Raw genomic sequence first — 57,671 nt, forward strand, 5'->3', positions numbered from 1 at the left:
AAAACGATAATACGAAGATTGGATTTTTCTCATTTTTACGTAATGATCAAGCTCTCGATTTCCTGTACATTCATCCTCGTTATAAAGGGAAAGGCTACGGGAAAATACTTTGGAAGTATGTAATAGAAAAAGCAAATGAACTAGGCTTAAAAAGTTTTACGATTGATAGTGATCCGAATGCAAAAGGATATTATTTGAAAATGGGCGCACAGTTAATCGGAGAGACACCATCAACGGTCTTTAAGGATCGTTTACTGCCTCTTTTGAAATATGATGTGTAAAACTATTAATAGTAGGGGAAGATTAGAGTGGATGATGTAAAGGAAAAAAGAATATATGAAGCACTAATAAGATCGTGGTCGATTGAAACAAGTTCAAAGTGGACGGCTGAGAATCCAGCAAAGGGACAGTGTGGTGTTACAGCTCTAGTCGTTCAAGACATATACGGAGGAGAGATTAAAAAGACAAAAGTAAGAGAGGCGTGGCACTTTTATAACTTTATAGATGGACAGAGGTTTGATTTTACAGAGGCTCAATTTAATGAAAAACTGAATTATATGGATATAGAATCAAATCGAGAAGAAGCATTTGCAGATACAAATGAAAAACAATATAGCATGTTGAAGAAAAAGATAACGAAAGAATTGAAATTATCTTTTGACTCTTAATCTTTAATAAGTTACTATAATGGTGGTAACTTATTAAAGGGAACTTCATAGAGTTGAAAGGGGAAATACTTTTGAAAACAACTTATGTAAACGCTACAATCGTAACGATGAATGAACAAAATGAAGTGATAGAAAATGGATATATCATTGTAGAAAATGATCAAATTATAGATGTGAAGAGCGGAGAATTCGCTAATGATTTTGAAGTAGATGAAGTAATTGACATGAAAGGAAAGTGGGTTTTACCAGGGCTTGTAAATACACATACACACGTTGTAATGAGTCTCTTAAGAGGTATTGGTGATGATATGTTATTACAGCCGTGGCTTGAGACGAGAATTTGGCCACTTGAAAGTCAGTTTACTCCAGAGCTTGCGGTCGCTAGTACGGAATTAGGATTACTTGAAATGGTGAAAAGTGGTACAACATCATTCTCTGATATGTTTAATCCAATTGGAGTAGATCAAGATGCAATTATGGAAACGGTATCAAAGAGTGGAATGCGAGCTGCTGTTTCAAGAACTTTATTTAGCTTCGGAACGAAAGATGATGAAAAGAAAGCCGTTGAAGAAGCTGAAAAATATGTGAAGCGTTACTATAATGAAAGTGGTATGTTAACTACGATGGTTGCACCGCATAGTCCATATACATGTTCCACAGAACTATTAGAAGAATGCGCACGTATTGCAGTAGAAAATCAAACGATGGTTCATATTCACCTTTCGGAAACAGAGCGTGAAGTACGTGATATTGAAGCACAGTACGGAAAACGTCCAGTAGAATATGCAGCAAGTTGTGGGTTATTTAAACGCCCAACAGTTATTGCACACGGTGTAGTATTAAATGAAAATGAGCGTGCATTTTTAGCAGAACATGATGTTCGAGTAGCACATAACCCGAATAGTAATTTAAAACTAGGTTCTGGTATAGCGAATGTAAAAGCGATGCTAGAAACAGGAGTGAAAGTAGGTATTGCAACAGATAGTGTGGCATCAAACAACAATTTAGATATGTTTGAAGAAATGCGCATCGCAACATTATTACAAAAAGGTATTCATCAAGATGCAACAGCGTTACCGGTTGAAACAGCTCTTACACTTGCAACTAAAGGAGCGGCTGAAGTAATCGGCATGAAACAAACAGGATCACTTGAGGTTGGAAAGTACGCTGATTTCATTACAATTGATCCGTCTAATAAGCCTCATTTACAACCAGCGGATGAAGTGTTATCACACCTTGTATATGCAGCTAGTGGAAAAGATATAAGCGATGTAATTATTAACGGAAAACGTGTCGTTTGGAATAGCGAATGTAAAACGTTAGATGAAGAGCGTATTATATTTGAAGCGAGTCGATATAAACGAGGTTTGCAAAGATAGGTATTTTTAGGCTGTGGAGAAAGACTTCTCCACAGCCTGTTTTTTGTCTGAACTTTTTTATTAATAAAACAGAAGAGAATGATTTAGATAAAATCACTAGTTTCAAAAATCCTTCACGTAATAATGATTATATGAAGGATTTAAATGTTTCTTATTTTTTTGTCTCGTTGACCCATTTAATAATGTCCTGGATAACGTACTCAGGAACATTAGCAGGGATTTCATATTCACTAGGAAGGCTTAATGCCCCATCACCCTCCGTGAAGAAATGATTCAATTTTGGGTATTCATTGAACTGAACATTCTTGCGATTTGAAAGCCCTTCCTGCCATTTTGTATATTCATTTTTTACTGTTACTTGATAATCGCGTGTTCCTTGCAGAATCAGTAAAGGCTCTTTTCGTGATTTTGCTTCTTCAACTGGACGCCACCTAGAAACATCATACATAAAATGGGGTGACCCAAAATTGTAGCCAGCTGGAGGGTGGTCAGGATTGAAAGTAGGATCCTGGATAAAAGCGACTTGTCTTTTTAGTTCATCCATTACTTCCTTTGGCGCCCCGAGGTATTGATTCTGATCAATGGCAATGTCAGTTAATGCCCGTGCAGGTGGTGCGAGTAGGATACTGCCTCTAACAAGTGAGGAAGGTGCTTTGCTTAGTATACGCGGCATTGTGCCAGCTCCTAGACTATGTCCAAGAATGAAAATATTGTTTGGATCAATGCCTTCCTGCTGCGCTGCTGATTTTGCTGCATATATGGCATCATCTGTAGTATCACGGTCTAACGTAACAGGTTCTGCACTCATCTTTAATGCGTGTTCTAAGGTGCGTTTTTCATAGCGCAACACTGCAATTCCGTTGGACGAAAGGCCTACCGCAAGGTCTCGTAAAATTTTTGTTCCCATATATGTACTATCGCGATCGTGGATGCCAGCACCATGAACAAGAACAACTACGGGTACCTTCTCACCAGCTTTATGTTTCGGAACTGTTAATGTGGCTGGTAACGGATAGGTAGAATTTCCAATGACGATTTCACGTTCTTGATAGAAAGCAGGTTGATCATAGCTAGGATGCGGGATAATATAAGATTCCGGAGGCGTCCTTACCCCAACCTCATCTACTTTCCCCCCAGGTGTGAATTTAAGGAGTAACGGTATGGTAGTTCCTTGGGTAGTTCCTGAAATTTCCACCGTCTGATGGACTAAGTTTCGTTCTTTTATCACGGGGGTTCCCATGATTTTTATCACGCTCCAACCACTTTGTGTCCACCAGTTTTGTAATGTGTTTGCTGTGAACTTGGATTGAAAAGCAGCAGACGTCAACTGAAGTGCTTCTACATAATTACCTTGCTGGAGATATTCAAAAAATAATGATGTACGCTCCGTTAAAGAGACTCGTTTTTTTTCTACAGATGGTTCCTCACGTGTATCTGCGTGAATAGCTGTTGTAAGCGGAAAAGATGAAATGCCTAAAGAAAAGAACAGGGTAAAGGAAAGTACTGATTTTTGTATTTTCTTTTTTTTATTCATGTTTTAACCTCCAATATGTGATGGTAAAAAACAGGTATGATAAATTAAGGTTTTGTTGTAAAAACGCCTAAACCATTGATATGTTCATCTAAAACCAACAGTTCTTGTTTTGTCGTAATCGCTTTGGCAGCTTCAACCCTTTCTTTCTTCCTTCACTTTATATTTTGACTATACGAAACAAAGTTCTCGTTTTTCTTACTTGATTCTTACAAAATCCTTAAGTGTATAAGATTTGTAAAATATCATTTTCTACTTAACCTGAATTCAAAAAAACAAAGTGGCATTGCTGAATGGAGATACGAAAATATCCTAACCAAACTGTAACCTATACGTCTATTAAGTTAGTTATGGGGGCATTTACATGAAACAGAGAAAAGTTAAAATAAAAAAGGAGGTATGCAATAAGAGTTTTTTATAAACACTTGAGCGAACAGCGCAGATTAAACATTCAATATTTAGCTATCCTTTTTAAAAGAGTAGCTTTTTTTGAACGAATAAATATTCAAAAGAATGTCGCATCTTTCTGTTCATATTTCTGCTATAATATATAACGCTTTATAATATTTTATATTTAAGGAGAACGATTCATGAAGCGAAAAAAGAGCCATTTAATGGTAATGGCACTTGTTACATCTTTATTATTAACAGCTTGTAATAATAAAGCGAATAAAAGTGACAGAGAGGCAAAAAAACAAGTATTAAATGTAACAGTATCAGAAGAAATTCCTTCACTTGATACAGCGAAAACGATGGATGGTACGTCAGCGCACGTTATGCAGAACATATTTGAAGGGTTGTATGTATTAGATGATCAAGATCAGCCGATTCCAGCAGTAGCAAAATCGTTTAAAAGAAGTGAAGATGGTAAAAAATATACATTTGATTTGCGTAAAGATGCAAAATGGTCAAATGGAGACAGTGTGACAGCAAATGATTTTCTGTTTGCATGGAAACGTGCAATTAATCCTGAAACAGCGTCTCAATATGCGTATATGCTTTTTTACGTGAAAAATGCAAAAGAGATAAATAAGGGAACAGTGCCTCTTGCTGAACTTGGGGTTAAAGTTATAAATGATTATAAATTGGAAGTGGAACTTGAACAGCCAATCCCGTATTTTTTACAGTTGTTAGCGCTACCTATTTACTTACCACAGCATGAATCATTTTTGAAAGAACAAGGAAAGAATTATGCATTGGAACCTAGTAATCTCATATATAATGGGCCATTTGTATTAGAGAAATGGAAGCATGAACAAGAGTTTCAATTAAAGAAAAATGCTACATATTGGGATGAAAAGAAAGTGAAATTAGACGAGATAAACTTTCAAATTGTAAAGGATACAATGACCGCTGTTAATTTATACGAAGCTGGTAATTTGGACCGGGTGCCTATTAATTCTCAATTTGTAGACAAGTATAAAGGGCATAAGGAGTTACATATGTCGAGCGAACCTGCAATTGCTATGCTACGTTTTAATGAAAAAAATAGTGCGTTAGCAAATAAGAAAGTGCGTCAGGCTATTTCATTGGCATTAAATAAAGAGGATTTCGTTGCTCATTTTATTAATAACGGAGCAAAACCTGCAACTGGGCTAGTACCAGTTGGGCATATCAATGAAGAAACGGGAAAAGATTTTAGGAAAGAAAACGGAAACCTTTCTTTATATGATGTACAAAGTGCGAAAAAGATTTGGGAAGAAGCGAAAAAAGAGCTTGGAGTAGAACAAGTAAACCTCGAGTTTTTAACGTTTGAACAAGATAACGCAAAACGTATGGCAGAATATATAAAAGGTGATTTAGAAAAGAATTTACAAGGATTAACGATACAAATTAAACAACAGCCATTTAAGCAAAAATTACAGTTAGAACAAACAGGTGATTATGATATAACTATGGCAAATTGGGGACCCGACTATAAAGACCCAATTAGTTATTTAGAACTATTTACGACGGGTAATCAAAATAACAAAATGAATTATTCTAACCGTCACTACGATGAATTAATAAAGAAAGCGAAAAGCGATCTAGTATTAGATCAGAAGAAAAGATGGGAAGCATTGCAAGAGGCCGAGCGTATTCTATTAGGGGATGCTGCGGTCGCACCGCTTTATCAAATGGGCTCAGCTTACGTACAAAATGATTATGTAAAAGGAATTGAAAAGCATCAATTTGGTGGTATTTATACTTATAAGAATGCTTATATTGCTAATGAATAAATACAAAAAACCTTACTTTTTAAAAGTAAGGTTTTTTACATATGAATTTTATTAAACCGATTTTAATAAAGAATAAAAATTTGTATCATATGGAATATCATCTTGATACATATAATTTTTTAGAACGCCTTCTTTTTCAAATCCTAATTTTAATAGCACTTTATTGGAAGCTTCATTTTCAAGAAAGACAATTGCTCCGATCCGTTTTAAATGAAGTGTGTGGAAACCGTATGATATAACTTCAGAAATAGCTTCTGTCGCATATCCCTTTCCCCAGTGTTCAGGGAGAAAGGCATAACTTAAATTGGCCCGTTTATGCTCAGAAGACCAATCGTGAAAACCGATGGTACCAATGAGTTCTTTCTTGTTTTTTAATTGGATTCCCCATTTTATACCACTTCTTGCATTGTAACTCAACTTAAAGTTATGAATGATTTGTTTTACTTGATCAATATCCTGTAATGGCTTTTGCCCATAATAGCGCAGTACGTCAGTATTAGAAAAGCATTGTAGTATACCCGGTGCATCTTCTTCGGTAAGTTCTCTTAAAATGAGTCGATCGGTTTTCAATATAGGAAACATGCTTTCACTCCATTTCTTCTGAAACTAGAATGTGTTGTTATTATATAATGTAATCTGAAAAAAAAGATTATTCAAGAGGGAGGTATGGTTTTGATTTATGATAAAATTGATTGTGGAATATATTTCAAAAAGAGGTTTGTATATGGAGAAAAATTCAATTTTAATTGTAGATGATGATCAAGATATTGTTAGATTTATGAACGTGAATTTAATGCAAGAAGGTTTTAAAGTTTTTAGTGCTCATAACGGAGAAGAGGCTTTAGAAATAATAAATAAAAATAACATTCAACTTGCTATTTTGGATATTATGATGCCACAAATGGATGGGATAGAATTGTGCAGAAGGATTAGAGAGAAACATAGTTTACCAATTATGTTTTTAAGTGCAAAATCATCGGATGTAGATAAAGTAATTGGATTTAGTACTGGGGCAGATGATTATATAGTGAAGCCGTTTAGTACAATTGAATTTATAGCGAGAGTGAAAGCTCAATTAAGAAGGTATACATATTTCAATCAAAATGCTGTCCAAGTAATAAAAAAGAAAATAAACATTAGAGGTTTAGAAATAGATGAAGTGTCTAGAACAGTAATGTTATATGGAGAAACAATCAATCTTACAAAAACGGAATATGATATTTTGTATTTAATGGCAGCTGCAAAGAATCGTGTATTTACTATTGAAGAAATATATGAGAGCGTTTGGAAAGAAAGAGCCTATGAAAGCAATAATACAGTAATGGTTCATATCGCAAGGTTAAGAAATAAAATTGAAGAGGATCCAAAAGAACCGAAGTTTATTCAAAATGTTTGGGGAGTCGGATATAAAATTGAAGATTAAATCATTACAAGGCATTAGAGCTAAGTTTTTTACCGCATTCATATGTAGCATCTTGTTAGCAACTGTAAGTATAATAGTGTTTCAAATTTTAATTGGAAATATATATAGTCATGTTACTGCATTAGAGGAAAAATATTCATTTTTATATTTTATAGTTTTTTTAATTTTTACTACGACATACTTTGCATGTATGACAAAAACAATGATGAAACGATTGTCTGAAATTAATAAGAACGTGAAGGAAATAAGGAATGGTAATTTTGAAGTATATATACCTATTTCAAAAAATGACGAGATTGGTGAATTAGCAGCGAATGTTAATAGAATGGCTAAAAGTTTAAAAGAGTCTATTGAGAATGAAAAAAAATCACAGGAAATGAAAAATGAAATGATTAGTAATATTTCGCATGACTTACGAACACCTGTAACATCTTTAATCGGTTATGCGGACTTGTTAGGAAATAAGTTGCATTCAAATGGAGAAGAATGTGAACAGTATGTAAGCATATTAAAGCGAAAAAGTTATGAATTAAAAAATCAAGTAGATGATTTGTTAGAATACTGTCAAATAAATTATAGAGAGATTGAATTACATAAAAGTGTAGTAAATATGAAAGCGTTAATGGAACAAATTATGATTGATTTTGTGCCACGATTAGATGATGCTGATATGAGCCTTTGTATTAAGGGGGATAAAGAGTTACATGTGGAAATGGATGTAGCACTTATGGTGAGGTTATTCGAAAATGTAATTAGTAATAGTATTATGTACGGGAAAGACGGAAAGGAGATTGTAATTCAAGTTTCTAAAAGAGACATGAATGTTGAAATAGAAATTAAAAATTTTGGACAATGTATTCCAGATGAGAACCTTCCTTACGTTTTTGAGAAGTTTTATCGTGGTGAAAAATCACGTAGCTCCCATACAGGTGGAAAAGGAATGGGACTTGCAATTGCGAGAAGTATAGCAGAGCTTCATAAAGGGGATATCACTGTGCGCAGTAACGAGAAAGAAACTGTTTTCACTATCGCTTTACCGCAGCATAAAAAATTGTAAAAAAGTCGTAAGTATTTCTTTTATATGTCGTAATTTTTAATTCGTATCATGTAGAACAAAGATATGAGAGTAGGGATACGACATGTGGAAGAAATATGTATTAGTAATTTTAGTTGCTTTTGTACTTACAAGTTGGAGTATAGTTTATTTAGCTAAAGGTGTTATATCAGTCATTGGGTGGTGGAGTATACAAGCCTTTAGCATAGTATCACTCTTTATTTTAATAGGGATAACGTTACTAATTGTGTGGAAAGGAATTTTCAGACAACGAATAGATGGAGCGCTACTCTTCATCGTTATTTTCTCTATCATTGGAGCTTGGCCTTTAGGATGGTTTGCGAACATTGGTAGACTTGCTTACCCGGCAGATGTACATTCTACGAGCCCTAAAGTAGTCGTGCGCTTTCCTTTGAATGAACGATGGGCATATGATATTCTCATTCCACCTGCTGAAGTGAAAAGTAGTAAGTTAGAGGATTACGGAATATATGGAGCGAAAGTAATGGCACCAGCTTCTGGGACGGTTGTATCAATTAATAATAATGAACAAGATTTAGTTCCTGGATCGGATGATTTTCAATCAATGGCGGGTAATCATATTTATTTACGACTAGATGAATCAGGGACATATTTAATTCTTGCCCATTTAAAGCAAGGGTCCATTAAAGTTAAAGAAGGACAACATGTAAATGAAGGAGAATTTCTTGCTCAGGTCGGTAACTCAGGAAGTTCAAGTGAGCCACATTTACATATTCATCATCAAAGGCAGGATCCATCCAAGGTAAGCATATTTCTTTCGGAAGGATTACCACTTTACTTTCGAACTGAGAAGGGTGTGATAATGCCGGAAAAAGGAGAATATATAAAAAGACATTAGGGGGAAACGCTGATGTGGGAGAAATATTATATCGAAACTGATAGAGGGAAATTTGAGTATTTTCAAAAGGGAGAAGGAAAACCACTTTGTGTAACACATTTATACAGTGAGTTTAATAGTAATGGTAATTTATTTGCTTCTGCATTTACGAATCATTACACAGTGTCCGCATGAATTTGCAGTGGAAGTAGCGGAGCTTATGCCAAATGCGATAATGTCGACATTTGAATACAGTAATCATTTTCCATTTATTGAGGAGGAAGAAGAGTTTATAAAATTTGTTGAAAGCACGGTCTGTCATGTAAATGGATGATGAAAATCTATAATTTAAAAAGAAGAAGGCTGTCTTCAACACAAATTTGAGACAGCCTTCTTCTTTCATTATCCTACAAACGTTTGATACAGTAAGAAAATATTTAAAATGATAACAAGTACAGCAATGATCCAAGCGATAAAGGTAGTTATGCGGTGATTAACGAGTGCACCCATAATTTTTTTATTACTTGTAAACATAATAAGTGGTACTAATGCAAAGGCAATACCGAATGATAAGACAACTTGACTCATGACTAGAGCGTAAGTTGGATTTACGCCTAAAGCGATAATCACTAGTGGTGGAATCATTGTAATAAATCGGCGTAAGTATAACGGAATATGCATTCGAATGAAACCTTGCATAATAATATCACCTGACATTGTACCGACAGAAGAGCTAGATAGTCCTGCTGATAAGAGCCCAATTCCAAATAAAGCAGCTGATACAGGGCCCACTAAAGTACTGAACTGGTTAAAAGCAACATCAAGATCTTCGACATGCAAGCCGTTTTTAAAGAATAGTGCAGCAGCAACAATTAACATACTTGCATTAATTGCTCCAGCGATAACCATTGCAATAATGATATCAATAAACTCGAAGCGGAAAATCTTTTTCTTTTGTTCATCATTTGTTCCGACTACGCGGCGTTGCGTTAAGGCGGAATGTAAATAGATTGCGTGCGGCATAACTGTCGCCCCTAAAATTCCGGCTGCAAGTAATATACTGTCTACACCTTGGAATTTTGGAATAAATAGTCCTGAAAGCAAAGGGCTTAATTCCGGTTTTGCATAAAAGACTTGTACACCGAAAGCGATAACAACGATAAAAATCATTCCTGTTATAATAGCTTCTAATGGACGGAAGCCTCTGCGTTGAAATTCAAGAATAATAAATGATCCAGCAGCTGTAATTAAAGCAGCTGGTAACATTGGAATTCCAAATAATAAATACAATCCGAGTGCTGCCCCGATAAATTCAGCTAAATCAGTAGCCATAATAACGAGTTCACCTTGTATCCATAAGCCGATGGAAACAGGTTTTGGGAAGTTTTCTCGAGCAATTTCAGGAAGGTTTCTACCTGTAGCGATTCCTAATTTAGCTGATAAAGTTTGGATTAATACAGCCATTAAATTAGAAGCGAGAATTACCCAGAGTAATAAATATCCATATTGTGATCCAGCGGCAATATTTGTCGCGAAATTGCCAGGGTCAATATAAGCGACTGAAGCGATGAAAGCAGGACCTAAGAATGGTAATAGTCTTTTTAAGCCTTTCGTTTGTCCGCTTAATGCTAAATGCGCTGATTGAACAGTTGTACTTTGAGAAGGGACATGTTCATCTTTTGATATATCTTTATTCATAGTAGTTTTCCCCTTTGGTATGTTAACTTGATGAAATTATTGTAAGTATTCTTATTCTTTATTTCAATACATTTAAATGTACTAGGTTATATTTTTTATTTGAACATAAATGTTTCCTTAGTGCAAATTATATGCCTTAATACAATGAATGGTGTGGTGTTATTAAAAATTGGGAGTTTATGGTGTGATGACGTGGGGAAACATAATGAATTAAAGGGCTGTTTTTGAAATTTATGTGAACATAAAGCCGATAATACAGCATATTAATTGATGGAATTGCATTTGTATGATATATAATATATTGGGATTACAACATAACCATAGTGTTTTGGTGTGTAATCTTGTTTTTTATTTTTGTTAACTGATAGAAAATAGTATAAAGAGAAGAAAATGGGATTCATTTTCTTATTATATATGTTTTGATATGAACGTTAACTTATACATGATTTTAAAAATTAGATAGGTGGTAGAAATACATTGGCAACTACAAAACCATACAGAGTATTACTATATTACATGTACACAACAATTGAAAACCCAGAAGAATTCGCGGCAGAGCATTTAGCATTTTGTAATTCACTTGAATTAAAAGGTAGAATTCTTGTAGCAAAAGAAGGTATTAACGGAACTTGTTCTGGTACTGTAGAACAAACAGAGAAATACATGGAAGCTATGAACAACGATCCACGTTTTGACGGTATCGTATTTAAAATAGATGAAGCTGATGGTCATGCATTCAAGAAAATGCACGTGCGTCCTCGCCCAGAATTAGTTACACTTCGTCTAGAAGATGATATTAATCCACACGAAATAACTGGGAAGTATTTAGAGCCAAAAGATTTTTATGAAGCAATGAAACAAGAAGATACAGTTATCATTGATGCACGAAATGATTATGAATTTGATTTAGGTCACTTCAAAGGTGCGATTAAACCTGATATCGAATCATTCCGTGAATTACCAGATTGGATTCGTGAAAATAAAGAAGTACTTGAAGGTAAAAAGATTTTAACGTACTGTACAGGCGGAATTCGTTGCGAGAAGTTTTCTGGTTGGTTAGTTCGTGAAGGTTATGAAGATGTAAGTCAGCTTCACGGCGGTATTGTAACGTACGGAAAAGACCCAGAAGTACAAGGTGAGCTTTGGGATGGACAATGTTACGTGTTCGATGAGCGTATCGCTGTACCAGTAAACCAAAAAGAACATGTTATCGTTGGTAAAGACTACTTTACAGGTGAACCTTGTGAGCGCTATGTAAATTGTGCCAATCCAGAATGTAACAAGAAAATTTTATGTTCTGAAGAAAACGAAGCGAAATATTTACGTGCATGTTCTCACGAATGCCGTGTAAGCCCACGTAACCGCTACGTAATACAACATGAATTAACGGAAGAACAAGTAGCTGCTGCATTAGAGAAAATCGAAGCAGGGAAGTAAGAGGAATTCGTGTAATAAAAAAGGGTACTCCAAACTTTATGTTGGAATACCCTTTTTATATTGTCCGGTTCAGCCTTTTGTCGGTTTCTGTCGGTAAGTCGATATATCTGGAAAATCGCCGATATATTTTGAGTTGCGCTGATATATTTAAAAAATCGCTGATATATTTCGAGATGCGCCGATATATCCGAAAAATCGCTGATAAAAATTTCAATTACTGTAGCGTGCCACATATTTCAATGTAAAAATAATCATCTTTATTTCGAATCATCTTTCTCTCTCACAGCAGAAAGTACAGTTTGTTTAACCCATGCTTTTCTTCGTTTATGTTGTAGACCCCATTGGTATAAACTTTGCGCACCTAAAATAAGTGAAATGACAATGCCGCTAATTGCTATTAAAAGCGCGAAAAATTCAAGTGGCGACGATATTTTGTTTGAATCGGTGTTTCTTAACAAGTCAATCATAGTAAACCCTAACATTTGGCCCACAACAGAATAAAGCGTTAAAATTAATAATAAAAGACTATCCTTTTTAGAGGCGACATTTTCTTGATATTTAAACAAACTATCAAGATTTTGTTTTGCATTCGAGTATAAAACCTCGATGTTAAAAAGCTTTCTTAAGCGAAAGAAAATATCTTCACTCTGTGATTGGGATACGAGCTCTAAAGAAAAGTAATTCGCAGTAAATGAATTGATTGAATAAATTAATTTCTCGATTTCATTTGTATCTTTTTCAATGTTTAGTTCAGCATAAGCGTTTGCCATTTTTAACAAAACAATTTTATGAAATAGATTTAATAATAAAGCGTAATAAAACTCCCCATACATTTGACTCGCAAGCTTAGTAAATTCGTGTTCCCCCTCATTTGTTACACAGGTGAATATATGTTCTTCCATTATGAAATAGCGATTTGGAGCCCACCTCTGGTAAGCGTGTTGTTTTAAATAATCATGAATATAAGGAAGATTATTTGCACTTACATAAGCCTTGCCGTTACTTGTTAACCCAGAAAGACTGGAAGTACGATAAACATCCACTTCGGTAAGCTCCATATCTGCTTTTATACATAGTAAAGTTTGAACGTACATTCTTTGATCTTCAAAGAAAGGAAAGGTTTGAAAGTAAGAACTTCTTAATCTCTTCTTCTCAAAGAAATCTGTTACGCCATGAAATAAATAACCAAAAATGAATCTTTCCACTTGGGAATATTTTTTTCCATTACATTCAATGCAAATCGTTTCATTTGTATCATTTTTAGTTTCAAGTACACGGAAGCGGGCGGCGAATTCAATTGCTTCTGATAATGTCATGTTTGGAGCGGTCTCTATTTCTGTCCGAATTGTTAAGAAGCCAAGCTCATAAGGACAAAGTGTTACGTCAATAGAATGAATCTTAAATGGAACGGAAATAAGATTTGTTGTTAAATGTCCAGTTAAATTAAGGTCTTTAGAATAGCGCTGCAACCCCTTTTGATGCTCTGAATGAGGAAATAAAATTTTATTTGTAAATGAAAGATAGTATGCTTCCATATTTTGATGTGAAACTTGAAACTTTCCATAGTATGTATTTTCATTTTCAAGATGATCGAGTCGAAAAGGGCGAAAGTCATTTTTCTGTAAGAAAGGGAACATATTTTGTTCATACCCAGTTTTAAAAGAAAACGGGAATATAAATTGAAATATAGCTGTTGTTACATCTTTTTCTTCAATTGTTTGTATTGCCTCCATTTACATTGTTTCCTTTCCATATATGCTATAAAAACAACATGCCCAAATTTATTTGAAAATAACCACTGTTTTATACTTGATTAAGAATGAAAATTCAGCTTATTTAGTAGGGGACATGTATAATGTTATGTATACTAAAAGTTATAAATTGATATTTTAAAAAGGGGGATGTTGTATGCGGATTTTAGTATTAGGAGCTGGTGGCGTTGGAGGCTTTTTTGGAGGTCGCTTAGTAGAAAAGGGAGAAGAGGTTACGTTTCTTGTTCGCAGTAAAAGGAAAAAACAATTGGAGGAAAGAGGACTTGTAATCCGCAGTGTTAACGGGGATTTTTCCTTTCAACCAAATTTAATAACGAAAGAAGATCAAACTGCTCCATTTGATGTCATTTTATTTTCAACAAAAGCGTATCACTTAAACGAGGCAATTCAAGATTTGAAGCCTTTTGTAGGTGAAAACACTGTGATTATTCCATTGTTAAATGGTATCGCTCATGTATCACTATTACAAAAGGAATTCGGTGAGGAAAAAGTAATTGGCGGTTTATGCTTTATCGAGACGACTTTAAACGATCAAGGAGAAATTGTACAAACTAGCGCTGCCAACAGACTTGTGTTTGGAGAAATGAAGTCTCAAGATTCAGAGAGAATAAAGCATATTTCTAAAGCATTTGCAGGTACGAAATCTAGTTTTATTTTAAGTGAAAACATTATGCAAGATATGTGGCATAAATATTTATTTATTACTGTAATGTCGGGTGTGACGACATTAATGCGGGCACCGATAGGACCGATTCGTGAAAGCGAAGGTGGACGCGATTTTATCCAAAACTTATTTGAAGAATGTATGCAAATTATGAGATGTATAGGAGCGCCAATTAAAGATAATATTGTCCAAGAACATATGAAAACAATTGATAAAATTTCGTATAATATGAAGTCATCGATGCAGCGTGATATGGAAAAAGGTTCGTCTATTGAAGCGAAGCACTTACAAGGATACTTACTAGATGTAGCAGAACAATTTTCTATAGAAGTACCATTATTAGGAGCAGTATATCAAAATTTGAAAGTGTATGAAGAAATGACCTTTAACAAATCAGCAATACAATTGGATGTATGAAAAAATAAAAAAGAAAGCAATATATTAAACTGTACCCTATAGAATAGACACTTAAAAAAAGTCTATTCTATAGGGTATTTCTTGTATAATGAGAGAAAAATGAGAATCGGAGAAATTTCAAAATGACGAAAAAATTGCTTACAGAAAAGGAAATTCAAATATTATCAAAAAATCGATACGTAAAATCGGTAAGCCAAAAAGGAATTACCTATACCGATGAATTCAAGCGTATTTTTATTAAGGAAAATGAACAGGGTAAACCACCTCGTATTATTTTTGAAGAATGTGGTTTTGATATAGATATCATCGGTCTACAACGTATTGTGTCATCAGGAAATAGATGGCGTACGTCCTATAAGCAAAACGGTGTATGGGGCTTAAGAGACACACGTAAGGAAAACTCAGGAAGAAAGTCAGAAAGAGAACTTACATTAGAGGAGAAATATGCACGTTTGGAAGCGGAACGAAACTTATTAAAAGCTGAAAATGAACTGTTAAAAAAGATCAAATTTATGGAAGGGAGGATGGGAAAGAAATAACGTTACACGCTAGTCAAAAGTACCTATTAATTCGTTCTATCATTGAAAAATACCGCCTGAAAAATATGGTGAGATATTTGTGTCAGGTCGCAGGCGTTTCACGTTCTGGATACTATAATTATTTTTTAGCCATTTCTCAAAGTCGGCGAGAGAAAAGAATACATCAAGATGAAATAGTGAAAGAGATTATATTAAAGGCATTTCGATTTAAAAACCGAAAAAAGGGGGCTCGTCAGATCAAAATGACATTGGCGGGTCAATTTCAAGTTGTCTACAATTTGAAACGCATCCGTAGAATCATGAAAAAATATGGGATAATCTGTCCTATTCGTAGAGAAAATCCCTATAAAAAAATGTTGAAAGCGACGAAAGAACACTTCGTGGTACCCAATCGATTAAAACGCGAATTTAGGCAAGGTGTACCGGGAAAGGTACTTCTTACAGATATCACATACCTGTTTTATGGTAAGAATCAAAAAGGATATTTATCTACTATTCTAGACGGGTCTACGAATGAAGTTTTGGCGTATCATGTTTCAGAACGACTTACCTTAGATATCGCAACGACGACGCTGCACAAACTAAAGAAGAATAAGAAGGTACGATTAACGCAAGATGCCTATATTCATTCTGATCAAGGTGCTCATTACACAAGTCCTACCTATCAAAAATTAGTCAAAAAATTAAAGCTGGGACAATCTATGTCAAGGCGAGGAAACTGTTGGGATAATGCCCCACAAGAATCTTTTTTCGGGCACTTTAAAGATGAAGCACACATCAAAACTTGTACATCTTTCACACAGTTAAAACAAGAAATTAAAGACTATATGAAATACTATAATCAGCACAGATATCAGTGGAATTTAAAGAAGATGACTCCTGTCGAATACAGAAACCATCTTCTTGATGCCGCCTAACTTTTTTTAAAATGTCCTTTACAAAGGGTACAGATTATATAAGTGTATTGCTTTCTTTTTTTATGACAAATCATTTATTTCTTTTTGTTCTATCTGTCAAATTTATTTCCTGTTCACGTTTACCGTATAATTGATTAATTTCATTTGCTAATGCATCTAAATAGGAATCGGAAAAAATAGGCTTCTTTTCTTTAGACATATAGGTCTCCTTTATTGATTTTTTAGTATTCATTATGTATATTTACCGGCGGATTATGCGCAATCATTTTAATTTTTTCTTTTTAAAAATTTTTGTTTACATTTTGAAAATAAAGGAGTATTATAATCCACAGTTTCAATTTTCTAAATCGCTGAAACCGCATGGTGCGGGGGACCCGTTCTTATGGATTAGTTCTTAATCCAATGGGGTGAATCCTTGAAAAAGGTAGGGCTACTCATAGGCCCGAATCCGACAGCTAACCTCGTAAGCGTTATATTGAGAAGGAAGGTGGAGCTTGTGCGACAAAAAATATAATGTCTACAAGTCTATTTCGTTATGGCTTGTAGACATTTTTTGTTTTCTGAAGAAATCGTTTATCCGCTATAACTAGCAGAAAAGTTCGTACAAAATTATTGGAGAGTGGACAGCAGTGGTTTCATCTATTAAAAGATTTTTAATTGGAAGACCGTTAAAATCAACGGAGCTTGGAGAACAAAAGCTTAATAAAACGAAGGCGTTAGCCATTCTTTCTTCTGACGCATTGTCATCAGTTGCTTACGGTCCAGAGCAAATATTAATTGCACTAGCAGGTGTTGGAGCAATCGCTTATTGGTATTCTATTCCGATAGCCATTGGGGTATTAGTATTATTGACAGCCCTTATTTTATCTTATCGTCAAATTATTTTTGCTTATCCGCATGGCGGAGGGGCGTATGTTGTATCAAAAGAAAATTTAGGGATGAATTCGGGCTTAATTGCTGGAGGATCTTTATTAGTGGATTATATTTTAACTGTTGCAGTAAGTGTGTCTGCAGGTACAGATGCGCTAACATCTGCTTTTCCTAGTTTACATGCACATAATGTAATCATTGCGATTATATTTGTTATATTTATTACCATCTTAAATTTAAGAGGGGTAACGGAATCAGCTTCCGTTTTAGCATATCCTGTTTATTTATTCGTTTTAGCATTATTTATATTAATTGGTGTAGGGATATATAATATTTTAACTGGTCACGTGTCACCGAATTTACACACGCCGATTGGAACACCAGTTGCAGGGATTAGTTTGTTTTTACTGTTACGAGCATTTGCATCAGGAAGTTCTGCTTTAACAGGTGTTGAAGCAATTTCAAACGCAATTCCAAACTTTAAAGATCCTGCACCTAACAATGCAGCGAAAACATTGCTTGCAATGGGTGCATTACTTGCAGTTTTATTTTCAGGAATTGTGTTCTTAGCTTATTATTACGGAATTTCCCCAAGTAAAGAAGTAACAGTTGTTTCACAAATTGCTGAACAAACATTTGGACGTAATTTCATGTACTATTTTATACAAGGTACAACTGCTTTAATATTAATCCTTGCTGCTAATACAGGCTATTCTGCATTTCCACTATTAGCAGTTAACCTTGCAAAAGATAAATTTATACCGAGAATGTTTACGATAAGAGGAGACCGTCTAGGTTATTCAAATGGTATTATTATACTTGGAATTGCATCAATTATTTTAATTGTAGCTTTCCAAGGACAAACGGAACATTTAATCCCGTTATATGCAGTAGGCGTATTTATTCCATTTACCCTTTCTCAAAGTGGTATGGTATTAAAATGGCTTCGTGAAAAACCAGAAGGATGGGCTTTACGATTAACAGTCAATTTAATTGGTGCAGTCATTAGTTTTATCGTAATGAGTATGTTCTTTTTAACTAAATTCGCACAAGTTTGGTCAATCCTTATTTTCTTACCTGTTATTATCTTCTTGTTCCACCGAATTAAGAAGCATTATGATGCAGTGGGTGATCAATTAAGCTTAAAAACTTGCGAACCTCTTATTCCAATTGAGGGGAATGTAATTGTCGTTCCAGTAGCTGGTATGACGCATGTAGTAGAAAATTCATTAAACTATGCGAAGTCTCTTTCTGCAGATCAAGTTATCGCTGTATATGTTGCTTTTGACAGAGAAGAGGAAAAGAAATTTGAAGAGAAATGGAAGAAGTGGCAACCTGAAGTAAGGCTTGTTACATTACATTCTCACTATAGAAGTATTATTCAACCACTAACGAAGTTTATTGATACAGTACAATATAAAGCGAGTGAATCAAATTATCGAGTTACTGTCGTTATACCACAGTTCATTCCGAAGAAAGGTTGGCATAACATTCTCCATAATCAGTCTAGTTTACTCATTCGTGCGTATTTACTCTATAAAAGAAATGTTGTTATTACGACAGTTCCATATCATTTGAAAAAGTAAGAAGTTTTTTAAAGGATAGCTTTACGAAAGTGGAGCTATCCTTTTTGTGTATACGCTATGCATAATTGCATATGAGTCTAAAAGATATATTAATATAATTTTTACATCTGTGAGTAAGTAGAGAGTTTTGTTGTGATATATGGATATTTCAATTGAAAAAGTGAAGTGGATTATATTTTGAAATAAAGACATGAAGGCTTGAAAATAAAGGGAATGAAAATACTTCTTTACGTTATATAAATAGCTGTGTTTAAATGACCTTACAGTATAAAACTTATATAAAAACAAAACGGAATTTCATATTTACGTACGTCATTTAATTTAAGATGAATAATATTTTTATGTAATATATTCACTGTGTGAATGTGGAAATTGCTATAAAATAGAAATTTTATACAATGTTATTCATACTAATCACATATGAAAAAATAATAAAATGTTTTGTGACGATAAGTAAGTACTGTAGCAATACGAGAGAGGTGGTTCATACATGGATTGCGGTGAGAACGTTCTCTATTTTAACCATCTCAAATTATGGGTAAGAAAATAGAATAATAAAATGCGATAGTAATAGTTGCTAATACATAGGAGGAGTTAAAGTGAAAAAGACTTTAATTACAGGGTTATTGGTTACAGCAGTATCTACGAGTTGCTTCATTCCTGTAAGCGCTTACGCCAAAGAAGGGCAACCAGAAGTGAAAACAGTATATGCACAAAATGTAATTGTTCCAAATACATTATCCAATTCAATTAGAATGTTAGGATCACAGTCACCACTTATACAAGCATATGGACTAGTAATTTTACAACAGCCAGACATTAAGGTGAATGCGATGAGTAGTTTGACGAATCATCAAAAATTTGCAAAGGCAAATGTAAGAGAGTGGATTGATGAATATAATCCGAAGTTAATCGACTTAAATCAAGAGATGATGAGGTATAGTACTAGATTTAATAGCTATTATAGTAAGCTCTATGAACTAGCAGGGAACGTAAATGAAGATGGACAAGCAAAAGCAGATTTTACAGGTGCATATGGAAAATTACAATTGCAAGTACAAAGCATCCAAGAGAGTATGGAGCAAGATTTATTAGAGCTAAATCGATTTAAAACAGTATTAGACAAAGATAGTAATAACTTATCGATAAAGGCTGATGAAGCAATAAAAACACTACAAGGATCAAGTGGAGATATTGTGAAGTTAAGAGAAGATATTAAAAGAATTCAAGGGGAAATTCAAGCTGAACTAACTACTATATTGAATAGACCTCAAGAAATTATTAAAGGTTCTATTAATATCGGTAAACAAGTATTTACAATTACAAATCAAACTGCACAAACGAAAACGATTGATTTCGTTTCTATCGGTACTTTAAGTAATGAAATTGTAAATGCTGCAGATAGCCAAACGAGAGAAGCAGCTCTTCGCATTCAGCAAAAGCAAAAAGAGCTACTACCACTTATTCAAAAGTTATCACAAATTGAAGCAGAGGCGACACAAATTACATTCGTTGAAGATCAAGTAAGTAGCTTTACAGAACTAATTGATCGTCAAATTACAACATTAGAAACGTTGTTAACGGATTGGAAAGTTTTAAACAATAATATGATCCAAATTCAAAAGAATGTTGAAGAAGGCACATATACAGATAGTAGTTTACTACAAAAACATTTCAACCAAATTAAAAAAGTAAGTGATGAAATGAATAAACAAACGAATCAATTTGAAGATTACGTTACAAACGTTGAAGTACATTAAAAATAAGTAACGATATAGGGAGAGAAGAAAAATGACAAAAAAACCTTATAAAGTAATGGCTCTATCAGCACTTATGGCAGTATTTGCAGCAGGAAACATTATGCCAGCTCATACGTATGCAGCTGAAAGTACAGTGAAACAAGCTCCAGTTCATGCGGTAGCAAAAGCTTATAATGACTATGAGGAATACTCATTAGGACCAGAAGGCCTAAAAGATGCAATGGAAAGAACAGGTTCAAACGCTTTAGTAATGGATCTGTACGCTTTAACAATTATTAAACAAGGTAATGTTAACTTTGGAAATGTATCGTCTGTTGATGCTACTTTAAAAGGAAAAGTGATTCAGCACCAGGATACAGCTAGAGGAAATGCGAAGCAATGGTTAGATGTATTGAAGCCACAGCTTATTTCAACGAATCAAAATATCATTAATTACAATACGAAATTCCAAAACTATTATGATACTTTAGTTGCTGCGGTTGATGCAAAAGATAAAGCGACGCTCACGAAAGGATTAACTAGATTATCAAGTAGTATTAATGAAAATAAAGCGCAAGTAGATCAGTTAGTAGAAGACTTAAAGAAATTCCGAAATAAAATGACGTCGGATACGCAAAACTTTAAGGGTGATGCAAATCAAATTACATCTATTTTAGCTAGTCAAGACGCTGGAATTCCGCTATTGCAAAATCAAATTACAACGTACAATGAAGCAATTAGTAAATATAATGCAATTATTATCGGTTCATCAGTTGCGACAGCTCTAGGGCCAATTGCCATTATTGGTGGTGCAGTAGTTATTGCTACAGGTGCAGGGACACCGTTAGGAGTCGCGTTAATTGCAGGTGGTACAGCAGCTGTAGGCGGTGGTACAGCTGGAATCGTATTAGCAAAAAAAGAGCTTGATAATGCACAAGCTGAAATTCAAAAAATAACAGGACAAGTTACAACTGCTCAATTAGAGGTAGCAGGATTAACAAACATTAAAACACAAACGGAGTATTTAACAAATACAATTGATACTGCAATTACAGCGTTGCAAAACATTTCAAACCAATGGTACACAATGGGGTCAAAATACAATTCTTTACTTCAAAATGTAGATTCAATTAGTCCGAATGACCTTGTTTTTATTAAAGAAGATTTAAACATTGCGAAAGATAGCTGGAAAAACATTAAAGACTATGCAGAAAAGATTTATGCTGAAGACATTAAAGTAGTAGACACAAAAAAAGCATAATCGAATACGAATCGTTAGAGCGTTAAGTGTTGATGAATGATTTGAAGCTCCTGTTCAGTTGTGAGCAGGAGCTTTTTATACTCTTATAAAGAAACTAGGTGAAAAGTATGCAGAAACGATTTTATAAGAAATGTCTTTTAACATTAATGATTGCTGGGGTGGCAACGAGTAACGCATTTCCTTTACATATTTTTGCAGCAGAACAAAACGTAAAAATACAACAAGAAAATGCGAATGATTACTCTCTTGGCTCAGCAGGATTCCAAGATGTAATGGCACAAACAACATCGAGCATATTCGCGATGGATTCATATGCAAAATTAATTCAAAATCAGCAAGAAACGGATTTAAGCAAAATAAGTTCGATTAATGGTGAGCTTAAAGGGAATATGATTCAGCATCAAAGAGATGCAAAAATGAATGCGGCGTATTGGTTAAATAGTATGAAGCCTCAAATTATGAAAACGGATCAAAATATTATTAATTACAATAATACTTTTCAATCGTATTATAATGACATGTTAATAGCGATTGATCAAAAGGATAGCGGAAAATTAAAAGCGGATTTAGAAAAGTTGTATGCGGATATTGTAAAGAATCAAAATGAGGTAGATGGATTATTAGGAAATTTGAAAGCTTTTCGCGATAGAATGGCGAAAGATACAAATAGTTTCAAAGAGGATACAAATCAGTTAACAGCGATATTGGCAAGTACGAATGCAGGTATTCCAGCTCTAGAGCAACAAATAAATACATATAACGATTCGATTAAAAAGAGTAATGATATGGTTATTGCTGGTGGCGTACTTTGCGTAGCTCTAATAACATGTCTTGCTGGCGGACCGATGATTGCCGTCGCGAAAAAAGATATCGCAAATGCAGAACGAGAAATCGCTAATTTAAAAGATAGAATTTCTGGAGCGCAAGCAGAAGTCGCAATTTTGACAGATGTAAAAAATAAAACAACAAATATGACTGAAACGATTGATGCAGCAATTACAGCACTGCAAAACATATCAAATCAATGGTATACAGTAGGGGCAAAATATAATAACTTATTACAAAACGTAAAAGGAATTACTCCTGAAGAGTTTACGTTTATAAAAGAAGATTTACATACAGCAAAAGATAGCTGGAAAGACGTAAAAGATTATACAGAAAAATTACATGAAGGCGTAGCGAAGTAAACAGTGGACTAGTTCTGCTGTTTATTTTTTGCCGAGAGTACCAACCTTCTTATCTCAAGGTATTTACTCTTCTTGGTATGATGATCGCAAGTTCTATTTATAAAAAATAGGTCTTAATAGAAATTTATATAACTCTTTCAAATAAGTGCAATTGGATATTAGCCATGTGTATTTTAAGTGCGAAATATATAGTTTGATCCTAAAATATTTCTCAACCTCAAAATTGCATGCATTCAAAATAATTGTGTTAATATTTAAATAATATGCAAGTAATAGCTAAAGAGAGGGTGACGCGCGATGGAAATAAGAGATTTCACACATACAGGGTATGCATTATTACAAGAATGGTATCATCAAATGGTTTCTCAACATACTGAAAAAACTATTATGTTGAAACAAGTTATAGACGAAAAACTTGATAGTATGAAAGAATGTGACAATCTTTTAGATTATTACACCTTATTTAATTGGCGTTTTCAAATGTTAATCGGTAATTTTGAAAATGATCTAGAAAGTCTTTCACATCTTCAAGAGCAACCTGATTCAAGATTACAATACTATTATCACTTCTTTAAATTCATCTATAAAACAGAAATGGGGCAGTATCCAAGGGCAGAACATCATTTGAAACTTGCGGAAGAAATGCTTCCAATACTTAATGATGAATTAGAAAATGCAGAGTTTCAATATAGAGTAGGTTTATATCATTACTATTTGTCGCAACCTACTTTAGCGGTGAAATATACATCTAATGCCCTTGATTATTTCGCAGAAGATAAAGAATTACATACGTTTCATGCGAAAGTTGGAGCGTGTAAAAACACAATAGGGATGTCTCTTATTACACTTGATCAGCATGATATGGCGGAAGAATATTTAATATCTGCCTTAAGTATATTAGAGGATGAAAAGGAATTGAAAGCAGCCCTAACAGTTCGTTATAATTTAGCTGTTTTTTATTCGAATCAACAATTGTGGGAAATCTCTCTAAGGCATTTAGAAGATGTATATGAAAAATTCAGTTCCCCGCGATTACCGTACCAGAAAAAAGGTATACATACCTTAGCGGAAGTTCACTATAAATTAGGGAATTATGAAAAGGCAAAATTCTTTATTGATGAAGGGCTAAAAGATTGTACGGAAGAATACCACCACCGTTATAATATCTTGAGTGCTTTAGTTAATAAGGTTTCTATTGAAAAATTAGAGTTTGTTGTCTTGGAAGCTATAGCTTATTTTAAGGAACAAAATATTTCAAAAGAAATTCAAAATTATTCTGAACTTTTAGCTAATGAGTGTTATAATGTAGGAATGAAGGATAGGGCTTCAGAGTATTATCGTATGAGTTATGAAGCTAAAATTTCAATAAAGGAAAAGGGGTATTTAAGATGAAAAAGATTAAGGTTTTCGTCATAAGTCTAGTAACTGTCACTGTATTATCTATTGGATTAAATAACCCTGAAATTCATCAAAATATATCAGAAAAAGCACCTGTTGTACAACATATGACTGAACCAGGTGGAGGAATCTAGTAAAAGGTTCATTCCCCTTTTAAAAAACGATAATTATAATTCCTAAGAAAAGCCTATTTCCTAAAAAGAAATGGGCTTTTTAATATGTGCTGATACCTCATTGTCCATCAAACGAAAATTTTAAGACGCTCTCATAACAAGAAATCAGCTCATCTTTTCTTAGCTGTCTAACAAAAATTAAATTTCACTAAAACAGGTAAATTTTGTTTTAATTTTTCACTTCAAACTGAAGATTTAATGCATGTTACGTATGGAATTAAGAAAAAAGGACAAAAAATGGTCTCTTTACTAACCCTTACAGAAAACGCGAATGGAAATTCCATAAGTATGAGAAAAGCAGTTTTTGATATCCTGGGCCTCATATACAACTTTTCTATGTTAAATAACTTGATTCTACCGTGCGTTTTTGAGCGGTCCTGTTATCGTTAATGCAGAAAATGCGTGAATTAAATGATAATGGATTTACATGTTTCACGCGTAACTATATTGAGTTAGTAAATCTACACAATAATGTTTTATTTCATGCGGTAAGTGTAGTGGATGTTCAGTTAGATAAAATTCGGTAGTCGAATTTTTTTGCATAAAGCTGTATAATGCTTGTAACGAAAGGGAAATACAGGAAAGGATTTGTATTGAGTTACTATGGATAAAGATAAACAACAATTAAGCGTTGAGGTTGCAAGATTATATTATCAATCAGATTATAGTCAGCAAGAAATTGCTAACAAACTAAATATTTCAAGACCGACGATTTCTAGGTTATTAAAGTACGCGAAAGAAAAAGGATTTGTTCAAATTAGTATAGCTGATCCATTTGCTGATTTAGATAACGTTGGAAATTTACTGAAAGAAAAGTACAATTTGTTAGAGGCGCATGTCGTTTTTTCTCCAGTGCCAGAATACGCAACGATTACAGAGTATATTAGTAAATATGCAGCTGAGTATATGGAAAAGACGGTTAAAAATGGTGATATCGTTGGTGTAAGCTGGGGAATGACGATGTATGAAATCGCTAGAAAAATTGTACCGCAACATGTAAAAGGTGTAGAAGTCGTTCAGTTAAAAGGTGGTATTAGTCATTCGAGTGTAAATACATATGCGAATGAAACAATCGCTTTATTTGCAGATGCTTTTCAAACGACGCCAAGAAATCTACCCCTTCCAGTTATATTTGATAATGCAGTGACAAAGGAATTAGTAGAGCAGGATCGACATATTCATCACATTATCGAAATGGGGAAACAAGCAAATATTGCAATTTTCACTGTAGGGACAGTGCGAGACGAAGCGCTATTATTCCGATTAGGTTATTTCGATAAGGATGAAACAAGTTTACTCAAAAAACAATCGGTCGGTGACATTTGTTCACGTTTCTTTGATGGGGATGGAAATATTAGTAGTGAAGAAATTAATAAGCGGACCATTGGAATTGAGTTAGAGGAACTGAAATTAAAGAAACGTTCTATTTTAGTTGCTGGTGGTAATAGAAAAATAAAAGCAATTGATGGTGCGTTACGTGGCGGATATGCAAATGTATTAATTATCGATCAGCATACAGCAAAAGAACTGTTACATTATCAAAAAGATTAGAAATAAAAGGCTTTCTCAAGATATTAATTTTGAGAAAGCCTTTTATTTTGTTATGTATGAATTATGGGAGTGCTGTTTGAATACAAATTGCCTTTTTAAAAATAATTATGGATATTGAGATACATACTACCATTGTTAATATAAAAGTTTTGATTTTAAATAGGAAGTGTTTCTTAGTTAGAATGAGCTTTATTTACTATAGGAAAATTCCCTTTTTAAAAAGAATGAACAAAATTTCAAAAGTGTATTTACATTTGTTCAACTAAGAGTTAGAATGAAGTTGTTAAAAGATATGAGGAGTGAAGATAATGAACATTGCAAAGTTAATTGACCATACAATTTTAAAAGCTAATACTACTAAAGAAGATGTTATGAAAGTAATCGAAGAAGCAAAGGAATATAAATTCGCTTCTGTTTGTATTAATCCTACATGGGTAAAGCTAGCTGCTGAAGAATTAGCTGGACATGATGTAGATGTTTGTACTGTAATCGGTTTCCCATTAGGCGCAAGTACTACTGAAACAAAAGCTTTCGAAACAAAAGATGCTATCGCAAAAGGTGCAACTGAAGTTGACATGGTAATCAACGTAGGCGCTTTAAAAGATGGCGACGACGAACTTGTTGAAAAAGACATTTATGAAGTAGTACAAGCAGCAAAAGGAAAAGCTCTTGTAAAAGTAATCATTGAAACTTGCCTATTAACAGATGAAGAGAAAGTACGCGCTTGTGAATTATCAGTAAAAGCTGGTGCTGATTTCGTAAAAACTTCAACTGGATTCTCAACTGGCGGAGCAACTGCTGAAGATATCGCATTAATGCGTAAAACAGTTGGACCAAACGTTGGTGTAAAAGCATCTGGTGGCGTTCGTACACGTGAAGATGCAGAAAAAATGGTAGCTGCTGGAGCTTCTCGCGTTGGAGCAAGTGCTAGTGTTGCAATCGTATTAAATGATGCAAAAGGTGCTACAGATAACTACTAATCATTAATGATGTTAAAAGCAATAGATACACAAAGTAAAGTGTATCTATTGCTTTAACAATTGAAAAAGATGTAAGCGGATACGAATGGGAGGAGACGGCTTATGAAATACTTAATCGGTGTTTTAGGCCTCGTATTGATTTTAGGTATCGCTTGGCTTGCTAGTAATGATAGAAAAAAAGTCAAATATCGCCCAATCATAACGATGGTTATATTACAATTCATTTTTGGGTTTTTATTATTAAATACAAGTGTAGGGAATATATTAATTAGCGGAATAGCAGATGGTTTTGGAGAGCTATTAAAATATGCCGCTGACGGTGTGAATTTCGTATTTGGTGGATTAGTAAATCAAAAAGAGTTTTCGTTCTTTTTAAGTGTATTAATGCCAATCGTATTTATCTCAGCTTTAATCGGTATTTTGCAACACATTAAAGTGTTACCTATTATCGTGAAATCTATCGGTCTAGCATTAAGTAAAGTAAATGGAATGGGAAAACTAGAATCATATAACGCTGTTGCTTCTGCGATTTTAGGACAATCTGAAGTGTTTATTTCAGTTAAGAAACAACTAGGATTATTGCCAGAGAAAAGAATGTATACATTATGTGCATCTGCAATGTCTACCGTTTCAATGTCTATCGTTGGATCGTATATGGTGTTATTAAAACCGCAATATGTTGTAACCGCTTTAGTGCTTAACTTATTCGGTGGCTTTATTATCGCTTCTATTATTAACCCGTATGAAGTTACTGAAGAAGAAGATATGTTAGAAGTACAAGAGGAAGAGAAAAAGACTTTCTTTGAAGTATTAGGAGAATACATTATAGACGGATTTAAAGTTGCGATTACAGTAGCAGCTATGTTAATTGGTTTCGTTGCTCTTATCGCATTCATTAACGCTGTATTTAAAGGTGTAATCGGTATTTCATTCCAAGAAATTCTTGGTTATGTATTTGCGCCATTTGCATTTATTATGGGTGTACCTTGGCATGAAGCTGTTAATGCTGGAAATATTATGGCAACAAAATTAGTATCAAATGAATTTGTCGCTATGACAGATTTAGCACAAGGAAACTTTAATTTCTCAGATAGAACGACAGCGATTATATCTGTATTCTTAGTTTCATTTGCAAACTTCTCTTCAATTGGAATTATTGCAGGGGCAGTTAAGAGCTTAAATGAAAAGCAAGGGAATGTAGTCGCAAGATTTGGTTTGAAGTTGCTTTTCGGTGCAACATTAGTAAGTTTTTTATCAGCAACAATCGTGGGCTTATTATTTTAATAGATTCATATCATATAAAAAGGAATGGTGATTGTAATGAGAATGGTAGATATTATTGCGAAAAAACGTGACGGTAAAGAATTAACGACTGAAGAAATCAAATTCTTTATTAATGGATATACAGACGGAAGTATTCCTGATTATCAAGTGAGTGCACTTGCAATGGCAATCTTCTTTAAAGATATGACAGATCGCGAACGCGCAGATTTAACGATGGCAATGGTAGAGTCTGGAGAAACGATCGATTTATCAGCAATTGAAGGAATTAAAGTAGACAAACATTCAACTGGTGGTGTTGGTGATACAACAACATTAGTATTAGGACCATTAGTAGCTGCTTTAGATGTGCCAGTAGCAAAAATGTCTGGTCGTGGTTTAGGACATACAGGTGGAACAATTGATAAATTAGAAGCGGTAGAAGGATTCCACGTTGAAATTACGAAAGAGCAGTTCATTGATATTGTAAACCGTGACAAAGTAGCTGTTATTGGACAAACAGGAAACTTAACACCTGCAGATAAAAAGATTTATGCATTACGCGATGTAACCGGAACGGTTAACTCAATTCCTTTAATCGCAAGTTCAATTATGAGTAAAAAAATTGCAGCTGGTGCAGATGCAATCGTACTTGATGTAAAAACAGGTGCTGGCGCATTTATGAAAACAGAAGAAGATGCAAAAGAATTAGCACATGCAATGGTACGTATCGGAAATAATGTAGGACGTCAAACTATGGCTGTTATTTCAGATATGTCACAACCGCTTGGATTTGCGATTGGTAACGCACTAGAAGTGAAAGAAGCGATTGATACGTTAAAAGGTGAAGGTCCAGAAGATTTAACAGAATTAGTACTTGTATTAGGAAGTCAAATGGTTGTACTTGCGAAAAAAGCAAATACATTAGAAGAAGCGCGTGAAATGTTAATTGAAGTTATGAAAAACGGAAAAGCAACAGAGAAGTTTAAAGAGTTCTTAAGTAATCAAGGCGGAGATAGCTCAATTGTAGACAATCCAGAAAAAATGCCACAAGCGAAGTATGTAATTGATGTACCTGCTAAAACTTCAGGTGTTATTTCTAACATTGTTGCAGATGAAATCGGTATCGCAGCTATGCTACTTGGTGCTGGCCGTGCAACGAAAGAAGATGAAATTGATTTAGCAGTAGGGTTAATGTTACGTAAAAAAGTGGGCGATGCAGTAAAAGAAGGCGAGCCGTTCGTAACGATTTACGCAAATCGCGAAAATGTAGAAGATGTAAAAGCTAAAATTTATGAGAACATTTCTATCGCTGAAACAGCAGTAGCTCCTAAATTAGTGCATACAGTTATTACTGACTAATCATCATTACACTTACTTTAAGGAGGAAATAATATGGATAAGAAAAAATATATTGAAGAAGCAAATAAAATGTTAGAAAAAGCATATATTCCGTATTCGAAATTTCCTGTTGGTGCAGCGTTAGTTACGAAAGAAGGGAAAATCTATACTGGTTGTAACATAGAAAATGCTTCTTACGGTTTATGTAACTGTGCAGAAAGAACAGCGATCTTTAAAGCAGTATCAGAAGGTGAACGCGATTTTAGTTACTTAGTTATCACAGGAGAAACGGACGGACCGATTTCACCGTGTGGTGCTTGTAGACAAGTAATTGCTGAATTCTGTGAACCGAAAATGCCTGTATTACTAACGAATGTAAAAGGCGATGAAAAAGAAGTGACTGTTGAGCAATTACTTCCAGGTGCTTTCTCGATAGAAGATTTAAAATAATTTGAAAAACCATTCCACAAATATGAATTGTGGAATGGTTTTTTTATATTTAAATGTTGAATGTAATATTTTGTTCATATTCCGTTCATAAACTTTGCGTAAAATGATTGCAGCGAATAATGGAAAGTTTACAGCAGGAGGAATAGAATGAAGAAATTATATAATGCAGCATTCAGCTACTTAATTATCGGTTTATTATCAGGAGTTTTTGCAAGAGAGTATACGAAAGCACAAGGAATTAAAGGATCGACAATGTTGCAATTGGTGCATACACATGTATTAGTGCTCGGTTTCGTATTCTTTTTAATTGCTTTAGCTTTATGTAAAGTGTTTCATGTACAAGAAACAAAGAGTTTTCGTGCGTGGTTTGTTGTTTATAATGTAGGATTACTTTTTACTATTGCTACAATGCTATGGAGAGGTCTTCTACAAGTAAATGGAACTGACTTTAACGGTTTAAGCCATATGGCTGGATTAGGTCATGTTATTATAAGTATCGGGCTCGTTTGGTTTATGATTTTGCTCAAAAAGTCTGTTAAATAGATAGGAGTAGAAAGTATGATAGCACTTTTATCAAGTATTGTAGCAGTCTGTATGGCTGTTGGTGTCATGTTTCTTCGCTTTAAAGCAGCGAAAAAGCCGGTAACGAAAAAGAAAATAATATTGCCGCCAATTTTTATGAGTACTGGAGCAATGATGTACTTTTTACCGGAATTCCGATTAACGTCGTTAGAAATAATAGAAGCAATTATTGCAGGGCTTATTTTCTCCATATTTCTTATAAAAACAACGAAGTTTGAGATAAGAAATGAACAAATATATATGAAACCGTCAAAAGCATTTATATTTATTTTAATCGGGCTATTAGCTGTACGAGTAGCGTTGAAATCATATTTAAGTCAATCGATTGATTTAGCGGAGTTAAGTGGAATGTTTTTCTTACTTGCATTTGCCATGATTGTGGCATGGAGAATTGCGATGTATAGTTCGTTTACTAGATTAGAAAAGACAATAAAAAGAGCTGGAATTTCTAAATAGGAAATCCAGCTCTTTTTATGTTTTATTAAAATTCTTTAGCGCGGAACTCATTTGCTTAATTTTAAACGTATTTGAGCATCTTGTAATGCGGCTGGTGTAACGTTATGACCATTTTGATCCACAATTTTTGTGTTTAATAAAATGGAATCTAGGCTTCCACGAAATGTTTGTGTATAGTTTTGACGCAACATTTGTTGTTCTTGTTTTTCATCAACTGTTAATCCAGATACTTTTTCTTTTTTTGATAATTCGTTAATACGGAATAAAATGTTTTTCATTTGTTTCACCTCTAGTTAAAGTTAATTACATTAGTTACTTACTAATGTATAGTTATTTTAACGTGTAATTTTAATTATGTCAACACCATCAAAAAAGGTTAAAAATTGACGAAAAATTGTAACAATAATAAAATGAATTGATTAGATAATTATTTTTTTAATCATACATAGAACGCTAGGGGGATTATTATGAAATCAACATTTTTTGCTCAAAATAGAGAACGATTAGTAAACACATTACCAGATGAATCCATTACTATTTTATTTGCTGGACAAGCACCTCATATGTCAGCCGATGCACATTATAAATTTGTGCCAAATCGAAATTTTTACTATGTAACAGGAATCGATGAACCAAATGTTATTTTCATGTTGAAGAAGGTTGGAGGTAGTGTAGAGGAAACACTTTTCATTGAAAAGTCAGATCCAGTAATGGAAAAGTGGGTCGGTAAAACAGTTTCTAACGAAGAAGCAGAGAAAATTTCAGGTATAAAGAAAGTTGTATATTTAGATAGCTTTGAAAAGACAATGTCAAATGTACTTTTCACTGAAAATGTGAAGCATCTTTATTTAGATTTAGAGCGTCGTGAGTGGAATGGTACGGAGACAAAAACGCTAGCATTTGCTAAACATGTAAGAGAACAATATCCACACGTAACAATTGGTAATGTATATCCGAATATTTGTGAATTGCGAGTGTTTAAAACAGAAGAAGAAATTGAAATTATGAAAGAAGCGATTGCTGTAACGAAAGAGGGCATTTATAACGTACTTAAGCATGCAAAAGCAGACATGATGGAGTATGAATTAGAAGCTCAGTTTGATTTCACATTGAAATCATCTGGCATTAAACATCATGCGTTCAATACAATTTTGGCAAGTGGGAAAAATGCTACAGTTCTTCATTATGAAGATAATGATGCGCAAATTCAAAATGGTGATTTAGTATTACTAGATTTAGGTGCTCAAAAAGACTACTATAATGCTGATATTAGTTATACATTCCCGGCAAATGGAACATTCTCTAGTCGCCAAAAACAAATGTATAATATCGTATTAAAAGCATTGAAAGAAACAACAGAACTCATTAAGCCAGGAGTAAAGTTTTCTGCATTAAATGAGCATACAAAAAAGGTACTAGCAGAAGAGTGTAAAGCTATTGGTTTAATTCAAGAAGATGAAGAGTTATCAAAATACTATTATCATGGTGTGAGCCATTTCCTTGGCTTAGATACGCATGATGTAGGAACATATAAAGATAGAGTGTTAGAAGAAGGTATGGTTATAACAATTGAACCTGGTCTTTATATTGAAGAAGAAGCAATTGGCATTCGTATTGAAGATGATATTCTTGTAACGGAAGACGGACATGAAAACTTGTCAAAAGATATCATTAGAGAAGTTGAAGAGATTGAAGCGTTTATGAGAGAAAATAATGTACATGTAAAAAAAGATGAAGTTGTTACGAAATAATAAGTAGAAAAGGTGCACAATTTTGAGCGCCTTTTTATTTTGTTCATTTTAAATCTCCATATTTTCTTGAAAATCATCTTCTACAATGATTTTGAAAAAGAAAAGGAGGGATTTTCCATGAAGCAATTTGTATTAACAGTTGTTACAGTCTCTGTAATATTTTTAATTGCTGCATGTTCTGCGACTACAAATACAACAAATGATCATAAAAATATGAAAGATAAAAAAACATCACAGACTGAAACAGCTACAAAACCATTGAAGGTTGAAAAAGGACCAGAAGTTACTTTAATAGCGAGAGAAGAAAAGCAAAAGTTAGGTAACGGTGTTATTGTTCCAGTCTGGACATTTAATGGCTCATCTCCTGGTCCAGAAATTCGGGTGAAAAAAGGTGAACAAGTGAAAGTGACATTAAAAAATGAATTATCTGCACCAGTATCTATTCATTGGCATGGATATCCTGTCCCAAATAATATGGATGGAATTCCAGGCGTGACACAAGATGCGGTTGAACCTGGAAAAAGTTTTACCTACGAATTTGAAGCGAACGTCCCAGGAACGTATTGGTATCATTCACATCAAGATTCTGTAAATCAATTAGATAGAGGGTTGTATGGAGCGCTTATTGTAGAAGATACAAATGAAAAGTATGATAAAGATTACACATTAATGTTAGATGAATGGATAACAGGTAAAGAGGAAATTAATAAGCAGTTAAAAGAAATGACAAAAGGGCAAACAGGTAATAAATCTAAGGATAATGAAAATACGAAAAAGAATGATGATATGAAAGGCATGGATCATTCTGATATGGACATGGGCAGTGATAAAAAAGATTCAGGCAATATGGCAGGAGTGGGCCATGGAAATATGAAGATGGAAGGTCATGATATGAGTACGTATGATTTATTCACAATCAATGGTAAAAGCGGGGATTTAGTAGAACCATTAAAAGTGAATAAGGGAGATAAAGTTCGTCTTCGACTCGTTAATGCTGGTTATCTATTACATGATATACATGTTCACGGTCATGATATAAAAGTTATTGCGACAGATGGTCAACCAATAAACGATCCAAAACTTATAAAGGATCAAGTTATTTCAATTGCACCGGGTGAACGTTATGATATTGAATTAACTGCTAATAATCTTGGGAAATGGTATGTTGAAGATCATTCAGAAAATAAAGGTGCAAAAGGCATGAAAGTTGTTATTGAATATGAAGGTAGTAAAGAGATGAAAGATAAAGCAAACAAAAAAGAAAAACTACCGAAATTAGATATGACGGCATATGGTGCTAAAAAACTTGGTGGTTTCACGTTAAATCAGCAGTATACTACCACATATAATATGGACTTAAATATGCAAATGAATGGAAATGAAATGGTATATACAATTAACGGAAAAGTATTTCCGGATATCGACCCAATTTCAGTGAAAAAGGGTGATTTAGTAAAAGTAAAATTGGTGAATCGTTCTAAAATGGACGATCACCCAATGCATTTACATGGTCACTTCTTCCAGGTGTTGAGTAAAGATGGAAAACCGATAGAAGGTTCTCCAATTGTGAAAGATACTTTGAACTTAAAACCAGGAGAAGAGTATGAAGTAGCCTTTGTAGCAGACAATCCGGGTGATTGGATGTTCCATTGTCACGATTTACATCATGCTTCAGCAGGGATGGTAACGGAAGTGAAATATACAGATTATAAATCTGACTATGTTCCAAACCCAAACATTCCTAATAAGCCAGAATAATAGGAAGCAGTTATCCTATGGATAGCTGCTTATTCATTTTCGGTGCTATATGTTGATCATGCCCGGGTGAAGGCGGGGGAGTATGATCTGGGAATGTCACGAATACGGCCACGATAATTACCACACTAATTGAAAGTAATAACAAAAAACGCTGTTGGATAAAAGTAGAAAAGGTTTCTGATAAAATTTGAATGATACATGACATAGTTATTGTTATCGTAAGTAAAAGGCTAATAAACAGTATACTGTGAGCTTGTTGAGCATTTAACATTTCTGTAATCATTGCTCCCATCATACTTGCCATTAATCCAGAGAACATGCCTTCTAAAGCAGTATATAGGTGAAAACGTAGACCAACTACAAAACCGATACAACCACTAATCGAAATCGCAAGCAAAGTAGAATAGAGTAATTCTCCTTTAAAAAGAATACCTAAATAAAATCCTATGCTTAAACCGATACTCATACTAAAAGACATAATAAATACCATATACTCCATTAGGGTACCGTTATGTTTAGAAATATATGATGTGATAATAATCGAGATACAACAAAGTGTTAAGGCAGTTAACGTATAAGCAAACATCATGATACCTCCCTGTCTTATCGTTCATTTCATCATATGTTCATATGGAGAGAAATCATGCGTATTTAAATCTGCATATTATCTGCACAATTTAATTAATGTGAGTAAGAAGGCTCCTGATTTTTTGGGACGTCTTTTTAATTATGAGCATGTGAATGTAAGAGTTAAATGAAGAGTTTCTATTGTGAAGCCATAAAGAATAAGCGTATAATATTATAGTTATCCCATTACAGGGAGTAACCCGCGAATGATAAATAAGATTGTTGTTTTATCATCGCTTCTAAACAGATAGACAACGAAAGTAACACTGGAATACAGATAGGGAGTTATAAAATGAAATTAATTATTGCCGAGAAACCAGATCAAGGTTTGGCTCTTGTTTCACAGTTTAAATATCGCCGGAAAGATGGTTATTTAGAAGTAGAAGCAAATGAGTTATTTCCAAATGGAGCGTACTGTACATGGGCAATTGGTCATTTGACGCAGTTATGTAATCCAGAACATTATCACGCAGAGTGGAAAAAATGGTCACTTGATACGTTACCTATGATTCCAGAGCGTTTTCAATTTGAAGTAACAAAGTCAAAGTATAAGCAATTTAATGTTGTGAAACAGCTGTTACATAATCCTCAAGTAACAGAAATTATTCACGCGGGCGATGCTGGGCGTGAAGGGGAATTAATTGTACGAAACATTATTAATCTTTGTAACGTGCAAAAGCCGATGAAGCGTCTTTGGATTTCATCTTTAACGAAACAAGCTATTTATCAAGGATTTAAAAACTTGCTTGACGAATCAGATACAATCAATACGTACTATGAGGCGTATACAAGGTCATGTGCGGATTGGGTTGTTGGTATGAATGCATCACGTGTGTTTAGTATTTTGTTAAAGAAAAAAGGAATGAATGATGTATTTTCAGCTGGTCGTGTACAAACACCGACACTCGCGTTAATCGTAAAGCGTGAAAAGGAAATAGAAAACTTTAAGTCAGAGCCGTTCTGGGAAGTGTTCGCAACCTTTAATATAGAAGGAAAGAAGTATGAGGGGAAATGGGAGAAGGATAGTGAATCCCGCTTAAAAGACCCTGATATGGCGAATAAAATTGCGGCATTTTGCCAAGGTAAACCAGCAGTAGTGAAGGAAATGAAAACGGAGCGTAAAGAATTTCAGCCTCCGCTTTTATTTAACTTATCATCACTACAAGCAACGGCAAATAAAGCATTTAAATTCTCACCGAAAAAGACGCTTGATATAACGCAAGCACTATATCAAAAAGGAATTGTCTCTTATCCTCGTTCAGATTCCAACTATGTTACACAAGGTGAAGCGGCAACATTCCCTGATATTTTACAGAAGTTAAGTCAGTTTGATGAATATAAAGGTTTATTACCAGCTCCGGTTGAATCGATTATGAATAATAAGCGTTATGTGAATGAAAAGAAAGTAACAGATCACTACGCCATTATTCCGACAGAGCAAGTTACAAACCCAAGCAAATTATCAGGTGATGAAAAGAAAATTTACGATATGATCGTAAGAAGACTGATTGCCGCTCATTATGAAGTTGCAATCTTTGACTATACAACGATTGTAACGCTTGTAGATGAACGTGCTGAATTTATTTCAAAAGGAAAACAGCAAATTCAAGAAGGATGGCGTAAAGTTATTTTCCAAGACGATAAAGATGACGAAACCATTCTTCCAATTGTAGCTGAAGGTGAAGAAGGAAAAGTTGTAAAGGTGAAAGTGAAAGAAGGAAAAACACAACCACCGAAGCGTTATACAGAAGGACAACTTATTACGTTAATGAAAACGGCAGGTAAGTATTTAGAGAACGAAGAGCTTGAGAAAGTATTAAAGAAAACAGAAGGTTTAGGTACGGAAGCGACTCGCGCTGGAATTATTACGATGCTGAAAGACCGTAAATATATAGATGTGAAGAAAAACCAAGTGTATGCGACCGATAAAGGAAAAGTATTAATTACCGCAATCGGTGATAAAATACTGGCTTCACCAGAAATGACCGCAAAATGGGAGCAGCGCCTTGCGGAAATTGGGGAAGGTACAGCATCACCAGCAACTTTTATGGAACAAACGAAAAAATTATCAGCTAAAATTATTGAAGATGCGGTGGAAATGTCTGAGAAGTGGGATTTCACTGGATTACATGTTGAATCGATTGAGCGAAAAGGATCGAAATTTACAACAGGTAAAAAGGTTGGTAGCTGTAAAAAATGTGATGGCGATGTAATTGATAAATCAACGTTTTACGGCTGTTCTAATTACAACACCACACAATGTGATTTTACCATCTCGAAGAAAATATTAAGCAAAACAATTTCACAAAAGAATATGACTAAGCTTTTAAAAGGTGAGAAGACCGATTTAATTAAAGGATTTAAAAAGGGCGAAAAAACATTTGATGCGAAGTTAGAGTGGAAAGATAATAAGATTAATTTTGTGTTTGAGAATTAAGTTGTTTCAACAAATAAAAAAATATGATAATTAAAATGTATCCTATAGAATAGACACTTAAAAAAGTCTATACTATAGGATATTTTTTTGAATAAGGAGTGCTATTTATTTTTATTTGAAATAAAATATACAATAAAAAAATCTTTATAATTGATAATTATTTATTGTAAAACAATAAATTTTGTATTAAAATCAATATCGTGATAAATCAGTGAGGTGCTTTTTATAGAAAGGTAACAACACTGTTTTTTATTAGAGGAGGTAAAACTATGAACGATCACAATTTGATTATTGAAAATATGGATAACCCTCATGAGTTGGAGAGAATGTATAGAAAAGACCCGAAAGCTTTTAGAAAGTCATTCTCACAAGCGTGGGATGAAAATCTTGATTCGCAGGTTCTAGCTGCTTGGTATGAAAGATTACATTTCAAGGAGACGGCAAATAAAGAAAAAGTATCGCTGTTTCAAAAAGGTTTCTTATTCATGGGCATGCTAGCTATTTTAGCAGGGCTAAGCACGAGAATCATTTTCCACTTTGTTGAGCAGGAAGCAATTGCTCCAATTAACTTGGCTTTTGGTGTAATTCCCTTTATCGCTGCTTATTTTGTTTACAATAATACTCCGAAAAAAAGTATTATTTATTCCCTTGCAGCGTTGTTCCTAATTGTCGGGTTGTATCTCAATATGTTGCCATTAAATTATAAAGACAGCAGTATCCTTGCGTATTTACATCTTCCTATATTGCTATGGGTCTTATTGGGACTTGCGTTTACGGGAAATGAATATTCAAAAGGCAGTACAAGATTAGCGTATATTAAATTTAATTTAGAATATTGCCTTCTCTATGCGAGCATGGCAGTGAGTGGAATGATACTAGCAATATTCACCATGCGATTATTTAGCTTTGTTGATTTGGATATAGGAGAGTTCTATTTTAGTAATGTTGTTTTATTTGGAGCTGCCGCTCTCGCTGTAGTGGCTGCATACTTAGTATCATTGAATCTTAAACTTGCTAAAAATATTACGCCATACATATCTAAAATTTTTAGTCCGCTTGTCTTGATCACATTGTTTATTTATCTTATAACGGTAATTTGGGTCGGGAAAAATCCATTCTTGGATCGTAATTTTCTAATGGCCTTTAACGGAATACTCCTTGGTGTATTGGCTGTTACTATATTTTCTATCGTTGAGAGTGATTCAGACGAGAAAAAGAGCATTTCAGATTATATAAATTTCGCCTTAATTGTTCTGGCACTTATTATTGACACTGTAGCATTATCAGCCATCGTATTCAGACTTTCTTCTTACGGTATTACACCTAATAGACTTGCTGTTTTAGGAGTAAACATACTGATTTGGGCAAATCTCATTTGGATTATGTTTTCCTATATGCGTTTCTTGCAAAACAAATCAGGACCGACAGCTATCCAAGATGCTGTTACGAAGTATTTGCCAATTTACGGACTTTGGGCAGCTTTCGTTATATTTACGTTTCCTTTAATTTTTAATTAGAAAGGAACTGTTAATGTAACGACAAATTTGTTAAAAGAGGATGATAGATGTCATCCTCTTTTAACTGCATCGAGAAATATATTGAAATCATTTTGATGTAATATATAATAAATTCAGATAATGGAATAAAAACTTCTTATTAAGAGAGGTGGAGGGACTGGCCCTTCGAAGCCTCAGCAACCTAATGTTATATAAAGGTGCTAAATCCTGTAGGATCTAAAAGTCCTAAAAGATAAGAAGATGGTTATAAGTAAACCTTCTTCTTATTTTGAAGAAGGTTTTTTGTATTTTAAAGGATGGTGACGAAGAGAAGGAGAAGAAGAATATGTGAGTAGAGGGGAGAGTACAGTGAAAAGTGGAGTTAGTAATATAAAAGAGAATAGCTCTAGTATATGGAGTAATAAAGTTTTTTCTTATTTTTTCTTAGCAAGTTGTATTTCTTTAATAGGTAATTCTATGGTTACACTTGTTTTACCGTTATGGGTAATGAATTTAACAAACTCGCCATTACTCGTTTCGGGGGTAAATATTGCAATTGCAACGGCGGCAATTTTATTTGCACCTGTAACAGGAACGTTAGCAGATCGAATGTCGAGAAGAAAGCTTATGATAATTGCGGATGTTATGAGATGTATCGTTATGATTTTAATTGCAGTTATAGCATTTTATAATAAAATGCTATACATTCCGTTACTAATTTTACTTATCATACGTTCAATTGGGAGTGCTTTATTTACTCCAGCTTCAAATGCAGCGTTAGTAACATATGTGGAAGAAAAGCATGTTCAACAGGCGATTACGCTGAGGCAAATATCAATACAAATCATATCGGTCGCCATTCCTTTAATGGCTAGCTTTTTAATTAGTATTTTTAATTTTCATGGAGTATTTTTATTAGATGCAATTACATTTGTTGTATCATTTTTAATTTTAATGAGAATCAAATTTCCACGTGAATTAAAAGTAGAGAAGAAGAAGCCTTTTTATGAAGATTTTAAAGAGGGATTTTCTGTTATTAATAGTAACAAATCGTTGAAGACATTACTAATGAGCGCTGCGGTCATTAATTTACTTGGAGCAGCATGTATACTTTCACTGCAAGTAATAGTTGTTAGAGAAATGAATCTTTCTACGCGATGGTATAGTATAGTTTTTGCGGCATCACCGATAGGGATTTTAATAGGAGCATTTATTACGAAAAAGATTCGTACATATAAAACGATTACGACTGCTTTTATATGTACTGCGATTATGGGAATTTTTAATGCGGCAATGGGTACGACGTTAAATCCGATATTATTTTCAGTTTATTATTTCCTGTCAGGAATTGCATTTGGAGTAAGTAATGTATATTTTGGAGTGTTGTATAGAAAGTTAATTCCAAATGAAGTGCAAGGAAGATTTTTCGGTTTCTTAAATTCGTTATTACTAGTATCAACTCCGATAGGAATTGCAATAACTGGATATTCCCTAGAGTCAATTTCCGCGTCTATTATATTTATTATTATTGGGATTATTACGTTTGTAGTTTCGGTTATTTCATTTGTATTGATACATAAGAAATAAGTGTTGTATGAAATTTTTCAAAAATAAAAAACGTCCTATTACGGGACGTTTTTTATTATGCGTATTGTCGTTTTTTCTTAATAAGTAACAACACCTGTGAAACACAAGCAAGTACTGGTAGCTCAATTAACGGTCCAATAACGAGTGCAAGTGCAATAAGAGGCTCATTTGGAAAAGCTGTTACAGCAATAGCAAGTGCAACAGGCGAGTTTCTTGCTAACGTTGTTAAATTTAGACTTACTGTATCTTTATAAGATAAACGCATAACGCGCCCGATAAATTGTCCTAGTACAAAATTAATGATGAAGAACAATAGAACAGGAATGAGTAATAATAAAACGACATTCATATTTTGTAGTAAATATTTACCTTGTGATGCAAACATCGCTACGATTGCTAAACTTAAAAATACAATTTGGGCAGAGCTGAAAAACGGAATGAGTTTATTCTCGAGCGTTTCAGCTTTTTTCAGTTTATTCATAATGAATTTTGTAGCGTGTGCAAGTAAAAATGGTAAGACGATTACGATAACAATACTTTCTACTAAAACAGAAACCGCTACAGTCTTCATAACACCAGCGAATAAAAATAAATAAATGGGAAGTAGTAGTACTTGCAAAATTAAATTTACTGGTAAAATCGCTGTAGAAAGTGCTACATTACCTTTTGCTATTTCAGTAAAGATTAAGTACCAATCTGTACAGGGAGTAACCATTAGCATAATAAATCCAACCCAAAGCGCAGGGTGATCTGAAAGAAATAGTGCTCCTAATCCCCAAGCGAGTAAAGGTGTCCATAAGAAGTTAATAGTAAGACTTGTTCCAGCAAATTTTAAATTGCGAAATCCATTTTTTATTTCTTTTAATGGGATGCTGAGGAATAATCCATATAGCATGAAAAATAAAAAGGGAACAATAAATTTGTCTGAATACATATGTATAACATTAAATTGTCCAAGTATGATGCCGCATGTAACAGCAAAAAGAATAATAAAAGTTTGAATCTTTTCTATCGTGCTCATGAATGAATCCTTTCTAAATATGAATTTTCCTCTCTAATTTTATTATACAAGTAATAAGGCTGTAATTTGGTGTTCAATTGTATTTTAGTAAATGTTTTTAATTTGAGATTTATTTTTTTATTAAAAGTTACTTGACTAAAGTAAGTGACTATATTACAATCACTTACATAAGGTAATTAAATAACAAAAAGTTTTAATTAACTTTCCTTAAGGTATCAATTGGAACTTTTTATTAGAATAAGAATTTTTATGATGTTGAATAATGAATATGATAAGAAAGTTTAGGTGAAGAAAATGGGATTATTTAGCTCGTTATTTGGTAAAAAAGAAGAAAATCAAAAAGTAGAGGAGAATAAAACAATGTCAAAAGTATTATTTGTAAAAGCAAACGATCGCCCAGCGGAGCAAGCAGTTAGTTCAAAAATGTATGAAACATTTGTAAGTACTTATAAAGAAGCAAATCCGAATACAGAAATTACAGAGTTAGATTTATTTGCATTAGATCTTCCTTATTACGGAAATATTGCTATTTCAGGTGGATACAAACGTAGTCAAGGTATGGAATTAACAGCAGAAGAAGAGAAGGCAGTTGCTACAGTAGATCAATATTTAAATCAGTTTTTAGAAGCTGATAAAGTTGTATTTGCATTCCCATTATGGAACTTTACTGTACCAGCACCATTAATCACATATATTTCATATTTATCTCAAGCTGGAAAAACGTTTAAATATACAGCAAATGGTCCAGTAGGTTTAGCTGGTGATAAGAAAGTTGTTGTGTTAGGTGCTCGTGGTTCAGATTACTCTTCAGAACAAATGGCTCCTATGGAAATGGCCGTTAATTATGTAACGAATGTACTTGGATTCTGGGGAATTACAAATCCAGAGACTGTTGTAATTGAAGGGCACAACCAATATCCAGATCGCTCACAGCAAATTGTTGAAGAAGGTTTAGAGAACGTTAAGAAAGTAGCGGCGAAATTTTAATTAATTGATAGTAAAATGGAAAAACCAACATGGATGACCATGTTGGTTTTTTAGTCTATTTCTATGTTAAAAAATGTATATTTATAAAATAAATGAAAAGTTTGAAAATAGTATTGCAAAATATTATATATCAAACTATAATGAGTTCAAGAATAGTTGATACTTAAGTTAAATATTCAGAAAATTCAATTAGTTAAAATTGGAAATGACATAGGTTATTTTGAATGGAGGTTATATTATGACGAATAAAGTACCGTTTTCGTTCATAGTTGTTATTGGTTTAATGTTATTTGCACTATTTTTTGGGGCAGGAAATTTAATATTCCCAGCAATGCTTGGTCAATCGGCAGGAGAGAATGTGTGGATTGCTAACGCTGGATTTTTAGTAACAGGTGTAGGTTTACCGTTGCTAGGGGTATTAGCATTTGGAATCTCAGGTAAAGAAGATTTACAATCGTTAGCAAGTCGTGTACATCCAGTGTTCGGCATTGTATTTACGACAGTTTTATATTTAGCGATTGGTCCACTATTCGCTATTCCGAGAACAGGCAGCGTTTCTTATGAAATTGGTATGAAGCCTTTTGTACCAGAAGCTATGGATTCTTCAGCACTCATTCTTTTTACAATTATATTTTTTAGCATTACTTGTTTTTTTTCGCTAAATCCCGCGAAAATTGTCGATATTGTAGGAAAAATTTTAACACCAATTAAATTAACGTTTATTGGGATTTTAGTAGTATTTGCTTTTATTCATCCAATGGGAGAAATGCAAGCACCCGCAGAGGCATATACATCACATGCGTTCTTTAAAGGGTTCCAAGAAGGTTACTTAACAATGGATACGTTAGCATCATTCGTATTCGGTATTATCATCATCAATGCGATTAAAGAAAAGGGCGCAAAAACAAAAAAAGACATTATGATTGTTTGTGCAAAAGCAACATTGATTGCTGCATCTATTTTAGCAATGATTTATTCAGCACTTTCATTTATGGGAGCTTCAAGTGTTGCAAAACTTGGTCATTTAGATAATGGTGGTGCAGTATTAGCAAAAGTTTCAAACTATTATTTCGGGTCATACGGTGGAATTATATTAGGTATTATGGTTACAGCAGCATGTTTAACTACTAGTGTAGGACTTGTTTCAGCATGTTCTTCATTCTTCCATAAGCTATTCCCGAATGTTTCGTATAAAAAGATAGCAATCATCTTATCAGTGTTCAGTGCGGTTGTTGCAAATGTAGGTTTAACGCAATTAATTGCAATTTCTGTTCCTGTATTAATCGCAATTTATCCACTAGCAATCGTATTAATTTTCCTAACACTGCTTCACCCATTATTTAAAGGACGAGCAGAAGTGTATCAAGGTAGCTTGTTAATAACATTTATTGTAAGTATGTTTGATGGATTAAATGCAGCTGGTATGAAATTAGTAGTAGTGAACGATCTTCTTACTAATTTACTTCCAATGCATGAAGTAGGATTAGGTTGGATCTTCCCAGCGATTATCGGTGGATTTATCGGATATGGCATTAGTGTTTTAAAAGTGAAAAATAAAGTTCAACCAGTAGCTAGTACGAATAAGAAAATAGGTTAAATAAAAAAGTTATAGAACTTGTTTCTATAACTTTTTTTGTTACTATTAATAATGAGAAAAAATAAAGTAGTAGGGGAAATAAAATGAAAAAAACAATTGATCATATCGGCATCGCAGTTCGAGATATAGATAGTACGATACGTTTTTATGAAAAGGTGTTGTCAGGAACTTTAATAGATCGTTACGTAAGTGAAGCGCCTGGTGTTGAAAGCGAAGTAGCCATTCTTGAAGTGGATGGAGATAGAATTGAATTACTTGCGCCTACGAATAATACGACATCTCCAATAGCGCGCTTTATTAAACAAAAAGGTAAAGGTGTTCATCACGTGGCATATCGTGTCGGTGATTTAAATGTGGCTCTAGAAGAGCTAAAAGAACAAGGTATTCGAACGTTAGAGCATACACTTCGAATTAATAAGCACGGTAGAAGATTAATATATCTTAACCCAGCGGATACAGAGGGAACGATTATTGAGTATTGTGATTATCCGGAAGAGAAGTAGAGAAATTTTATGATGGAAGAAGGGCATTACGTAATAACGTAATGCTTTTTTTATTTATGTATTTCACACTTTCTTCACAAATGATTCACGATTACTTTTCTTCCTCAGGAACTTACATAAATATATTTTATGATATAATAACAATCGACTTTAAAAATGTAAGCTGTATCTATGAAAGTAGTTACTATTGTATTAGAAGTTTGGCGGTGAGAGATAAACAAAGAGTTATACCGTATAGAAGATTATATTTAATAAGGTTAATATTTCGCCGAAGAATAAAACCTGAGAATTTTAAGGAATGAAAGTATAGCGATGAGGAAGAAAGAAGTGAAATGATTGTGAAAGTAATGAAAAGGTTAGGGGCATGGCTATTCATTGCATGTGTGCTTATTATATTGATACCAAAAAGTGCATCTGCTCATGCGTACATTGTGAAATCAAACCCTGCTGAAAATGAAACGTTGAAGAAAGCACCAGCTGTTGTGCAAATTGAATTCGATGAGGACATACAAGTCTCAAGTTTTAATACATTGTATGTGAGAGATACATCAGGTAAAAGGGTCGATTTAAAAGATGCTAATATTGATAAAAAAAATAAAAAGCTATTAGAAGCCGGATTAAAAGAGAATCTCAAAAACGGTCTCTACTCTATTCAGTGGAAAGTGATTTCAGCTGATGGCCATCCAATTCAAGGAGTTATTCCATTCCGTATTGGATTAGCAGAAGTGGGAGTAGACGATGTAAAGGTAGAAGAGATGGGGTATGTCCCGCAAATTGATATGATTATGGAACGTGGAATTTTATATACAAGTTTCTCACTATTTATAGGAGTTCTCTTCTTTAATCTTATTATGTATAAGGGTAATGCAGCCTCGGTACGATCAAGGAGTAAGAACATAATATGGATCTCCTTATTTGGGATATTGATTAGTTTGTTATTCAATCTACCACTACAATCGAAAATAAATGCGGATGTTTCATGGCTAGAAGCATTCAATCCTTTACTATTAAAAGAAACATTACAGCTTTCTGTCTTTGGTTATATATGGATTACTCAAATGACTCTTATTAGTTCGCTTATAATCGTTACGTATTTTGCGATGAGGCGTGAGAAGCTGTCGTCGTTTCAAGTATGGAGCGTTCCAATAGTATTGTTTATTGGGCTACTTGTTATGAAAGCATTTAATAGTCATGCATATGGTTTAAAGTTTAAAGACATTGCTGTCGTTATGGATTTTTTACATTTATTAGCAGCTTCATTATGGATTGGTGGTCTATCGTCCATTATTTTTCTTTTACGTAAAGAGGATGACAAGTGGCATATGTATTGGGATATGATTAAGCGTTTTTCACCGTGGGCAACATGTGCTGTCATTGTGATTTTAATAACAGGTCTTTTTAACAGTACATTTTTTATTCCAACAATCCACTCGTTATTTGATACGAAGTATGGATTAGCTTTATTAGCAAAGGTGCTTTTATTCATTTTCATGGGGATATTGGGAATTATTCATTATGTGAAAGGGAGAATGAGAGCGGAGCAAGGATTAGGTGCTACGGTGAAAGTAGAGTTTATCATTGGAATTATCATTTTCGTAATCGTAGCTTTTATGACAAACGTACAAACACCACCTATGCCTCCTACTGGACCTTTTACAGAGAGTAAACAATTAGATAATGGATATGAAATGACGCTAAATGTAAGTCCTAATAGAGTAGGACAAAATATATTCCATATTACTTTAAAGGATGAGAATGGACAACCTGTTACTGATATGGAACAAATTATATTAACTACGCAATCGTTAGATATGAATATGGGAAAAGGATCATTTAAAGTTTCGGCAGTTTCACCGGGAGAATATGAAGCAGAAGGTATGTATATTAACATGACAGGCAACTGGAATATACAAGTACATGGATTAACAAAGTCTCTTGATAGCTTTGATACGGATTATAAATTTATTGTAGGTGGCAGATAAAGAGACGTTATAGATGAAAAGGAGCTAATAGAAAATGAAACGCATAAAAAAATTAGGAACAACAATGATCGCAACAGTAATTGCAATGGGAATTTTTTCGTTACCTGTTAGTGCGCACGTTACTGTAAAGCCAGCAACTTCTGACATTGGTTCTTGGGAGACTTACACGATAAAAGTACCAGTTGAAAAGAATGTAGCAACAACAAAAGTTACACTGAAAATACCGTCTGGTGTGGAATTCCAACAGTATGAACCAGTGCCAGGGTGGAAAGTGGAAGAACAAAAAGATAATGTTAGAAAAGTGAAAACTGTAGTATGGGAAGCAACAGGAGAAGGGATTTTACCCGGTCAGTTTCAGCGGTTTACTTTCGTCGCTAAAAATCCGGATAAAGAACAAAAAATAGCTTGGGATGCATATCAACAATATAAAGATGGAGAAATTGTTGAATGGACAGGCGATGAAAAAGCTGAAAAACCACATTCACTTACTACAATTGCAAAAGGTACGTCATTAACAGGAGAACACGGTGAAGTGTCTAATTTAGAAAAGAATGAAGGTACTAGTAATATGCAATTGATAGCGATTGTTTTATCTATTTTGGCGATTGTATCTTCGGTAGGTACGTGTGTGTTTGTAGTACGACGTAAAAAATAAGATATAAGAAAGAGCCTACAAACAGTAGGCTCTTTCCCATATTTATTTCACTTCAACTCGTTGCCCTACAGCAAGTGCTTTTGGCTTTATATTTACGAAACAAATACTCACTACAATAAATAATAGTCCGATGAATAAGCTAATCGTAATGGCCTCATGTAAGAAAATTGAACTTACAATAATAGCGATTAGTGGAATAAGAAATGTATAAGCCCCAACTTTACTTGCTTCACCAGCTCCAACAAGCGTGAAGTATGCAAGCCACCCCATTGCAATAACAAAGAATGAAATAAAGAGTAGTACACTAACAAATGGCATACTCCAAGCAATACTAGACCAACTTTCAAATTCTGAGCCAAATCCGACTAAACAAAGACCGCCGATAAGCAGCTGAATTGTTACCATCCAAATGGCGTTCACACGGTGACCAGTTTTTTTAATAAATACTGTTCCAAGTGCCCAGCCAATCGCACATCCTAATGCAAGAAGAATTCCAATGACAGAAATATGTCCAGTTAAACTACTAGAGCTAATCACTCCTACACCAATAAATCCAAGTACAAGCCCGAAAATTTTTAAACCGTACATTGATTCTTCAAGCCATATCCACGAGAAAATACCAAGTAAAACAGGTTGTAAAAATACGATAGCGGAAAATAGACCAGCAGGCATATATTGAAGGCCTACAGTTTGTAACCCGTAAAATATAATGATGTTAAGTAAAGAAGAAATAACGTATAAATGCCAAGTTTCTTTTAAGTGTAACTCTTTGTATTTCGGTAATGCGAACAGGAGTAAAATGAATCCTCCAATTAAAGTTCGAATGCCTGCAAATAAAACGGGTGGTGTATAATGCAAGGCAAACTTAGATAAAGGCCAATTGATTCCCCACATGAAAACGAGAAAGGTAAGGATTATGGCCGTCTTAGTTCGAGAAAGCTGTGTCACTGTAAGACCTCCTTGTTGTTATTCATTTCACTATGATATGATATCGACTGTAATAAATAAAATGAATCTTTTTTATGAGGAGTATAAGTGATTAGTTATGACTATTACACAACTACAAGTATTAATAAAAACTGTTGAGTTAGGTAGTTTTACGAAGGCTGCTCGGGTGTTAAATATGACGCAACCAGCTGTAAGTCATGCCATTTCAAGTATAGAATCAGAGTTAGGAGTTACGATTCTTATACGGGATAAACGAAAAGGGTTACTCGTTACGGATGTAGGAAACAGAATTCTTGTACATATTAGAGAGGTTTTGAGCAGTGTAGAGAAGATTGAACAAGAAGTTGCAATGGAGAAAGGGCACGAAGTTGGGACGATTCGAATTGGGAGCTTTCCGAGTGCTTCTGCACATTTCTTACCGAAAATGATAAACCATTTTAAGGAGAAGTATCCGAACTTAGAAGTCGTTCTTTGTGAAGGAACGATTAAGGAAGTTGAAGATTGGTTAGTATCGAGGGTTGTTGATATAGGAATTGTTATTTTACCTAATAAAGAGATGGAGATTGTTCCATTAACGAAGGGGAAAATGGTTGCTATTTTAAGAGAGGATCATCCTCTTTGCAAGAAGGAAGCTATTACAATTCGTGATTTGGAGAATGAACCGATCATATTATGTAAGGGCGGATACGAACCACCCATTATCGATATGTTTAAACAAGCCAACGTACCACTTCGGGCTGAGTATGTAATTTCTACCGTTACTACCGCTTTAAATATGATTCAAGAAGGGCTAGGTATTGCAATATTAGCTGAATTATCTTTAACGAATTTACCAAAAAATGTGCAAACGAGAGAATTAGAACCACAAGTATGGAGAGAAATTGCTTTAGCTGTTCCTTCATTAAAGGATTCTTCAATCGCTGTGCAGCTATTTATTGAAGAATTTCAAGGGCTATTTGCAGAATAAAAAGAGGTGTCTCATATATCGTAATGGGACACTTTTTAATTTGCTTATAAAAAATCTATGAAAAGGATTGACTTATCTTTTGGTTGTAACTATAATGATTACATCAAGGTGGTGATCACGATGAAAATTAGTAGCCGCTTTTCCATAGCTGTTCATATTTTATCTATTTTGAAAAACAATCCATCTTCACTTTGTACTTCAGACTATATGGCTGAAAGTGTCAATACAAATCCAGTAGTCATTCGTAAAATGATGTCGTATTTGAAACAAGCTGGCTTTGTTTACGTCAATCGTGGACCGGGTGGCGCGGGATTACTAAAGGATTTACATGAAATCACATTGTTAGATGTGTATCATGCAGTGAACGTAGTCGAAGAAGACAAGTTATTTCATATTCACGAGCAACCGAACCCAGATTGTCCAATTGGGGCGAACATTCAAGCGGTGTTAGAAATTATTTTAATTCAAGCGCAATCCGCGCTGGAAGAAGTTTTGAGAAATATTACGATGGGTCAATTGTTTGAATCGTTGCAAGAAAAAATGCATGCTTAAATCATATTTATATTTTTTTTATCATTAATGTAACTAATATGATTACAACTAAAGGGAAGGTGTAAAAGTTATGACTGTAAAAATGAAAGTATACTCAGATTTTATATGTCCGTTTTGTTTTTTAGCAAAAGGTCCATTAGATGAGGTAGCGAAAGAGAAAGATGTAGAGATTGAATGGATGCCATTTGAATTACGTCCAAGTCCATATTCAAAAATAGATCCATGGAATGAGCCAGAAAAATTAGGTTCATGGGATGCTTTCATTCTTCCGACAGCGAAGAAGTTAGGAGTTGAAATGCGTTTGCCACGTGTTTCACCACATCCATATACACATTTAGCTTTTGAAGGATGTCAATTTGCGAAAGAACGTGGACTAGGTAATGAGTATCATCACCGCGTATTCACAGCGTTTTTCCAAGAAGAGCAAAACATTGAAGATATTGATGTGTTAACAAAATTAGCGGTAGAAGTAGGTCTTCCTGAAGCCGAATTTAAAGATGCTTTAGTAACTCGTAAATATAAAGAAAAGCATCAAGAAGCAATTCAGCACGCATATGAGGAAGCGAATATTATGGCTGTTCCAACTGTCATGATTGGAGATGAAGTCATTCAAGGGCTTGCTAGTAAAGAAACGCTACAACGAGTCATTGATAAAGAAATTGAAAAAGAAAAAACAAATTCATTTGAAGGTATGCAATGTAATACCGATGGATATTGCTAATTCGCTTGTTATGAAATAACAAAATAAATTATAAAACAAACATTTGGAGGAATGAAAATGTCAGCAACTACAACAAACTTAAAAGAAGCAATCGTGAACCGCCGTTCGATTCGTAAAGTAACAAAAAACGATGCAATTACGAAAGAAAGAATTGAAGAAGTGTTAAAAACAGCTTTACACGCACCAACATCTTTCAATATGCAAAGTGGTCGTATGGTTGTATTAATGGATGGAGAGCATGAAAAGTTTTGGGATATTGTAAAAGAAACATTAAGAGCCCGCGTACCAGCAGAAAACTTTGAAGCGACTGTAGAAAGACTAAAAGGTTTTCATGCAGGTGTAGGGACTGTACTATTCTTTGAAGATCAAGCAACTGTAGAAAAAATGCAAGAAAACGCACCATTATATAAAGATCAGTTCCCATTCTGGTCTCATCAAGGAAATGCAATGTTACAACATACTGTGTGGATGTTATTATCTGCTGAAGGAATTGGGGCGTCATTACAACATTACAACCCAATCGTAGATGCTGAAGTGAAAGAAACTTGGAACATTCCAGCTGAGTGGAGCTTAGTAGGTCAAATGCCATTTGGTGAACCAAACGAACAACCAGCAGAAAGAACGTTCTTGCCTACTGAAGATGTAGTGAAATTTTATTAAGAAATACAATATGTAACGAGAAGGAAGCTGTGCTTAAAAACAGCTTCCTTTTTTGTAGTGGTGTTAATTTATGCGCATTTAGGGAAGAAATATAAGAAATAATCCGTTGAGAAGGGAATTAGGAAAATGAATGATGAGAAAAAATATACAGTGGTAGGTACTGATGTTGAGGAAGTAAAGCGTTTAAATAAAAATTCAGGGTTAACGTATAATCAAGTGAAAGAAATGTTAGCAAAGCAAATGCAAAAAAAGAAGTAATTAGATTGAAATCTTTCATTTTTTCATTTAGCATTTTGATTGGAGAGAGTTAAGTAAAAGGTAACTCTCTTTTTCGTATAAAGAAGCACCTTATAGAGTGGAGGAGGCAACATGAAGAAATGGGTAAAGGTAACGCTGTCTATCGCTGGAGGCGTTGTTTTATTAGCGTGTGCTGGCGGATATTACGTATATAAAAATTATTTTCCAAAGGAACCTGAGCGTATCGTATATGATAAAGATAGAGTGTTAAAACCGATACATAACCAGTTAAAAGGAATTAACATAGAAAATGTAAAGATAAAAGAAAAAGAAGTCGTAAATGCGACTATAGATGAGCTTCAAAAAATGATTGATGATGGAAAGTTGTCATATGAAGAATTAACGAGTATTTATCTTTTTAGAATACAAGAACATGATCAAAATGGAATAACATTAAATGCTGTTACAGAGATAAACCCTAATGCGATGGAGGAAGCAAGAAAGTTAGATCAAGAGCGAGGTAGAAATAAAAAATCGAATTTATATGGTATTCCTGTCATTGTAAAAGATAATGTACAGACGGAAAAAGTGATGCCGACTAGTGCAGGAACGTATGTGTTAAAAGATTGGATTGCAGATGAGGATGCGACGATTGTGAAAAAGTTGAAAGAAGAAGGTGCTTTTGTTTTAGGAAAAGCGAATATGTCTGAGTGGGCAAATTATTTATCCTTTACAATGCCTAGCGGATATAGCGGGAAAAAAGGACAAAATTTGAATCCGTATGGTCCGATTACGTTTGATACATCAGGATCAAGCTCTGGATCTGCTACAGTAGTTGCAGCAAATTTTGCACCGCTTGCAGTCGGAACAGAAACGACAGGATCGATTGTAGCACCTGCAGCGCAGCAATCAGTAGTTGGGTTACGTCCATCACTAGGTATGGTGAGTAGATCAGGCATTATTCCATTAGCTGAAACACTTGATACAGCAGGACCGATGGCAAGAACGGTAAAGGATGCTGCAACGTTATTTAACATAATGGTAAGTTATGATGAAAAAGATGCAATGACAGAAAAAATGAAAGATAAAGAAAGAATGGATTATACGAAAGACTTATCAATAGACGGTTTGAAAGGGAAAAAAGTAGGAGTACTATTTTCAATAGATCGACAAGATGACAATAGAAAAGAAGTAGCACAAAAGATAAGAAAAGACCTTCAAGATGCAGGTGCAATATTGACTGATGATATTCAGTTAAACGCTGAGGGTGTAGATAATCTACAAACATTAGAATATGAATTCAAACATAATGTTAACGATTTTCTTTCAAAGCAAAAAAATGTACCGGTAAAATCGTTAGAAGAGATTATAGCGTTTAATAAAAAGGATAGTAATAGACGAATAAAATATGGACAAACATTAATTGAGGCGTCTGAAAAATCTGCTATAACGAAAGATGAGTTTGAAAAAGTAGTGCAAACGAGTCAAGAAAATGCAAGAAAAGAGCTAGATAGATATTTAGTAGAAAAAGGTTTGGATGCTCTAGTTATGATTAATAACGAGGAAGTTCTTCTATCAGCTATAGCTGGCTATCCAGAATTAGCGGTGCCAGCAGGATATGATAACAATGGAGAGCCAGTAGGTGCAGTGTTTGTCGGGAAGCAATTCGGTGAGAAGGAACTGTTCAATATTGGATATGCGTATGAGCAGCAGTCTAGCAATAGAAAATCACCTAAATTGTAAAAGGTTAAACGAAAAAAAGAGCTCAACTGAAGTAAGTAGGTGGGCTAATATAAATAGAATCTAACAATATAAAAAGAAAAAAGGATTCTTCCTAATTAGTAAGAAAGATTGTCTATAGAAGTTCATAAAATGTAATATATTCAATTTCCATCCATTGAAGGGGGAGGTTAAATCTTAATGAATGAAGTGAAAAATTTTTTTCGAAGTAGAGGGTTTCAACGGTTTCTCGTTTTAATAATAGTAGCGCTTGTATTATATGGATTAAAAAGTATGATCAATTTAATATTAATTACGTTTATACTGACATTTTTAATGGATCGATTTCAACGTTTTATTTCAAAGAAATTGAAAGTGAATCGGAAAATTGTTATTGCCTGTTTGTATATCATATTAGTTTCCTTTATTGGCACGACATTGTATAAATATTTACCTGTGTTAACGGTACAAATTTCGCAATTGATTTATCAATTTAAATTGTTTTTTCAAAACCCGCCTGATAATGAAATCATTAAATATGCACTTTCGACAATTAACGGAATGGAAGTATCAAAGTATATAGAACAAGGTGTAGATGTTATCTATCAATCGATAGCAAATATAGGGAAGGTAAGTTTACAAATATTATTGTCTCTCATATTAAGCTTATTTTTCTTATTAGAAAAAGAGCGTATTATTACATTTACTTCTAAATTTAAAGAGAGTAAGCTAAAGATTTTTTATGAAGAGATTGCATATTTTGGCGAAAGGTTCGCAAGATCATTCGGTAAAGTAATTGAAGCGCAGTTTTTAATTGCGGTTGTAAATTGTATTCTTACTGTTATTGCATTAATTGTTTTAGGATTTCCGCAGCTTCTCGTATTAGCTGTTATGATTTTCTTACTTGGATTAATTCCTGTTGCCGGGGTAATTATTTCCTTGTTTCCACTTTGTATTATTGCATATAATGTAGGCGGAGTTATGTACGTGGTATACATACTTATTTTCATTACAGTAATCCATGCTCTTGAAAGTTATTTTTTAAATCCGAAGTTTATGTCTGCGAAAACAAATTTACCAATCTTTTATACATTTATGATTCTCATCTTTTCTGAACATTTCCTTGGAATATGGGGGCTTATTATCGGGATACCAATCTTCATCTTCTTATTAGATGTACTTGATGTAAATAATGAGGAATCGATTAAAAAATAGAAAATAAAGCAAAAAGCAATCCAACAAATTTTGGATTGCTTTTTGCATATATCATTAAAGAACAGGAGCCATTGTTTCTTTCAACACTTGAACAGAGTGATCGAATTTTAATTCTTCGTCTTCACTTAATTCTACTTCTAAAATTTCACGAACACCGCCGCGATTTAAAACAGCAGGTACACCGATATACACATCTTTTTGACCATATTGACCTTCTAAGTAAGCCGATACAGTTAATACACTATTTTCATCATTTAAAATCGCTTTAGTAACACGTAGAAGTGACATACCAATACCATAATAAGTTGCACCTTTTCGCTCAATAATATGGTAAGCTGCATCACGAACGTTTATGAAAATTTTGTCTAAATCTTCTTGATTATACGTGTTGTCTTTTTCAAGCAGTGTTTGTAGTTTTTGAATACCTACTGATACGTGGCTCCAAACTGGAAGTTCAGTATCGCCATGTTCGCCGATAATATAAGCGTGAATGTTGTGTGGACCAATATTGAAGTACTCACCTAACATATAGCGGAAACGAGCAGAATCAAGTGTTGTACCAGAACCAATTACGCGCTCTTTCGGTAAACCAGATTCTTTCCAAGTTACGTAAGTTAAAATATCGACAGGGTTAGTTGCGATTAAGAAGATACCATCGAAGCCGCTATCCATAATACTACGAACAATTTGTTTAAAGATTTTTGCGTTTTTCTCAACTAAATCTAAACGTGTTTCGCCTGGTTTTTGTGGTAATCCAGCCGTAATGACTACAAGATCAGCATCTTTACAATCTTCATAGCTACCTTTCCATACTCTAGTTGGAGCTGGCGCGAATGGAACAGCATGACTTAAATCCATTGCTTCCCCTTCAGCTTTTGCTTCGTTTACATCAACTAAAACAAATTCTTCAGCCACAGCTTGATTAATCATACAGTAAGCATAACTACATCCAACCGCTCCTGTTCCTACTAATACAACACGGTTAATCCCTTTTTTCATTTCAAAATTCCTCGCAATTTCATTAATTTTATTATGTAAGATAATACGTCTTACTTCTATAGAGTCATATCTAGTTTATTACATTTTATAAAAGATATTCAAGTAATTGAAAATGTATCCGTGCAATTCTTTGCATGAAACATAGGAAGTAAGTTAATCGAATATAATGCAATAAAATCCTTTATTGAAGGGGAAAAGGGCATGATGCAGCCATTAACGATGGAAAGAATGCTTCATATTATTAATGTGGGGCTCGTTAAAACGAAGAATCCAAAGCATATTATTATTGCTGGTGCAGGGATTTCAGGATTAGTTGCAGCATCATTATTGAAAGAAGCAGGTCATAACATAACCATTTTAGAAGCGAATAACCGAATAGGCGGAAGAATATATACGATGCGTGAACCGTTTAGCAGAGGTTTATATTTTAATGCAGGGCCGATGCGAATTCCTGAAACACACGAGTTAACTTTAGCATACATTCGTAAATTTAAATTACCGTTAAATCTTTTTATAAATAAAACCGCTTCAGATATTATTTATACGAATAATATTAAAACGAGATTGAGCATATTCGAAAAAAATCCAAGTATACTTGGATATCCAATTTTGGAGAGCGAAAAAGGTAAAACAGCAGAAGAATTAATGTTGGCAGTATTAGAACCCATACTAAATTTTATAAAAAAAGATCCTAATAAAAACTGGATTATCGTTGAAAAAAAGTATAAAGCATATTCGCTCGGCACATTTTTAACTGAATATTATTCAGACGGTGCAATAGACATGATCGGGGTACTTCTTGATATGGAAGCTTATATGGGAATGTCTTTAATTGAAGTATTACGGGAAATGATTTTTTTTACTTCAACGACGAAATATTATGAGATAACAGGTGGCATGGATGCATTACCAAATTCATTTTTACCAGATTTAAAAGATAATATTTTTATGCCGTATAAAGTAGAAAAAATTATACAGGAAGATAATAAGGTAATGATGCAAGTAACAAATGAACGAACGTTACATTCGTTTATGGTAACAGGCGACATTGCTATTGTCACAATTCCATTTTCAGCGTTACGATTTGTAGAAGTTCAGCCATACCATTTATTCTCTTATTTTAAAAGACGAGCAATTCGTGAATTGAATTATATTGCTGCAACGAAAATTGCGATAGAGTTTAAAAGTAGATTTTGGGAGAAAGCGGGACAGTGTGGTGGTAAATCTATTACAGATTTACCTATACGTTTTACATACTATCCGAGCTATGGCATTCATACTCCAGGACCAGCTATCGTTATAGCAAGTTATACGTGGGCAGATGAGGCATTAACATGGGATAGTCTCTCGCAAAGAGATCGTATTCGTTACGCATTAAAAAATTTAGCGGAAATATACGGTGACATCGTCTATAGTGAGTTTGTCACTGGAACCTCTTTTAGCTGGAGTCAAAATCCGTATTCTTGCGGCGCATTTACAGCGTTCGAACCGGGCCAAGAGCTCGAGTTATTTCCGTATATTACACCACCATCTGGGAAAGTACATTTTGCAGGAGAGCATACGACATTAACACATGGATGGATGCAAGGAGCAATAGAGTCTGGAATTAGAGTTGCGTATGAAGTAAACGAACAGTGAAGATATATTTACAAATCACGACTCTTTTAATAAAATAATAAATATAAATCGTAATTATTACGCTTTGAATACGTTTGAAATAAAGAAATGGATGGTCGATCAAATGAATAAAGTAGAAATTCATATATTAGGTGGCTTTTTAGGTAGTGGAAAATCAACGCTATTACAAAATTTATTGTTAGCGGAGAAAAAGAAGAATAGAA

Annotated in this window: 52 protein-coding genes, 1 pseudogene and 2 riboswitches (2 of these 55 running past the window's edge); of the genes and pseudogenes, 43 read left to right on the forward strand and 10 right to left on the reverse strand. The window is 34.1% G+C overall.

Going from position 1 to position 57,671, the window contains the following annotated elements; translation table 11 throughout:
- The 3 genes in view from MKY00_RS09615 to MKY00_RS09625 are tightly spaced (at most 53 nt apart) and all read left to right on the forward strand, a layout consistent with a single transcriptional unit that may run on beyond the window.
- On the forward strand, positions 1-281 hold the 3' portion of the coding sequence (locus MKY00_RS09615) for a GNAT family N-acetyltransferase (protein WP_016717172.1). 163 nt of this gene lie to the left of the window's left edge; only the last 281 of its 444 coding nucleotides appear in the window; its start codon lies beyond the left edge, outside the window; the stop codon is at positions 279-281.
- Between the two features lie 27 nt (positions 282-308).
- Positions 309-668 carry a YunG family protein gene (locus tag MKY00_RS09620; protein WP_016717173.1) on the forward strand — a complete coding sequence of 120 codons (360 nt, stop codon included), beginning with the start codon at positions 309-311 and terminating at the stop codon, positions 666-668.
- 53 nt (positions 669-721) lie between these two features.
- Positions 722-2,047 carry a bifunctional S-methyl-5'-thioadenosine deaminase/S-adenosylhomocysteine deaminase gene (locus MKY00_RS09625; RefSeq protein ID WP_016717174.1) on the forward strand — a complete coding sequence of 442 codons (1,326 nt, stop codon included), beginning with the start codon at positions 722-724 and terminating at the stop codon, positions 2,045-2,047.
- 151 nt (positions 2,048-2,198) lie between these two features.
- Here MKY00_RS09625 and MKY00_RS09630 read toward each other — a convergent pair whose 3' ends face one another.
- Complete coding sequence (locus tag MKY00_RS09630; RefSeq protein WP_016717175.1) at positions 2,199-3,581, reverse strand: alpha/beta hydrolase family protein; 1,383 nt, start codon at positions 3,579-3,581, stop codon at positions 2,199-2,201.
- A gap of 587 nt (positions 3,582-4,168) precedes the next feature.
- Between MKY00_RS09630 and MKY00_RS09635 the strand changes: the two genes are divergently transcribed.
- Entirely contained in the window at positions 4,169-5,797 is a 1,629-nt protein-coding gene (locus MKY00_RS09635) for a peptide ABC transporter substrate-binding protein (protein WP_016717176.1), read from the forward strand.
- A gap of 51 nt (positions 5,798-5,848) precedes the next feature.
- Here MKY00_RS09635 and MKY00_RS09640 read toward each other — a convergent pair whose 3' ends face one another.
- Complete coding sequence (locus MKY00_RS09640; RefSeq protein ID WP_016717177.1) at positions 5,849-6,379, reverse strand: GNAT family N-acetyltransferase; 531 nt, start codon at positions 6,377-6,379, stop codon at positions 5,849-5,851.
- A gap of 142 nt (positions 6,380-6,521) precedes the next feature.
- Between MKY00_RS09640 and MKY00_RS09645 the strand changes: the two genes are divergently transcribed.
- The 4 genes and pseudogenes from MKY00_RS09645 to MKY00_RS09660 all read left to right on the forward strand — a co-directional run.
- The gene (locus tag MKY00_RS09645) at positions 6,522-7,220 is read left to right on the forward strand and encodes a response regulator transcription factor (RefSeq protein WP_000414533.1); all 699 of its coding nucleotides are present in this window, start codon (positions 6,522-6,524) and stop codon (positions 7,218-7,220) included.
- On the forward strand, positions 7,210-8,277 hold the full coding sequence (locus MKY00_RS09650) for a sensor histidine kinase (RefSeq protein ID WP_016717178.1): 1,068 nt from the start codon (positions 7,210-7,212) through the stop codon (positions 8,275-8,277). Before MKY00_RS09645 ends, MKY00_RS09650 begins: the two co-directional genes overlap by 11 nt.
- A gap of 82 nt (positions 8,278-8,359) precedes the next feature.
- Positions 8,360-9,154 carry a M23 family metallopeptidase gene (locus MKY00_RS09655; protein ID WP_016717179.1) on the forward strand — a complete coding sequence of 265 codons (795 nt, stop codon included), beginning with the start codon at positions 8,360-8,362 and terminating at the stop codon, positions 9,152-9,154.
- A gap of 12 nt (positions 9,155-9,166) precedes the next feature.
- Positions 9,167-9,319, forward strand: a pseudogene (locus MKY00_RS09660) (alpha/beta fold hydrolase); the annotation flags it as partial.
- Between the two features lie 216 nt (positions 9,320-9,535).
- On the opposite strand, the gene MKY00_RS09665 reads toward MKY00_RS09660, so the two are convergent.
- Positions 9,536-10,831 carry an Nramp family divalent metal transporter gene (locus MKY00_RS09665; protein ID WP_001030650.1) on the reverse strand — a complete coding sequence of 432 codons (1,296 nt, stop codon included), beginning with the start codon at positions 10,829-10,831 and terminating at the stop codon, positions 9,536-9,538.
- 477 nt (positions 10,832-11,308) lie between these two features.
- Between MKY00_RS09665 and trhO the strand changes: the two genes are divergently transcribed.
- Positions 11,309-12,268 (forward strand): oxygen-dependent tRNA uridine(34) hydroxylase TrhO, encoded by a 960-nt coding sequence (gene trhO / locus MKY00_RS09670; RefSeq protein ID WP_000246219.1) that lies wholly within the window; start codon positions 11,309-11,311, stop codon positions 12,266-12,268.
- A gap of 257 nt (positions 12,269-12,525) precedes the next feature.
- On the opposite strand, the gene MKY00_RS09675 is transcribed toward trhO, so the two are convergent.
- The gene (locus MKY00_RS09675) at positions 12,526-14,001 is read right to left on the reverse strand and encodes a hypothetical protein (protein WP_016717181.1); all 1,476 of its coding nucleotides are present in this window, start codon (positions 13,999-14,001) and stop codon (positions 12,526-12,528) included.
- A 175-nt stretch (positions 14,002-14,176) separates the two neighbouring features.
- Here MKY00_RS09675 and panE point away from each other — a divergent pair, with 175 nt between their 5' ends.
- Both panE and MKY00_RS09685 read left to right on the forward strand, forming a co-directional pair.
- On the forward strand, positions 14,177-15,121 hold the full coding sequence (gene panE / locus MKY00_RS09680) for a 2-dehydropantoate 2-reductase (protein ID WP_016717182.1): 945 nt from the start codon (positions 14,177-14,179) through the stop codon (positions 15,119-15,121).
- A gap of 122 nt (positions 15,122-15,243) precedes the next feature.
- A protein-coding gene (locus tag MKY00_RS09685) for an IS3 family transposase (protein ID WP_085966774.1) occupies positions 15,244-16,577 on the forward strand; the annotation gives its coding sequence in 2 pieces (ribosomal slippage) (positions 15,244-15,631 and positions 15,631-16,577; 1,335 coding nt in all).
- Positions 16,578-16,647: 70 nt separating this feature from the next.
- On the opposite strand, the gene MKY00_RS09690 is transcribed toward MKY00_RS09685, so the two are convergent.
- The gene (locus MKY00_RS09690) at positions 16,648-16,776 is read right to left on the reverse strand and encodes a hypothetical protein (RefSeq protein WP_000031869.1); all 129 of its coding nucleotides are present in this window, start codon (positions 16,774-16,776) and stop codon (positions 16,648-16,650) included.
- A gap of 139 nt (positions 16,777-16,915) precedes the next feature.
- Positions 16,916-17,062: riboswitch (cyclic di-AMP (ydaO/yuaA leader) on the forward strand.
- 144 nt (positions 17,063-17,206) lie between these two features.
- Between MKY00_RS09690 and MKY00_RS09695 the strand changes: the two genes are divergently transcribed.
- From MKY00_RS09695 to MKY00_RS09755, 13 genes are all read left to right on the forward strand, one after another.
- Positions 17,207-19,033: an APC family permease gene (locus MKY00_RS09695; protein WP_016717183.1), complete on the forward strand. Its 1,827-nt coding sequence runs from the start codon at positions 17,207-17,209 to the stop codon at positions 19,031-19,033.
- Between the two features lie 599 nt (positions 19,034-19,632).
- The gene (gene nheA / locus MKY00_RS09700; protein ID WP_016717184.1) at positions 19,633-20,793 is read left to right on the forward strand and encodes a non-hemolytic enterotoxin NHE subunit A; all 1,161 of its coding nucleotides are present in this window, start codon (positions 19,633-19,635) and stop codon (positions 20,791-20,793) included.
- A gap of 31 nt (positions 20,794-20,824) precedes the next feature.
- Positions 20,825-22,033: a non-hemolytic enterotoxin NHE subunit B gene (nheB, locus tag MKY00_RS09705; protein WP_016717185.1), complete on the forward strand. Its 1,209-nt coding sequence runs from the start codon at positions 20,825-20,827 to the stop codon at positions 22,031-22,033.
- Positions 22,034-22,140: 107 nt separating this feature from the next.
- Entirely contained in the window at positions 22,141-23,220 is a 1,080-nt protein-coding gene (gene nheC, locus MKY00_RS09710; RefSeq protein ID WP_016717186.1) for a non-hemolytic enterotoxin subunit C, read from the forward strand.
- A 297-nt stretch (positions 23,221-23,517) separates the two neighbouring features.
- Positions 23,518-24,612 (forward strand): response regulator aspartate phosphatase, encoded by a 1,095-nt coding sequence (locus MKY00_RS09715; RefSeq protein ID WP_016717187.1) that lies wholly within the window; start codon positions 23,518-23,520, stop codon positions 24,610-24,612.
- Positions 24,609-24,752 carry a Phr family secreted Rap phosphatase inhibitor gene (locus MKY00_RS09720; protein ID WP_000721513.1) on the forward strand — a complete coding sequence of 48 codons (144 nt, stop codon included), beginning with the start codon at positions 24,609-24,611 and terminating at the stop codon, positions 24,750-24,752. Before MKY00_RS09715 ends, MKY00_RS09720 begins: the two co-directional genes overlap by 4 nt.
- Before the next feature lie 642 nt (positions 24,753-25,394).
- Positions 25,395-26,342: a sugar-binding transcriptional regulator gene (locus tag MKY00_RS09725; RefSeq protein ID WP_016717188.1), complete on the forward strand. Its 948-nt coding sequence runs from the start codon at positions 25,395-25,397 to the stop codon at positions 26,340-26,342.
- Positions 26,343-26,650: 308 nt separating this feature from the next.
- Entirely contained in the window at positions 26,651-27,322 is a 672-nt protein-coding gene (deoC, locus tag MKY00_RS09730) for a deoxyribose-phosphate aldolase (protein WP_001017443.1), read from the forward strand.
- A 102-nt stretch (positions 27,323-27,424) separates the two neighbouring features.
- Complete coding sequence (locus MKY00_RS09735) at positions 27,425-28,606, forward strand: NupC/NupG family nucleoside CNT transporter (protein WP_062822704.1); 1,182 nt, start codon at positions 27,425-27,427, stop codon at positions 28,604-28,606.
- A 36-nt stretch (positions 28,607-28,642) separates the two neighbouring features.
- Positions 28,643-29,944 (forward strand): pyrimidine-nucleoside phosphorylase, encoded by a 1,302-nt coding sequence (locus MKY00_RS09740; RefSeq protein WP_001983022.1) that lies wholly within the window; start codon positions 28,643-28,645, stop codon positions 29,942-29,944.
- Positions 29,945-29,977: 33 nt separating this feature from the next.
- Entirely contained in the window at positions 29,978-30,373 is a 396-nt protein-coding gene (locus tag MKY00_RS09745) for a cytidine deaminase (RefSeq protein WP_000358526.1), read from the forward strand.
- A gap of 147 nt (positions 30,374-30,520) precedes the next feature.
- Entirely contained in the window at positions 30,521-30,916 is a 396-nt protein-coding gene (locus MKY00_RS09750) for a DUF2871 domain-containing protein (RefSeq protein ID WP_016717189.1), read from the forward strand.
- A 15-nt stretch (positions 30,917-30,931) separates the two neighbouring features.
- Complete coding sequence (locus MKY00_RS09755) at positions 30,932-31,411, forward strand: CcdC family protein (RefSeq protein WP_016717190.1); 480 nt, start codon at positions 30,932-30,934, stop codon at positions 31,409-31,411.
- 47 nt (positions 31,412-31,458) lie between these two features.
- Here MKY00_RS09755 and MKY00_RS09760 read toward each other — a convergent pair whose 3' ends face one another.
- Entirely contained in the window at positions 31,459-31,689 is a 231-nt protein-coding gene (locus tag MKY00_RS09760) for a DUF896 domain-containing protein (RefSeq protein WP_000789787.1), read from the reverse strand.
- A 189-nt stretch (positions 31,690-31,878) separates the two neighbouring features.
- Between MKY00_RS09760 and MKY00_RS09765 the strand changes: the two genes are divergently transcribed.
- Together MKY00_RS09765 and MKY00_RS09770 are read left to right on the forward strand one after the other, a co-directional pair.
- Positions 31,879-33,162, forward strand: a complete 1,284-nt coding sequence (locus MKY00_RS09765) for an aminopeptidase P family protein (protein ID WP_016717191.1) — start codon at positions 31,879-31,881, stop codon at positions 33,160-33,162.
- 117 nt (positions 33,163-33,279) lie between these two features.
- Entirely contained in the window at positions 33,280-34,920 is a 1,641-nt protein-coding gene (locus MKY00_RS09770; RefSeq protein WP_016717192.1) for a multicopper oxidase family protein, read from the forward strand.
- A gap of 10 nt (positions 34,921-34,930) precedes the next feature.
- Here MKY00_RS09770 and MKY00_RS09775 read toward each other — a convergent pair whose 3' ends face one another.
- Positions 34,931-35,506, reverse strand: coding sequence for a hypothetical protein (locus MKY00_RS09775; protein ID WP_016717193.1), 576 nt, complete (start codon positions 35,504-35,506; stop codon positions 34,931-34,933).
- A 333-nt stretch (positions 35,507-35,839) separates the two neighbouring features.
- Between MKY00_RS09775 and topB the strand changes: the two genes are divergently transcribed.
- The 3 genes from topB to MKY00_RS09790 all read left to right on the forward strand — a co-directional run bounded on the left by topB (position 35,840) and on the right by MKY00_RS09790 (position 41,067).
- Positions 35,840-37,984, forward strand: a complete 2,145-nt coding sequence (gene topB, locus MKY00_RS09780) for a DNA topoisomerase III (RefSeq protein WP_000766743.1) — start codon at positions 35,840-35,842, stop codon at positions 37,982-37,984.
- Between the two features lie 269 nt (positions 37,985-38,253).
- The gene (locus tag MKY00_RS09785) at positions 38,254-39,501 is read left to right on the forward strand and encodes a DUF4153 domain-containing protein (RefSeq protein WP_016717194.1); all 1,248 of its coding nucleotides are present in this window, start codon (positions 38,254-38,256) and stop codon (positions 39,499-39,501) included.
- Positions 39,502-39,634: 133 nt separating this feature from the next.
- Positions 39,635-39,740, forward strand: a riboswitch (SAM riboswitch).
- Between the two features lie 109 nt (positions 39,741-39,849).
- Positions 39,850-41,067 (forward strand): MFS transporter, encoded by a 1,218-nt coding sequence (locus MKY00_RS09790; protein ID WP_016717195.1) that lies wholly within the window; start codon positions 39,850-39,852, stop codon positions 41,065-41,067.
- A gap of 55 nt (positions 41,068-41,122) precedes the next feature.
- Here MKY00_RS09790 and MKY00_RS09795 read toward each other — a convergent pair whose 3' ends face one another.
- Positions 41,123-42,088, reverse strand: coding sequence for an arsenic resistance protein (locus tag MKY00_RS09795; protein ID WP_016717196.1), 966 nt, complete (start codon positions 42,086-42,088; stop codon positions 41,123-41,125).
- Between the two features lie 294 nt (positions 42,089-42,382).
- Between MKY00_RS09795 and MKY00_RS09800 the strand changes: the two genes are divergently transcribed.
- The 5 genes from MKY00_RS09800 to MKY00_RS09820 all read left to right on the forward strand — a co-directional run bounded on the left by MKY00_RS09800 (position 42,383) and on the right by MKY00_RS09820 (position 47,812).
- Positions 42,383-43,075: an FMN-dependent NADH-azoreductase gene (locus MKY00_RS09800; RefSeq protein ID WP_016717197.1), complete on the forward strand. Its 693-nt coding sequence runs from the start codon at positions 42,383-42,385 to the stop codon at positions 43,073-43,075.
- A 238-nt stretch (positions 43,076-43,313) separates the two neighbouring features.
- On the forward strand, positions 43,314-44,672 hold the full coding sequence (brnQ, locus tag MKY00_RS09805; protein ID WP_016717198.1) for a branched-chain amino acid transport system II carrier protein: 1,359 nt from the start codon (positions 43,314-43,316) through the stop codon (positions 44,670-44,672).
- Positions 44,673-44,755: 83 nt separating this feature from the next.
- Positions 44,756-45,175 carry a VOC family protein gene (locus tag MKY00_RS09810; protein WP_016717199.1) on the forward strand — a complete coding sequence of 140 codons (420 nt, stop codon included), beginning with the start codon at positions 44,756-44,758 and terminating at the stop codon, positions 45,173-45,175.
- 332 nt (positions 45,176-45,507) lie between these two features.
- Complete coding sequence (locus MKY00_RS09815) at positions 45,508-47,157, forward strand: copper resistance CopC/CopD family protein (RefSeq protein ID WP_016717200.1); 1,650 nt, start codon at positions 45,508-45,510, stop codon at positions 47,155-47,157.
- A gap of 34 nt (positions 47,158-47,191) precedes the next feature.
- Positions 47,192-47,812 carry a YcnI family copper-binding membrane protein gene (locus MKY00_RS09820; RefSeq protein WP_016717201.1) on the forward strand — a complete coding sequence of 207 codons (621 nt, stop codon included), beginning with the start codon at positions 47,192-47,194 and terminating at the stop codon, positions 47,810-47,812.
- 42 nt (positions 47,813-47,854) lie between these two features.
- On the opposite strand, the gene MKY00_RS09825 is transcribed toward MKY00_RS09820, so the two are convergent.
- Positions 47,855-48,760: a DMT family transporter gene (locus tag MKY00_RS09825; RefSeq protein ID WP_016717202.1), complete on the reverse strand. Its 906-nt coding sequence runs from the start codon at positions 48,758-48,760 to the stop codon at positions 47,855-47,857.
- 97 nt (positions 48,761-48,857) lie between these two features.
- Here MKY00_RS09825 and MKY00_RS09830 point away from each other — a divergent pair, with 97 nt between their 5' ends.
- The 7 genes from MKY00_RS09830 to MKY00_RS09860 all read left to right on the forward strand — a co-directional run bounded on the left by MKY00_RS09830 (position 48,858) and on the right by MKY00_RS09860 (position 54,831).
- Positions 48,858-49,727, forward strand: a complete 870-nt coding sequence (locus MKY00_RS09830; protein ID WP_016717203.1) for a LysR family transcriptional regulator — start codon at positions 48,858-48,860, stop codon at positions 49,725-49,727.
- Positions 49,728-49,847: 120 nt separating this feature from the next.
- A complete protein-coding gene (locus MKY00_RS09835; RefSeq protein WP_016717204.1) occupies positions 49,848-50,279 on the forward strand; it encodes an Rrf2 family transcriptional regulator in 432 nt (143 codons plus the stop codon).
- A 70-nt stretch (positions 50,280-50,349) separates the two neighbouring features.
- Positions 50,350-51,000, forward strand: a complete 651-nt coding sequence (locus MKY00_RS09840) for a DsbA family oxidoreductase (RefSeq protein WP_016717205.1) — start codon at positions 50,350-50,352, stop codon at positions 50,998-51,000.
- 57 nt (positions 51,001-51,057) lie between these two features.
- Entirely contained in the window at positions 51,058-51,660 is a 603-nt protein-coding gene (locus tag MKY00_RS09845; RefSeq protein ID WP_001277021.1) for a nitroreductase family protein, read from the forward strand.
- A gap of 126 nt (positions 51,661-51,786) precedes the next feature.
- Positions 51,787-51,918 (forward strand): hypothetical protein, encoded by a 132-nt coding sequence (locus tag MKY00_RS09850; protein ID WP_000997344.1) that lies wholly within the window; start codon positions 51,787-51,789, stop codon positions 51,916-51,918.
- 111 nt (positions 51,919-52,029) lie between these two features.
- On the forward strand, positions 52,030-53,640 hold the full coding sequence (locus MKY00_RS09855) for an amidase family protein (protein ID WP_016717206.1): 1,611 nt from the start codon (positions 52,030-52,032) through the stop codon (positions 53,638-53,640).
- 177 nt (positions 53,641-53,817) lie between these two features.
- Positions 53,818-54,831, forward strand: a complete 1,014-nt coding sequence (locus tag MKY00_RS09860) for an AI-2E family transporter (RefSeq protein WP_016717207.1) — start codon at positions 53,818-53,820, stop codon at positions 54,829-54,831.
- A gap of 54 nt (positions 54,832-54,885) precedes the next feature.
- Here MKY00_RS09860 and MKY00_RS09865 read toward each other — a convergent pair whose 3' ends face one another.
- Positions 54,886-55,830: an L-lactate dehydrogenase gene (locus MKY00_RS09865; RefSeq protein ID WP_000715326.1), complete on the reverse strand. Its 945-nt coding sequence runs from the start codon at positions 55,828-55,830 to the stop codon at positions 54,886-54,888.
- A gap of 201 nt (positions 55,831-56,031) precedes the next feature.
- Here MKY00_RS09865 and MKY00_RS09870 point away from each other — a divergent pair, with 201 nt between their 5' ends.
- Both MKY00_RS09870 and MKY00_RS09875 read left to right on the forward strand, forming a co-directional pair.
- Entirely contained in the window at positions 56,032-57,468 is a 1,437-nt protein-coding gene (locus tag MKY00_RS09870; RefSeq protein ID WP_016717208.1) for a flavin monoamine oxidase family protein, read from the forward strand.
- Positions 57,469-57,571: 103 nt separating this feature from the next.
- Positions 57,572-57,671, forward strand: the 5' end (the start) of a protein-coding gene (locus MKY00_RS09875; RefSeq protein ID WP_029141102.1) for a CobW family GTP-binding protein. The gene runs 824 nt beyond the window's last position; 100 of the gene's 924 nt are visible here — the first part of the coding sequence; its start codon is at positions 57,572-57,574; its stop codon lies off the right edge, out of view.

This window comes from Bacillus sp. FSL R9-9834 (assembly GCF_038006905.1).
GTDB classification, from domain to species: domain Bacteria; phylum Bacillota; class Bacilli; order Bacillales; family Bacillaceae_G; genus Bacillus_A; species Bacillus_A pacificus.

Coding starts and splice junctions, on each gene's coding strand:
- MKY00_RS09630 (WP_016717175.1), bottom strand. CDS start 3,581: ATGAATAAAAAAAAGAAAATACAAAAATCAGTACTTTCCTTTACCCTG.
- MKY00_RS09635 (WP_016717176.1), top strand. CDS start 4,169: ATGAAGCGAAAAAAGAGCCATTTAATGGTAATGGCACTTGTTACATCT.
- MKY00_RS09640 (WP_016717177.1), bottom strand. CDS start 6,379: ATGTTTCCTATATTGAAAACCGATCGACTCATTTTAAGAGAACTTACC.
- MKY00_RS09645 (WP_000414533.1), top strand. CDS start 6,522: ATGGAGAAAAATTCAATTTTAATTGTAGATGATGATCAAGATATTGTT.
- MKY00_RS09655 (WP_016717179.1), top strand. CDS start 8,360: ATGTGGAAGAAATATGTATTAGTAATTTTAGTTGCTTTTGTACTTACA.
- MKY00_RS09665 (WP_001030650.1), bottom strand. CDS start 10,831: ATGAATAAAGATATATCAAAAGATGAACATGTCCCTTCTCAAAGTACA.
- MKY00_RS09675 (WP_016717181.1), bottom strand. CDS start 14,001: ATGGAGGCAATACAAACAATTGAAGAAAAAGATGTAACAACAGCTATA.
- panE (WP_016717182.1), top strand. CDS start 14,177: ATGCGGATTTTAGTATTAGGAGCTGGTGGCGTTGGAGGCTTTTTTGGA.
- MKY00_RS09690 (WP_000031869.1), bottom strand. CDS start 16,776: ATGTCTAAAGAAAAGAAGCCTATTTTTTCCGATTCCTATTTAGATGCA.
- nheB (WP_016717185.1), top strand. CDS start 20,825: ATGACAAAAAAACCTTATAAAGTAATGGCTCTATCAGCACTTATGGCA.
- nheC (WP_016717186.1), top strand. CDS start 22,141: ATGCAGAAACGATTTTATAAGAAATGTCTTTTAACATTAATGATTGCT.
- MKY00_RS09715 (WP_016717187.1), top strand. CDS start 23,518: ATGGAAATAAGAGATTTCACACATACAGGGTATGCATTATTACAAGAA.
- MKY00_RS09720 (WP_000721513.1), top strand. CDS start 24,609: ATGAAAAAGATTAAGGTTTTCGTCATAAGTCTAGTAACTGTCACTGTA.
- MKY00_RS09725 (WP_016717188.1), top strand. CDS start 25,395: ATGGATAAAGATAAACAACAATTAAGCGTTGAGGTTGCAAGATTATAT.
- deoC (WP_001017443.1), top strand. CDS start 26,651: ATGAACATTGCAAAGTTAATTGACCATACAATTTTAAAAGCTAATACT.
- MKY00_RS09735 (WP_062822704.1), top strand. CDS start 27,425: ATGAAATACTTAATCGGTGTTTTAGGCCTCGTATTGATTTTAGGTATC.
- MKY00_RS09740 (WP_001983022.1), top strand. CDS start 28,643: ATGAGAATGGTAGATATTATTGCGAAAAAACGTGACGGTAAAGAATTA.
- MKY00_RS09745 (WP_000358526.1), top strand. CDS start 29,978: ATGGATAAGAAAAAATATATTGAAGAAGCAAATAAAATGTTAGAAAAA.
- MKY00_RS09750 (WP_016717189.1), top strand. CDS start 30,521: ATGAAGAAATTATATAATGCAGCATTCAGCTACTTAATTATCGGTTTA.
- MKY00_RS09755 (WP_016717190.1), top strand. CDS start 30,932: ATGATAGCACTTTTATCAAGTATTGTAGCAGTCTGTATGGCTGTTGGT.
- MKY00_RS09760 (WP_000789787.1), bottom strand. CDS start 31,689: ATGAAAAACATTTTATTCCGTATTAACGAATTATCAAAAAAAGAAAAA.
- MKY00_RS09765 (WP_016717191.1), top strand. CDS start 31,879: ATGAAATCAACATTTTTTGCTCAAAATAGAGAACGATTAGTAAACACA.
- MKY00_RS09770 (WP_016717192.1), top strand. CDS start 33,280: ATGAAGCAATTTGTATTAACAGTTGTTACAGTCTCTGTAATATTTTTA.
- MKY00_RS09775 (WP_016717193.1), bottom strand. CDS start 35,506: ATGTTTGCTTATACGTTAACTGCCTTAACACTTTGTTGTATCTCGATT.
- topB (WP_000766743.1), top strand. CDS start 35,840: ATGAAATTAATTATTGCCGAGAAACCAGATCAAGGTTTGGCTCTTGTT.
- MKY00_RS09785 (WP_016717194.1), top strand. CDS start 38,254: ATGAACGATCACAATTTGATTATTGAAAATATGGATAACCCTCATGAG.
- MKY00_RS09795 (WP_016717196.1), bottom strand. CDS start 42,088: ATGAGCACGATAGAAAAGATTCAAACTTTTATTATTCTTTTTGCTGTT.
- MKY00_RS09800 (WP_016717197.1), top strand. CDS start 42,383: ATGGGATTATTTAGCTCGTTATTTGGTAAAAAAGAAGAAAATCAAAAA.
- brnQ (WP_016717198.1), top strand. CDS start 43,314: ATGACGAATAAAGTACCGTTTTCGTTCATAGTTGTTATTGGTTTAATG.
- MKY00_RS09810 (WP_016717199.1), top strand. CDS start 44,756: ATGAAAAAAACAATTGATCATATCGGCATCGCAGTTCGAGATATAGAT.
- MKY00_RS09815 (WP_016717200.1), top strand. CDS start 45,508: ATGATTGTGAAAGTAATGAAAAGGTTAGGGGCATGGCTATTCATTGCA.
- MKY00_RS09820 (WP_016717201.1), top strand. CDS start 47,192: ATGAAACGCATAAAAAAATTAGGAACAACAATGATCGCAACAGTAATT.
- MKY00_RS09830 (WP_016717203.1), top strand. CDS start 48,858: ATGACTATTACACAACTACAAGTATTAATAAAAACTGTTGAGTTAGGT.
- MKY00_RS09835 (WP_016717204.1), top strand. CDS start 49,848: ATGAAAATTAGTAGCCGCTTTTCCATAGCTGTTCATATTTTATCTATT.
- MKY00_RS09840 (WP_016717205.1), top strand. CDS start 50,350: ATGACTGTAAAAATGAAAGTATACTCAGATTTTATATGTCCGTTTTGT.
- MKY00_RS09845 (WP_001277021.1), top strand. CDS start 51,058: ATGTCAGCAACTACAACAAACTTAAAAGAAGCAATCGTGAACCGCCGT.
- MKY00_RS09850 (WP_000997344.1), top strand. CDS start 51,787: ATGAATGATGAGAAAAAATATACAGTGGTAGGTACTGATGTTGAGGAA.
- MKY00_RS09855 (WP_016717206.1), top strand. CDS start 52,030: ATGAAGAAATGGGTAAAGGTAACGCTGTCTATCGCTGGAGGCGTTGTT.
- MKY00_RS09860 (WP_016717207.1), top strand. CDS start 53,818: ATGAATGAAGTGAAAAATTTTTTTCGAAGTAGAGGGTTTCAACGGTTT.
- MKY00_RS09865 (WP_000715326.1), bottom strand. CDS start 55,830: ATGAAAAAAGGGATTAACCGTGTTGTATTAGTAGGAACAGGAGCGGTT.
- MKY00_RS09870 (WP_016717208.1), top strand. CDS start 56,032: ATGATGCAGCCATTAACGATGGAAAGAATGCTTCATATTATTAATGTG.